This window comes from Rhodobacter sp. P1_C2, assembly GCF_056406375.1.
The window spans coordinates 169,860-225,574 of sequence record NZ_JBFUAG010000003.1 but is presented as its reverse complement, the minus strand read 5'-3'; the positions used below and the strand labels follow the sequence as shown (position 1 = coordinate 225,574).

Here is a 55,715-nt window from a genome sequence, read left to right as displayed (position 1 = left end):
CGTCCTCATGGGGAGGGCCAAGTCTCCGCGACCTTGTAAAAAACGGAATGAAACATGAAAAATCTGCTTCCTGGCATCCTTGCCATGGCGATCATCGTCGTCGCCTCCAACATCCTCGTGCAGCACCCGATGGGCGCGTTCCTGACTTGGGGGGCGCTGACCTATCCGCTCAGCTTTCTGGTCAATGACATCACCAACCGGCTGCAGGGCGTGCGCGCGGCGCGGATCGTCGTGCTGGCGGGCTTTGTCGCCGGCCTGGTCTGCTCGGTCATCGGCACGCAGATCGTCGGCGAGTTCGGGCCGCTGGTCACCCTGCGCGTGGCCCTGGGTTCGGCCACGGCCTTCCTCGTCGGGCAATTGCTGGACGTGACGATCTTCGACCGCCTGCGCCGCGCCGAATGGTGGCGGGCACCGCTGGTCTCGACCCTGATGGGGTCGACCATCGACAGCGTGATCTTCTTCACCATCGCCTTTTCGGCCTCGCTGGTCTTTCTGGAGCCGGGAAATGACGTGTCCTGGGCCGCCGCTCCCGGGCCGCTTCTGGGCAGCGGACCGGTGGTTCCGTTCTGGGTTTCGCTGGCCGTTGCCGACTGGTGCGTAAAATTTGGGATCGCGCTCTTCGGATTGTTGCCCTTCCGCCTGTTTGTTGCGCGAATGAGCGTACGGCTAGCGTAAAACATTTTGACAAACACAAAATCTGTGCCAACCTGACCTCATCGGCAACAATTTCGAAAGGAGGTGATCCAGTGTCTAGAGTGATATTGGAGAGTGGTGTCGGGACAGCTGGAGGGCTCGTTTTCTAGGGGCAACCCCCTGAAAAAAGCCCTGAGGTTGGATGGATGCCCTAACTGGCCCATCTCCTTGGAACTCGGGAAGGGTCGCCGGCGAGGCGGCCCTTTCTCTTTTGAATCAATGACATGCTGCACATCACCGACTCCATCTTCATCGCTGACTGGGAATTGTCAGAGCAATTCATCCGCGCCTCGGGGCCGGGTGGGCAGAATGTGAACAAGGTTTCGACCGCGGTCGAGCTGCGCTTCGAGGCGGAACGCTCGCCGCATCTGACGCCGATGGTCAAGGCGCGGCTGAAGCGGCTGGCCGGGCGGCGCTGGACCAACGAGGGTGCCATCGTCCTGCAGGTCGAGGATACCCGCAGCCAGGCGCAGAACCGCGAGCTGGCCCGCGAAAGGCTGGCCGAGCTGATCCGCCAGGCTCTGGTGGTGCCCAAGCGGCGGGTGGCGACCAAGCCGACCTATGGCAGCATCCAGCGCCGGCTGGTGGCCAAGAAGGTGCGCAGCGGGGTCAAGGCCGGTCGCGCCGCCCCGGAAGACGAGGACTGAGCCGATTTTGGCGTTGTTCCTTTGCCGTGCCGTGCTACCCTCGCGCGAAAATCAGGGAGGGGATCATGGCGGACTGGGCGAAGATGCGCGACCTCTGGAAGAACGAGCGCGACAAGCATGTCAAGAAAGGCGCCGTGTCGGGCGTCAGCATCGGGGATGCGATCGATGCGGTCAACAAGGCGCGCAGCAAGGGCTATGGCACGCTGAACAACGCGCTGGACGGGTTGGAAAAGGACATCGGCAAGTACAAGGCGAAGATCGCCAAGACCGCGCCCGATCTGATCAAGTGGATGGACAAGACCCTCGCCGGCGCCATCAAGGAGACCCGGACCGAAGTTGCGCTGGACCTCGACAGTCTGAAATGGATGGTCGACAACATGCTGGCGGGCAGCCTGCTCAACATCCTGACGATCCTGCCCGACGACGGGAAGATCCGCAATGTTCTCAAGGTGATGAACGACAAGACCAATCCGGTCGACTGGAAGGATGCGGTCAAGGCGGTCAACATGTTCTATGTGATCGAGAACTATGGCGTCCTTCTGGCACAGCGCGCCAAGACCATGAAAGAGACGAAATGGGCGGCGCGTCTGCCCGGGCATGACGCCGATTATCAGGCCCTGATCGACTTTGCCGATATCGTGGTCGATGACGTCAAGCACACGGTCCAGTGGTCCAAGGCGACCTCGCTGGGCGAATGGGCCGACAAGATGAAAGAGATGAAGCAGAAGCAGACGGCGCTGGACCATCTGCCGCTGGCCCAGAAGGCGATGAAGCACCTGATGGCCTGACGCAGCGCGTCAGACCGTCACCGCCTGCGCCTGCTGCGCCCCCACGCCGAACACCCGCTTGTAGCGTTCGATCTCTGCCGGCGGCCCCATTGCCTTGTTGGGATTGTCCGAGAGTTTGACGGTCGGATGCCCATTGGCATAGGCCGCCTTGCAGACCAGCGAGAAGGGGGCCAGCGCGTCATTCGGCACGAGGCCCACGAAATCATTGGTCAGCATGGTGCCCCAGCCGAAAGAGACCTTGATCCGCCCGGCGAACTGGCGGTGCAGCTCCTCGATCTTGGCCACGTCCAGCCCGTCGGAGAAGATCACCAGCTTCTGGCGCGGGTCCTCGCCCTTTTCCTGCCACCAGCGGATCGCGATTTCCGCGCCATGGGCCGGGTCGCCGCTGTCGATGCGGATGCCGGTCCAGGAGGCGAGCCAATCGGGCGCGTGGCGCAAAAATCCTTCCGTGCCAAAGGTATCGGGCAGGATGATGCGCAGATTGCCCTCGTGTTCGTCCTGCCAGTCGGCCAGAACCTGATAGGGCGCCTGGGCCAGTTCGGCATCGTTGCGGGCGAGGGCGGCATAGACCATCGGCAGCTCATGCGCATTGGTGCCGATCGCCTCGATGTCGCGGCGTTGCGCGATCAGGCAGTTCGAGGTGCCGGTGAAGCGGTTCTCCAGCCCCTCCATCATCGCCTGGACCGCCCAGTCCTGCCAGAGGAAGGAGTGCCGGCGGCGGGTGCCGAAATCGGCGATCTTCAGCCCGTCGAGCGCGCGCAGCCGGGTGATCTTCTCCCACAGCTTGGTCATGGCGCGGGCATAAAGCACCTCGAGCTCGAACCGGCCGAGGCGTTGCAGCACGGCCCTTCCGCGCAGCTCCATCAGGACGGCGAGGGCGGGAATCTCCCAGAGCATGACCTCGTGCCAGCGCCCCTCGAAGGTCAGCTCGTACTGGCCGTCGTGTTTTTCCAGGTGATAGGGCGGCAGGCGCAGGCCCTCGAACCATTCCATGAAATCGGGGCGGAACATCTGGCGCTTGCCGTAGAACATGTTGCCGCGCAGCCAGGTGCTTTCGCCCCGGCTGAGCGAGAGCGAGCGGACATGGTCCAGCTGTTCGCGCAGCTCGCCCTCGTCGATCAGATCGGCCAGACGGATGCTGCGGTTGCGGTTCAACAGGCTGAACTGGACCTGCGTGTCGGGCCGGTTGCGGAAAATAGACTGACACATCAGCAGCTTGTAAAAGTCGGTGTCGATCAGGGACCGCACAATCGGGTCGATCTTCCAACGGTGGTTCCAGACTCTGGTAGCAAGATCGACCATGTTTGCGCTCCTCTTGGCGCAGACTATGGCAGGAAGGCTGTGGAAAGGTCAAAGCCCCTTCTTGCGCCGCAGCGGGATGTCGGAGGGGCAATGCACCTCGATCTCGGCCAGAAGATCGGCGCGCGCCAGGGGTTTGACGAGAAACCCGTCCAGCCCGGCGGCCCAGCAGGCGGCGCGATCCTCGCCAAAGGCATTGGCGGTGAGCGCCACGATCGGACAGCGGCGCAGGCCCTTGGTCACCTCGTAATTGCGGATTTCGCGGGTGGCCTGCAGCCCGTCCATCACCGGCATCGAGACATCCATCAGCACCAGATCCACCGCCCGCGCCCGGTAAAGATCAAGCGCCTGGGCGCCGTTTTCCGCCTCGATCAGGCTGGCGACCTGGTCCTTCAGCATCTTGCGCACGATCATCATGTTGGTGCGGTTGTCCTCGGCGATCATCACCCGCAGGCCGGGGCGCAGCGGCGAGGCGTTGCGCGGCTCCACCCCCGGCGCGACCCGCGTGGTGCGCGGCATCCGCGCATTCAGGGTGAAGACCGAGCCATGCCCGATCTGCGAGCTGACCGTGATGCCGCCGCCCATCTGTTCGGCCAGCATCGAGCAGATCGTCAGGCCGAGCCCCGTGCCGCCATATTGCCGCGAGATGCCGTCATCGGCCTGGCTGAAACTGTCGAAGATCCGCCCGATCCGATCCTGCGCAATGCCGATCCCGGTGTCGGCCACATCGATCCGCAGCATGTCACTCTCCACCCCGGGCGGATGAACCGTGATGGTGACCGCGCCCTCCCGGGTGAATTTCACCGCATTTCCGGCCAGGTTCAGCAGAATTTGCCGCAGCTTGCCCTCGTCGCCCAGAACGGTCACGTCCTGCGGCAGGACCAGACGCAGCTCCAGCTGCTTTTTCGCCGCCACGGGTTCGAGAATGCGCAGGATGCCGTTCAGCGCCGCCTCGAGCGAGAAGGGCCGGCTTTCCAGCGTGGATTTGCCCGACTGCAGCTTGGCGAGGTCGAGGATGTCGTTGATGATCTCCAGCAGGAGGCGGCCGGAGTCCACGATCGTATCGACATATTCGCGCTGTACGAGGTTCAGCTTGGTATCGGCCAGAAGCTCTGCCACGCCGATCACGCCATTCATCGGGGTGCGGATCTCGTGACTCATATTGGCCAGAAAGCGCGATTTCGCCTGGCCCGCTTCTTCCATCGCGGCATGGGCGCGGGCGAGTTCGTCCTGACGCTCCTTCGCTTCGGTGATGTCGCGTTCGACGGCAACCCGGTGGCGCAGCTGGCCCGTGTCGTCGAAGATCGGCGTGATCGAGGTTTCGACCCAGAACAGCCGGCCCGACTTGGACCGGTTGAGCACCTCGGCCCGGACCGGCCGGTTCTGCTGCAGCGCCAGATCCAGCTGCGCGGTGGTGTCCGGGTCGGTTTCCGGGGCATTGAGCACCTCGCCCGGCAGGCGCCCCAAAACCTCTTCCAGCGCATAGCCGGTGCTGCGAGAAAAGGCCTCGTTCACCCATTCGATCCGCCCATCGGGACCCGAGACGAGGATGCTGTCATTGGCATATCTTGCAACCAGGGCAAGGCGTTGGCTGTCCTGGCTCGACCTCGCAAGCTCGATCTGCGCCAGTTCCTGTTCGTGCTGATGCTTCAGCAGCGCATATTCGTTCTGCCGTCGCCGTCGATGACTTCGCTCGCTCACCCGGATGAAGAGGACCGAGATCGAGGTCAGCAGCACCAGCGCCGCTGCGAAAAAGCCATATTCCTGCGATGTGGCCAGCGAAGGCATGGCGAGGTCGAGCGCCATCAGCCCAAAGCCGGTCAGCGCGTAGAGCGCCAGCCGCACATCCGCCACGACGCGCAGATGCGGCCGGGTCAGGCCCGCGTTGACGATGGCGGCCACAAGACAGGCGGCGGCAAAAAAGCGGGATTCGTGCAGCGGGATGCTGCGCCAGATCAGCGCGACACTCAGCGCGGTCGTGGCCGACTGCACCCCGGCCGTCACCACCGCCGCGCGCAGCGGCCAAGGTCCCGCATCCCCGCCTTCCAGCCGGTGGATCACCCAGCGCAGGCAAAGCCCATCGACAGCCTCGCCGGCAAGGAGCAGCAGCGCCAGCACCATCCCGAGCGGCGGCGATTCCAGAAGGCCGATGATTCCCGCGCCGAACAGCGTCACGATCTGACGCTGCCAGAAAGCGGCGCCCCGACCCTGCGCATAGTGCAGAAGGCGGCCGCGCGGGCTTGTCCGGTCTTCGAAATGCGCGAGGTCGATCAGCGCTTCCGTGCGAAAGTCGCGGCTCTCCGCCATGCCAAGTCCTTCCTGGTCCTGAGCGGAGCCTAAGGCCTGCAGGGTTAAGGAAGGCTGAATGTCAGGGCAGCAAAGTGACTCCGGCCGCGGTCATCGCCTTTTCCTGCGCCGCCAGCGAGCCGCCAAGGTCGATGGCCCGGCAGGCGCCCATCAGCACGCTGGCGTCAAAGCCGCGTGCCCCCGCATCCAGCGCCGAAAAAGCCACGCAATAATCGGTCGCAAGGCCGACGAAGGTCAGCGTGGAAATGCCACGCCCGCGCAGGTAAGTCTCGAGCCCGGTTGGGGTTTTCTTGTCATTCTCGAACAGGGCGGAATAGCTGTCGATGGCGCTGCGAAAGCCCTTGCGCAGGATCATCTGTGCGGGATCGGTGCGCAGATCGGGGTGAAACAGCGCGCCCGTGCTGCCCTGGACGCAATGCGCGGGCCAGAGGGTCTGCATCCCGTAAGGCATCTCGATCTGGGTGAAGGGCGCGTGGCCCGGGTTGTTCGCGGCGAAAGACGAATGGTCGGCGGGGTGCCAGTCCTGGGTCAGGACGACGGTCTGAAATTCGTCCATCAAGGCGTTGATGCGGGGGATGATCGCGTCCCCTTCCGCCACGGCAAGGGCGCCGCCGGGGCAGAAATCGTTCTGCACGTCGATCACGATCAGGGCTTCGTTGCTTGGGCGCATCATGTCCTCCACAGTCTGGATCAGGGTTAGGCATGCGGGCGGCGGGGGTCAAGCGGGCGCACCTCTTGAGTTGGGCGGCGCGAAGGACTAAGGCGCGGCCATGATCATCATCGCGGCACTTTACCATTTCACCCCCTTTCCGGAGCCCGACGCCCTGCGCGGGCCGCTGCTGGCGCTTTGCCAGCAAGAGGGCATCAAGGGCACGCTTTTGCTGGCGGGTGAGGGGATCAATGGCACGGTCGCCGGAAGCCGCGCCGCGATTGATGCGCTTCTGGATGCAATCCGCGCCTTGCCGGGCTGTGCCGATCTGGTCTGGAAGGAAAGCCAGGCCGAGGCGAACCCTTTCACCCGCCTCAAGGTCCGCCTGAAGCGCGAGATCGTGACGCTGGGCGTCGAGGGCGTCGATCCTCTGGCCCGCGTCGGCCATCATGTGGCGCCGCAGGACTGGAATGCCCTCATCTCCGACCCCGATGTGGCGGTGATCGACACGCGCAATGGCTACGAAGTCTCGATCGGCAGTTTTGCGGGCGCCGTTGATCCCGGCACCAGCACCTTCCGCGAGTTCCCGAAATGGTGGCAGGACAACCGCGACAGGTTCGCCGGCAAGAAGATCGCGATGTTCTGCACCGGCGGGATTCGCTGCGAGAAATCAACCAACTACCTGCTGGGCGAGGGCGTGCCCGAGGTCTACCACCTGCAGGGCGGCATCCTGAAATACCTTGAGGAAGTTCCGCAGGAGGAAAGCCTCTGGCAGGGCGAATGTTTCGTCTTTGATGCCCGGGTCGCGGTGGGCCACGGACTGGCGCAAGGCACGGCGCGGATGTGCCGGGCCTGCGGGCATCCTTTCCTTGACGGCGCGCATTGCCCGGACTGTGGCCCCAAAACTTGATTGTAATGGTCACAAATTAGAATTTGACCCTGCGCGCGCACAGCGCCAGTTTCGCCCGACATTCCACCCGCTCCTGGGGGCCGCGCCATGCCGAAAACATCGATCTTCACCCCGATCCTGATCGCAGGCTGCGCGGTTCTGCTGCTGAACTTTGCGATCCGCGCCAGTTTCGGCGTGTTCCAGATCCCGATCGCGGCCGAGTTTGGCTGGCCCCGGTCGGATTTCTCGCTGGCGATTGCGGTGCAGAACCTGGCCTGGGGCATCGGCCAGCCGATCTTCGGCGCGCTGGGTGAGAAGTTCGGCGACCGCAAGGCGATCATCGCAGGCGCCCTGCTTTACGCTTTGGGGCTGGTGCTGTCGGCCTTTGCCACCACGCCGGGCACGATGCAGCTTCTGGAGATTCTCGTCGGTTTCGGCATCGCGGGCACCGGGTTCGGCCTGATCCTCGCCATTATCGGCCGCGCCGCAAAGCCCGAGCATCGCAGCCTGGCGCTCGGTATCGCCACGGCGGCGGGCTCGGCAGGCCAGGTGGTGGGCGCGCCCACGGCGCAGCTTTTGCTGCAGCATTACCACTGGCAGACCGTCTTCGGCATCTTCGCCGTGGTGATCCTGGTCACACTTTTCGCGCTGCCCTTCCTGAAAGGCGCGCCGATGGCCAGCAAGGCCGAGCTGGAGGAAAGCCTCGGCACCGTCCTGATCCGCACCTTCAAGGACCCGTCTTATGCGATGATTTTCATGGGGTTCTTCTCCTGCGGCTATCAGCTGGGCTTCATCACCGCGCATTTCCCGGCCTTCGTCACCGAACGCTGCGGCGCGATCGATCCGACCGGGATTCTGGCCGGGATCGGGATTTCCTCGACCTCGATCCTGGGGGCGGTGGCGATTTCGGTGATCGGGCTCTTCAACATCGCGGGCTCGATCCTCGCCGGGCTGATGGGCAAGCGCTATTCGAAGAAATACCTGCTGGCGGGGATCTATACCGGGCGGACCATCGCCTCGGTCCTTTTCATCATGCTGCCGATGACACCGGGGTCGGTCCTGCTGTTTTCGGCGGTGATGGGGGCGATGTGGCTGGCGACGGTGCCGCTGACCTCGGGCCTCGTCGCGCATCTGTACGGGCTGCGCTACATGGGGACGCTTTATGGCTTCGTCTTCCTCAGCCACCAGATCGGCAGCTTCCTTGGCGTCTGGCTCGGCGGGCGGATGTATGACCTGACCGGGGATTACACCATGGTCTGGTGGATCGGCATCGGCGTCGGGGCGTTTTCGGCGCTGATCCACCTGCCGATCCGCGAGCGGATGGTGGCCGTCCCCGCCTGACGCTTCCCAAGCCCCGGGCTTTCCGTTATCGCGAGGGAAATGCCCGAGGATGCCATGACCGAAGCCCCAAGCCGCCCGATCGAGGTGATCGCCCCCAACCTCAAGCGTCGCCTGTCGGGGGTGACGGCGACGGTGGTGCGGCTGATCCCGATCCAGGCGCGGATGATCGGGATTGTCGCGACCGGGCCGGGTCTGCCGCCCGAGGTGCCGCATATCCCGCTGTGGCGCCTGCCCTTTCTGTCGCGCAGGCGCTGGCGGGTCTGGCATGCGCGGCGCAATACGGAAATGGCCTTGGGCCTGATCCTTCGGCATCTGTTCCTCTGCAGGTTCCGGCTGCTTTTCACCTCGGCCGCGCAGCGCCATCACAAGGGCTTCACCCGCTGGATGATCGCGAAGATGGACCGCGTGGTGGCAACATCCGAGCGGGCGAAGTCCTATCTGAAAGTGCCCTCCACCGTGGTCATGCATGGCGTGGACACCGGGATTTTCCACCCCGCCGCCGACCGGGCCGCCCTGCGCGAAAGCTTGGGGATTGCGCCGGATGCGGTGGTTCTGGGCTGTTTCGGCCGGGTCCGCGCGCAAAAGGGTGTCGATCTGCTGGTCGATGCCGCCTGCGCCCTTCTGCCCTCGCGCCCGAAGGTCCGTATCCTCTTCACCGGAAGGGTGACCGAGGACAACAAGGCCTTCCACGAGGAACAGCTTGCCAGGCTCAAGGCCGCCGGCATCGCCGACCGGGTGAGTTTCCTGGGTGAGATCCCCTGGGCCGAGGTGGTGCGCCATTATCAGGCGCTGGATCTTTTCGTGGCGCCTGCGCGGTGGGAGGGTTTCGGCCTGACGCCCCTGGAGGCGATGGCCTGTGCGGTTCCCGTCGTCGCCTCCCGCGTCGGCGCTTTCGAGACGCTGATCACGCCGCAGGTCGGCTCTTTGGTGGCAGCGGGGGATGCGGCGGCGCTGACCGGGGCGCTGGCGGTCTGGATCGACAATCCCGCCCTTCTGACCTCGGGCGGCGAGGCGGCGCGCGCCCATGTGCTGGCCCGCCACCGGATCGAGGATGAGGCGGCGACCCTGGTGGGCATCTACCGCCAGATGCTGGAACAGCCGTGACGCGGCTGGGGTTCTACCTCGCCCGGACCTTCCGGCAAGAGGCGCCTCTGGCCGCGATGGGTCTGCCCATGGCGCAGGTTCTGGCGCAGATGCAGGGGCGGATCGCGCTGGTCGGCAATGCGCAAAGCCTTGGCAAGGCGCAGTTCGGGGCCGAGATCGACGCCGCCGACCTCATCCTGCGGATCAACCGCGCACCGATGCCGAGTGTTGCCAGTCACGGCAGCCGCACCGATGTTCTGTGCCTCGCCACCAGTCTGGACGCCGCAAGCCTTGCCCGGCTGAACCCGCGCCTCGTGCTCTGGATGTCGCACAAGCGCAAGCGGCTGCCCTGGGACGTGGCCAGCCATCCCGGCTTTGCCCTGCCGCCTCGGGAAGATTTCTTCCGGCTCAAGGCGCTGTTGCAGGCGCCGCCGACCACCGGGCTGATGATGATCGACATGCTTTCGCGCAGCCCGGCCACTTCTGTTGCGCTTTACGGTTTCGATTTCTTCGCCAGCCTCTCGCTCTCCGGTCGCAGGACGGCGGCGCAGGTGCCGCATGACTTTGCCGCCGAGCGCGGCTTTGTCGAGGCTTTGATGGCGCGCGACCCGCGCTTTACCCTGAAGTCTCCTCCGCTTTAACGGAATAATCCCTGCGGCAGCGGAGAGTTGGCGCTTTGCCCCATTCGCCCCTTTCGCCCCCCGCGCGCATAGGCTAAGGCGCAACCGTCTTTGACATGAAGGAGAACCCCGATGGGCTATAAGGTCGTCGTCGCGGGTGCCACGGGCAACGTGGGCCGCGAAATGCTGAACATCCTCGCCGAGCGCGAGTTCCCGGTTGACGAGATTGCCGCGCTGGCATCGCGAAAATCGCTGGGCACTGAAATCAGCTTTGGCGACAAGACCGTCAAGACCAAGGACCTTGAGACTTTCGATTTCACCGGCTGGGACATTGCCCTGTTTGCCGTGGGGTCGGAGGCGACCAAGATCTATGCGCCCAAGGCCGCGGCGGCGGGCTGCATCGTGATCGACAACTCCTCGCTCTACCGCTACGACAGCCAGATCCCGCTGATCGTGCCGGAAGTGAATGCCGATCAGATTTTCATGTACAAGAACAAGAACATCATCGCCAACCCCAACTGCTCCACCGCGCAGATGGTCGTGGCGCTGAAGCCCTTGCATGACCGCGCCAGGATCAAGCGCGTCGTGGTCTCCACCTACCAGTCGGTTTCCGGCGCGGGCAAGGAAGGCATCGACGAGCTTTGGGACCAGACCAAGGGCCTTTACGTCCCCGGTCAGGAAGTGGCGCCGAAGAAGTTCACCAAGCAGATCGCCTTCAACGTGATCCCGCAGATCGACGTTTTCCTGGACTCGGGCGAGACCAAGGAAGAGTGGAAGATGGTGGCCGAGACCAAGAAGATCCTCGATCCGGCAATCAAGGTCGTGGCGACCTGCGTCCGGGTTCCGGTCTTCGTCGGCCATTCCGAGGCGATCAACATCGAGTTCGAAGAGCCGCTGGACTGGCAGGAAGCGCAGGACATCCTGCGCGAGGCGCCGGGCATCCTGCTTGTCGACAAGCGCGAGCCGGGTGGCTACATCACGCCGATCGAATGCGTCGGCGAATATGCCACCTATATCAGCCGCGTCCGCCAGGATTCGACGGTCGAAAACGGCCTGTCGCTGTGGTGCGTCTCGGACAACCTGCGCAAGGGCGCGGCCCTGAACGCGGTGCAGATCGCCGAACTTCTGGGCAGCAAGGTCCTGAAGAAGGGCTGAACCGGCCGGAGTGATTGGACAAGGCCCTGCCGCAAGGTGGGGCCTTTTTCCTTGGCCTCAGCCGCCCTCCAGCGCCGCGACGAAAGCGTTGAACAGCTTGCGCATCGCGGGTTTTTTGTAGGGAAACACCTCGGCGCTGTCCATGTCATGGACGATCATCGCGACATCGAGTTCAAAGACCAGAAGCCGCCCGTCCGGCAGTTCGGCGCAATCGATGCCGAAATAATCGAGGCCGATCGCCTCGGCCAATCCGGCAAAGGCCTGGGCGTGGCGCGTCGCAAAGCCGGTGTCGAAATCCGCCATCCAGGCCGCCTCGATCGCACGCCTGCCGGGGTTCGTCTCCATCGCGGCATTGAGGTAATGCACCATCCAATGCGGCGACGCGGCCATGTGGCTGGCAAAGGGTTGCCCCTTGATCAGAACGACCCGCGCCTTGGCATAAAGCCCGTCCGCGCCGCGATAATCGATGAAGGGGGCGGTGAAGAACTCCTCCCCCGGGTGGGTGGCGAGGAAAGCTTCCAGATCCTCGGTCGTCTCCACCTTCGCCAGACCCTGCCCGGCGTGCGAGCCGAGCGGCCGGATCACCGCGGGAAAGTCGAAGAACCGCCGCGCCCGGACGGCGGCGATCAGCATGAAGCGGCTGACGCGGCGGGTCTGCGGGCAAAGAAGCCCCGGCACCTCGGCCAGAAGGTCGCTGACCCGGTCGCGGCTGAGGCGGGCGATCAGGGCGGGGGCGTTGTTGATCACCCGGCCGGGATGGTCTTTCAAAAGGCGCGCGAGGTTGGCCAGGACCGGCGCGTTCTGCGGCCCTTCGCCGACCGCCATGAAGATCACGTCATGCGGCGGCAGATCGTCGAGGGTTTCGGTCGCCTCATCGACAAAATGCTGGATCAGCACGGCATCCGACCCGGCCAGCAGGAAGTCGATCGGCGTATTGGCCATGAAATCGCCCGGCGTCACCAGGGCCAGAACCCTTGGACCGGTGCCCGCGCCGTGGATCACCTCGTAACTCGGCTGCAGCTGCACGGCGGCGCGCTGCATCACCCGCCCCTCCGCGGCCAGATCGCCGCCCTGCGCCATGAGCAGCGTCGACAGATCCATCGCGGCGCCGGGATCGGCGACCTCTGCCGCGGCGCGGGCGATCAGCTGCGCCGCCAGCGGCGTCAGATCGACCTGCGCATAAAGCTGGCTGAGGATCGCAGCCGGGCCAAGGCTGCGGCTGAGGGGCCTGCGAAAGGCTGCGGGATCGGCATGCTGCATGGGCGCTCCTTCTGATGCGTGCCTCAGGGCTACCGCAGCAAAATGAACGAGTGGTTTAAAGCGCCGATCCCGCCCTTGTTAATTCCGCCTCAGGCGCCGGCGGCTTTCAGCGCCTTTTCCAGATCCTCGGCCTGTTCGCATTTGCCGCAGAGGCCCTGCAGCTTGGCGAGGTTGGCCTTGGCCTTGTCGATCTTGCCGGTGGTGATGAACAGCTCGCCCTGATATTCCAGCGCGCCCAGATGGTTGGGGTTGATCTTCAGCACGGTCAGATAGGCCTTGTCGCTGTCCGACAGCTGGCCGAGCTTGCGATAGGTGAAGCCGAGCAGGTTCCATGCGTCGGCGTTCTTGGGGTCTTCCTTGGTCACGTTCATCAGCTTGGGCAGGGCGGCGGCGAAATTGCCCTCGTTCACCATGGCCTTGGCCTCGTCATAGGCCGAGGCGGTCGGGCTGGCGGCGGCGCTGCCGTCGTCGGTGCCAGCGGCCATCACCGGCGCGGCGAGGACAGAGAAAATGGCCAGAATGCCCACCAGAAAGCTGCTGAAAATATGCGTCATCGGAAGTCTCCTTGTTGATCTTGGCCAGAATGATACGGTGGTTCGGCAAATTTCCGGCTTCAAGCCTGCGTGACGGCCTTCAGGCCAGACCTTCGCCAGCGAGAACCTGCCGGATCGAGGTCGCACATTTCGTGACGATCTCGTCCAGTTCGGCGTCGCTGCAATTGTAGGGCGGGGCGAGAATCACGATATCCCCGTTCACGCCATCCACATTGCCACTGACCGGGTAGCACACAAGCCCGTTTTCCATGGCCTGCGCCCTAATCTTCAGCGCCAGCTGGCGCGCGGCGGGAAAGGCGGCCTTGCTGGCCCGGTCGGCGACCAGTTCGGCGCAGATGAAATGGCCGCGGCCGCGGATGTCGCCCAGGGCCTCGACCCCCGACAGGGCCTCGGCCAGCCAGGATTGCAGCCGGGGGCCGTTGGCGGCGACGCGGGGCAGCAGATCTTCCCGGTCGATGATCTTCTGCACCGCCACCGCGGCGGCACAGGCGGCGGTGTGGCCGGAAAAGGTGTGCCCGGTGCCAAAGGCCCCGTCGCGGGCGCGGATCACCTGCCAGACGGCCGTGGTGCAGATGGCGGCGCCCAGCGGCAGGTAGCCCGCGGCGAGGCCCTTGGCGACCGACATGATGTCAGGCTCCACCCCGTCATGGGCCAGCGCGCGCCAGGTGCCGGTGCGGCCCGCGCCACACATCACCTCATCCGCGATCATCAGGATGCCGTAACGGCTGCAGATCTCGCGCACGCGCCTGGCATAACCTGCGGGCGCAGGAACGCAGCCGCCGGCGGCGCCGACGACGGGTTCGAAGATGAAGGCGGCGATGGTCTCCGGCCCCTCGCGCAGGATGGCGGCCTCCAGTTCGGCGGCGCAGGCCTCGCCCAGGGTTTCGGGCGTGGCACCGAGGATCGGGCGGTAGTCATTGGCGGGCGAAAGCTTGATCGAGGGGATGAAGGCGCCCTCATAGGCCGCCGTCCTTTCGGCAAAGCCCGAAACCCCCAAGGCGCCCAGGGTGTTGCCATGCCAGGACCGCTGGCGCGAGATGAAACGGCGGCGCGATTTCTGGCCATTGGCGGTATGGTATTGCAGCGCGATCTTGAGGCAGCTTTCCACCGCCTCCGACCCGCCGGTGACAAAGACCATCTCGTGCAGCGTCCCGCCGCAACGGGCGCGGATGATCTCGGTCAGTTCCTCCAGCGCGTCGGTGGTGAAGTTGTAGCGGTAGCCATGCGCGATCGAGGTCATCTGGGCCATGACGGCGGCGTTCACCTCGTCATTGGCATGGCCAAGGCAATAGACCGCAGGCCCGCCCGAGCCGTCGATATATTGCTTGCCGTTCATGTCCCACAGGTAACTGCCCTTGGCGCGGATCACCTTGGGCAGGCCGTCGGTGGCTTTGAGATGTTCGGTCTTGGCGTGGCTGGTCGGCATGGTCGGCTCCTGTTTGGGCGGAGAGTGGCAGGCGGCGGCGGGGCCAGCAAGGGGGCAAAGCCGCTTGCCCGAAAGGGCCGGCGGGCCTAGGCTCAGGCCAATTACAGGAGAATTTTCATGCGCATCACCCTTGGCCTTTTGGCCCTTGTCCCGCTTTCGATTCCCGTGCCGCTTTGGGCGGATACCGTCCTGGCGACCAGCCATATCACCGCCGTGACCATCTACCCGCAGGGCGCGCAGATCACCCGCGAGGTGAGTTTCGACGCCCCGCCCGGCGCGCATGAGCTTTTGATCACCGATCTGCCCGCCAAGGTCGCGCCGGTGATTTTCCGCCTCACCTCGCCGGATGCGACCGTGGGGGCCTTTGCGATGCGCACCGACCGCCTGCCGCCCCGCACCGCGCCGACCACCCCGGCGATGGAGGCGGCCAAGGCCGGCGTCAAGGCGGCGGAGGCCGATCTCGCCAAGGCGCAGGGCGCCGTCGATGCGATCTCTGCCCAGGTCGAGGCGCAGCAGGCCCAGATCGCCTTTCTGACCGGGTTGAAGCTGGACGGGGCCGGGGCTACGGCCGAGGGGCTGACCGCGATCGCCGACATGGTGCAGACCAAGGTTCTGGCCGCACGGCAGGCGGCGCAGGCCGCCAGTCTTGGCCTGCCCGCAGCACAGGAGGGCGTGACGACCGCGCAAGAGGCGCTCGACAAGGCCAAGGCCGCAGAGGCGGCCCTGTCCATGGGGGATGAGGATTACGCAGCCCTTTCGGTCGCCGTCACCAGCACGGGCAAGGGCGGCCATCTGACCGTGACGCATTACATGGAGGATGCCTCCTGGCTGCCGATCTACTACATGGCACTCGACCGCAAGGCACCGAAGCTGACGGTGGACCGCGGAGTCCTGGTCAGTCAGGCGACCGGCGAGGATTGGACGGGGGTCGATCTGACCCTTTCCACCGCGCGCCCCGGGGAACGGTCCACCGCATCGCTGCTTTTCCCCGAGCGGAAGCAATTCGTCCCGCCGAGCCGCGGGCTCGCCGCGGGGGCTGCGGAGGACATGTCCTCGGCGGAGCCGATGATTGCCGCCGAACCCGCGCCCGTGGTGTCGAAAACCGTGGCGGCTGGGATGAATTATCAGGGCGACACCGTGGTCTATCACTATCCCGAACCTGTCGATGTGGCCACGGGCGTCGAGAATCTTCGACTTGCGCTGGACGAGTTGACCTTCACGCCCGAGATTCAGGCCGTCGCCGTGCCCCGCTATGACCAAACGGCCTTTCTGGTCGCCAAGTTGACCAACACCGCGAAGGAAGTCCTGCTGCCGGGCACTGCGCTGTTCACCCGCGACGGCGCCTTGGTCGGTGGCGCGGAACTGGAGGCCTTGGCCCCCGGCGGCAAGGTGGACCTTGGCTTTGGTGCTATCGAGGGGCTGAAGCTGACCCGCGACATGCCCCTGCGGGCCGAGGGCGACCGGGGGATCTTCACCTCCTCGACCCAGATCGAGGAGAAGGCGGTGCTGAAGGTCGAAAACCTGACGGACGAGGCCTGGCCCATCCATCTGCTGGATAAGGTGCCCTATTCGGAAACCGAGGATATCAAGATCACCTATACCGCCGATCCCGGGGTCACGACGGAAGATGTCGATGGCCAGCGCGGCATCCTCGCCTGGGATTTCGACCTTGGCCCGAAGGAGACGAAGGAGGTCAAGCTCGACAGCGTGATCTCCTGGCCGCAGGGCAAAGAGGTGGAGTAGGCGTCAGACGAACTCCACCTGCCGGTTCCACTGGATCAGGACGACGCAGCCATCCTCGGACCAGACCGAATGCACGCTGCCTTCGGGGTTGAGGACCAGCGAGCCGGTCGGATAGGTGCCGCGTTCGTCGCTCTGGCTGCCTTCCAGCACGAGGATCGTCTCCAATCCGCGGTGAAGATGCCGTGGCACCCCTGCGCCGGGGGCATAGCGCAGCAGGGCCACGGCAGGCTCGCCGGTCAGGATCGGCGAGATTTCGACGCCCTCGCGAAAGGGCTCATAGACGGCATCGCGCCAGGTTTCCGGCAGAAAGCCCGAAAGGGAGAAGGGGTCAGACACCAAGCGCCTCCAGCACCGATGCGGTGGGGGCGGTCCAGCCGACGATGGCCCCCTGCGCACGGATCATCTCAAGTGTGGCGGCCTTGAAGGCGGGGAAATAGCTTTCCGTCGCATCCTCGACCAGAAGACAGGCAAAGCCGCGGTCATTGGCCTCGCGCATCGTGGTTTGCACGCAGACCTCGGTGGTCACACCCGCAAACAGCAGGGTCGTGGTGCCGAGGCGGGCGAGGTCATCGGTCAGCGAGGTGGCGTAGAAGGCGCCCTTGCCGGGCTTGTCGATGACGATCTCGCCGGGCAGGGGGGCGAGTTCGGGGATGATGCCCGCGCCGGGCTCCCCCGCAATCAGGATGCGGCCCATCGGGCCCGCGTCGCCGATCCGCAAGGAGGGGTTGCCGCGCAGGCGTTTCAGTGGCGGGCAGTCCGACAGGTCGGGCGCGTGGCATTCGCGGGTGTGGATTACCGGGATGCCGGCGGCGCGGCATCCGGCCATCAGGGCCGAGGCCGCGGGGATCAGCGCCCGCAACAGGCTGACATCATTGCCCAAAGTCTCGCCAAATCCGCCCGGTTCCATGAAGTCGCGCTGCATGTCGATGACGATCAGCGCCGTGGTCGCAGGGTCGAAGGCGAAGGGGAAGGGCAGGGCGCCCGCGATCTCTGCCATCAGGCGTGGCCTCCCATATGGTGGCCGATGGTGGCAAGATCTGCCGCCGCGGCCGGGGTCTCGAAGGTGATGCGGCCTTCGGACATCACCAGAATGCGGTCGGACAGCTCCATCACCTCATCCAGATCCTCACTCATCAGAAGGACGGCGGCACCGGCGTTGCGCGCGGTCATGATGCGGGCGCGAATCTCGGCCACGGCGGCGAAATCGAGACCAAAACAGGGGTTGGAGACGACCAGCAACTTGACCTCTCCCGTCAGTTCCCGTGCCAGAACCGCGCGCTGCACATTGCCGCCCGAAAGCGCGGCGATAGGGGTGTCGAGCGAGGCGGTCTTGACCTTGAAAGCATCGACGAGCTTCGCCGCCTGATCGCGCATCTGCGCGCCCGACAGCCAGAAGCGGTTTGCCGCCCCTTTGAGGTCAAAGCTGCGGAAGGCGATGTTTTCGGTCACGCTCATCTTGCCGGCGCAGGCGTTGCGCAGGGGTTCTTCGGGCAGATAGCGGACGGCGAGCGCCTGCGCCTCGGGCCGTGTCGCGTGATAGGGCTGGCCGTTCACGCGGATATCACCGGAGGAGGGGCGCTGGCCGGTCAGAACCTCCATCAGCTCCATCTGGCCATTGCCCGAGATGCCCGCGATGCCGACGATCTCGCCGGATTTGACCGTCAGATCGGCGATGGAGATCTCTTTCAGGCCCGACCTATCCCGCGCGGTGACGCCCTTGACCGTCAGAACCTCGGCCCCGGCCTCGCCCTTGCGCGGCAAGGGGGTGCGGGCGGCGGAGGTGCCGATCATCATGGCGGCCATGTCAGCATGGCTGAGGTCCGCGACCTTGCCCTTGCCGACCAGCCTGCCCCGCCGCAGCACCGAGACCTCATCGGCAAAGGCGGTCACTTCGCGGAACTTGTGGGTGATCATCAGCACCGAAATCTCGCCTGCCGTGCAGAGGGCGCGAACATGGCCCAAGACCTCATCCGCCTCATCCGGGGTCAGCACCGAGGTCGGCTCGTCCAGGATAAGAAAGCGGCGACCAAGGTAAAGCTGCTTGAGGATTTCAAGCTTCTGCTTCTCCCCGGCCGCCAGTCGGGAGATCGGTTGATCGAGCGGCACCTTGAAGGGCATCGCGGCCATGAAGGCGGCGAGGTCGCGGCTTTCCTTGGCCCAGTCGATCACGGCGGGCGTGTCGCGGCGGCTGATCACCAGATTCTCGGCCGCGGTCAGCGAGGGGACGAGGGTGAAATGCTGGTAGACCATGCCCAGACCCATCGCATGGGCATCGCGCGGGTCGGCGATCTGCGCCTCTTTCCCGCCGACGATCATCTGGCCCGATGTGGCGTGGTAAAACCCCATCATGCACTTGACGAGGGTGGATTTTCCGGCGCCATTCTCGCCCAGCAGGGCATGAAAGCTGCCGGGGGCGATGTGGATCGAGACATCCTCCAGCGCCGTGAAACCGCCGAAGCGCATGGTCATGCCAAGGGTCGAAACCTCCAGCGCGCCGGGGAGGACGGGGTCCGCGCCAATGACACTCATGCCAGCCCCGCGATCAGGGCGGCGCTGTCGCTGACCGCGCCAAAGACACCGCCCTGCATGGTGACCATCTTCAGCGCCGCCGCATGGTTGCCCGCATCGGTGGCGCCGCAGCAATCCGAGACGATCAGGCATTCAAAGCCGCGGTCATTGGCCTCGCGCATGGTGGTGGAGACGCAGACATCGGTGGTGATGCCGGTCAGGATCAGGTTCTGGATGCCCTTGGTGCGCAGGATCAGCTCCAGGTCGGTGGCGCAGAAGCTGCCCTTGCCGGGCTTGTCGATGATCACTTCGCCGGGCAGGGGGTAAAGCTCGGGGATGATGTCCCAGCCCGGCTCGCCCCGGATCAGGATCTTGCCGCAGGGGCCGGCGTCACCGATGCCGGCGCCGATCTGCTGGCTGCGCCAGCGCTTGTTGGGCGGCAGGTCGGCGAGGTCGGGGCGGTGGCCCTCACGGGTGTGGATGATCATGTAGCCCTTCTCCCGCATCGCGGCGAGCAGCGCCTTGATCGGGCCGATCGGCGCCTGGGTCATCGACAGGTCATAGCCCATCATGTCGACATAGCCGCCCTTGCCGCAGAAATCGGTCTGCATGTCGATGATGATCAGCGCGGTGTTCTCAGGCCGCAGATCGCCGTTCCAGGGCCAGGCATAGGGGGTCGAAGGGATGGTGGACATGAGGGCCTCACTTGGTGATGGAAAGCTCGCCCGGGGCACCCGCCATGGCATGGGTCCGCGAGGAGGTGGCGATCAGCACGCCAAGGGTCAGGACGTAAGGGGCGGCATAGAAGAGGTAATAGCCCGAGGAGACGCCGACCGATTGCAGCGCCGGGCCAAGCGCCCCCGCCCCGCCAAACAGCAGCGCCGCGCCAAAGCAGGCGATCGGGTTCCAGCGGGCGAAGATCACCAGCGCCACCGCCATCAGGCCCTGGCCCGAGGAGAGCCCCTCGTTCCAGCTGCCGGGGTAGTAAAGCGACAGGAAGGCCCCGCCGATCCCGGCAAAAGCGCCCCCTGCCGCGGTGGCGAGGGTGCGGATGACGTTCGGCCGGAGGCCCATCGCCCGGGCGGCATCGGTGCTGTCGCCCACGACACGCAGGATCAGCCCGACCTTGGTGCTGCGGAACATCCAGGCCATGCCAAGCGCCAGCGCGAGGCCCACGACGAACAGAACATTGATCTGCAAGGCCGCCTGCAACTGCGGCAGGTCGGACCAGAAGCCCAAGGGGATCGCCGGCAGATGCGGGGCGACCGGCTGAATATAGGGTTTGCCGAAGTAGAAGGCGATGCCGGTGCCAAAGAGCATCATCGCGATGCCGATGGCGATGTCGTTGACCTTGGGGAGCGAGCAGATCATCCCATGCACCAGCCCGAAGATCGCGCCAGCAAAGGCCGCGACCAGGACGCCCGCCCAGGCGCTTCCGGTGACCACGGCGGTCGCATAGCCCGCCATGGCGCCGAAAACCAAGGTACCCTCCAGCCCAAGGTTGATGCGGCCGGAGCGTTCGGTCAGCACCTCGCCCAGGCTCACGAACAGGAAGGGGGTCGAAACCCGGATCGCGCCGCCGAGAATGGCAATCGGAATGCCCCACAGGCCGATGTCATGTTCCATCAGGCGCTCCACCGTTCCGGCGCGAACAGCTTGAAGCGTCCGTAGGCCGTGTCAGAGATCAGGATCACAAGGAAAACAAAGCCTTGCAGGACGATGATCGTGGCATCCGGCAGATCCATCCGCCGCTGGATCAGTCCAGAGGCCGCGTCGAAACCGGCCAGCAGCAGGGCCACCGGGATGATGGCGAGCGGGTTATGCCGGGCCAGAAAGGCGATCAGAATGCCGGTATAGCCATAGCCCGCCGCGAGCGAGGCATTGGCCGAGCCAAAGACCGCCGTCACCTCGAAGAACCCGGCCAGACCTGCGAAGGCCCCGGCCAGCGCGGTGAAGCCAAGGATCAACTTGCCCACCGGCAGGCCCTGCACCTGCGCCGCCTTGACATTGCCGCCGGCGATCCTTGCCGCAAAGCCCCAGGTCGTCTTGTCGATCAAGGCCCAGGAGATCACGCAGGCCAGCAGCCCGAAGGCGAGGCCCCAATGCACCTCCATCCCCGGCAGGTTGCCGACGCGCAGGCTGTCGGCGAGCGGCAGGGTGGAGGGTTTGTTCAAGGACGCCGGGTCACGGAACGGGCCTTCGACCAGATGGTTCATCAAGGCGATGGCGATATAGGCTAGGAGAAGCGAGGAAATCGTCTCGTTCACCCCACGGTAAAACCGCAAGGCCCCCGCCGCGCCGATCCAGATGCCGCCGATCGCCATGGCGACCAGCGCCATCAGCGGCAGGGCGATCACCGGCGCCACCCCGGCCAGAAGCGGCCCAAGCGCGCCGACGGCCACGCCGCCCAGCACGATGGCGCCCTCTCCCCCGATCACCACCAGCCCGAGCCGGGCCGGAAGCGCCACGCAGAGCGCGGACAAGAGCAATGGCGCCGCCCGCGACAGCGTGTTCTGCAACGAGAAGGCCGAGCCATAGGCCCCCTTCCAGACGATCGCCATGAACTCGATCGGCGATTTGCCCTGCGTGAGCAGGAATATCCCGAAGAGGGCCAAGCCCAGGGCCAAGGCGGCCAGCGGAATCACCACAGCCTCGGACTTCCGCGCCAGCCCCGGAAGCCAGCTGGCCCCCGTGCTGCCGATGATCGCCTGATCTGCCATTTCCGTCTCCTTACGAGGTGGACCCGACTACGCCTTCAACCAGATAGTTCATGCTTTCGAGGGCGATATCGGTTTCCACCTGCTTCTCGCCGTCCTTCAGGATCACGTTGCCCTTGTTGTCCTTCAGCGGCCCCTTGATCACGGCGAAGCCGCCTTTCATGATCTCGGCCATCGTGGCGTCGAACTGCGCCTTGGCTTCCGGCGTCACAGCGGGACCGAGGGGGGACATCTTGATATAGCCGTCGGTCAGCCCGCCGCGCATGAAGTTGGGCAGCGTCTCGCCCGCCATCACGGATTTGACCATGCCGGTATAGACCCCGGCCCAGTTCCACTCGGCCCCGGTCAGGTATTTGTCGGGGGCGAGGGCGGACTGGTTGGCGTGATAGCCGCAGACATAGGCGCCGCGCCCGGCGGCGGTCTGGATGGTGACCTTCGGGCCATCGACGTGGCAGGTGATCACATCGCAACCGGCATCACACAGCGCATTGGTCGCCTCGGCCTCCTTGACGGCCAGCGACCATTCGCCGGTGAAGATCACCTGGCAGGTGATCGTTGGGTCCACCGCGCGGGCCCCCAGCAGGAAGGAGTTGATGTTGAGCAGAACCTGCGGGATCGGCTTGGCCGCGACGAAGCCGATCTTCTTCGACTTGGTCATATGCCCGGCGACGATGCCGTTCAGATATTGCCCCATGCCGATATAGCCGAAATAGCTGCCGACATTGGTGGGCAGACCCTCTTTCCACAAGCCCGCCGCATGTTCGAACCGCACCTCGGGGTATTTCGGCGCGACGGTCAGCACATGGGGGTCGAAATAGCCGAAGGAGGTGGGGAACAGGAGGCTGGCGCCATCGAGGTTGATCATCGATTCCATCGTCTTCTGCACGTCGATGGTTTCGGGCACGTTTTCTTCCTCGACGACGGTCACGCCTTCCATCGCCTTGACGGCGGCAGCACCCTCGGCATGGGCCTGGTTGTAACCGAAGTCGTCCTTGGCGCCGACATAGATGAAGCCGATGGTCAGGGGCGTGGCCGCCCTTGCCATGAAGGGCAGGCCCGAGGTCAGAGCGGCGCCCGAAAGTGCTGCAGCGCCATTCAGAAAGCGACGGCGAGAAAGGGTCATTGGCATCTCCATGTCAGGGTTAGGTCGTGCTGCGATGCGGCATCGACTCGTTAACGCAAGTGTTACGCTTTGAACTGCTGCTGTCGTCTGCTACCTTTGCACCGATCTGCTGCAATCTTTGCAGCACTGGAGGTTCCATGCGCCAATTGACCCCGCTGCAATTCATCGACGCCGTGGCCCGCGCCGGGTCGATCCGCAAGGCGGCCGAGGGCATGGCCCTGACCTCGACCGCGCTGAACCGCCGCGTTCTGGCGCTGGAGGATGAGATGGGCGTGCCGATCTTCGAACGCCTGCCGCGCGGGGTGCGGCTTTCCACGGCGGGCGAACTGCTGATCCACCACCTGCGCACCCAGGCGGCGGAGCTGGAGAAGCTCAAAAGCCAGATCGCCGATCTTGCGGGCGAAAGGCGCGGTCATGTGAACATCGCCTGCTCGCAGGCCTTTCTGCCCTTCTTCCTGCCCGAACAGATCGGCGCTTACCGGCGCGACCATCCCGGCGTGACCTTCTCGGTCCGGGTCCGCGACCGCGAGGCGGCCGAGGCGGCGCTGGTCAACCATGACGCCGACATCGCGCTGATCTTCGAACCGGTCCGCCTGTCTGAGGTGCAGATCCTCGGCTCGGCCCGGCAGACCATCCATGCGGTGATGGGGGCAGAGCACCCCCTGGCCGCGCTCGAGACCTTGCGGCTGCGCGATTGTGCCGGCTATCCGATCGGCCTGCCCACGGCGCAATATGGCGTGCGGCACCTGATCGACCTCGCGCTGATCAAATCCTCGATCGGCTTGCGGGTCGTGCTGGATGCCGACCATTTCGAATTTCTGCGCCGCTATCCGGTGCAGGAGAATCTCATCAGCTTTCAGATCCCGATCGGCCTGCCCTCTGCCGCCGACAGCGAAGGCTCGGTCTTTCGCCCGGTCGACACGCGGGATGTGCCCGAGGGGCGGCTTTACCTGTGTCAGCTGCGCGGGCGCACCCTGCCGGTCGCCGCTGCGAAATTTGCAGCGCAGATCGGCAAGGCGCTGGACGCGCGCTATGATTGAGCGTGTCGGGCACAGGTGGGAACCGGTTTTGCCCGACACGCGACGTCAGGCTTGCGCGGCGCGGAAGGCGCGCCAGCCGCCGTATTGCGTGATCTCGGTCGCGCCCTGCAGGGCATGCGCCTCGCAGAGAAAGCCCGAGATCTGGCTTCCATCCTCCAGCGCCACCTTGCCGATACCGAGGGGCGCCGGGATGCGGGCGACAAAGGCGCCGAAGGCGGCGGCGGGCAGGGCCCAGACCTCGACAATCAGGCCGGGGCCGGTGAAGGCGGGGTCAAATGCCATGCCGGGTTTCGGCGGCACGGTGCCGGCCAGGGCGTAAAGCCGATAGCCGGGGGCGGTCTTCGCCTCGCCCAAAAGAAAGCCGCCCGGCCCGGTCAGTTCGGGGTTGAGCGGCATGCCGGTCAGATGCGCCCCAACCACGCAGATCGGGATGAAGCCTTCGGGGATGGTCACCTCCGGCGCGGCAGGGATGGCGGCCGTCTTGTCCTTGCCCATGCCAGAGGCGGCGGCGGCATGCATCGCCCCGGCAAAGGGCGCCAAAGCGTCATCGCTGAAGCCCGGCCCGACCAGCGTCACCCCGGCCGGCAGGCCCGAAGGGCCAAAGCCCCCCGGCACTGCGATGGCGGCATAGCCCAGAAGGTTGGCGAAATTGGTATAGCGGCCGAAATGGCTGTTCTTCGTCACCGGATCGGCCAGCATGTCGGCGACCGTGTAGGTGGTGGGCGAGGTCGGCAGCATCAGCATATCCACCGAATCCCAGGTGGGGGCGACGATCTGGCGCAAAGCCTCCAGCCGGTAGCGGCCCTTGAACGCCTCCACCGCCGTCTTGGGCAGGGCGCCGGCAATGATCTTGCGCACGGTCGGGTCGAAGTCGTCCGCGTTGGAGGCGAAGAAATCCTCCACCGCGGCCAGACGTTCGGCCACCCAGGGGCCGTCGTAGAGCAGCGCCGCCACCTCGCGGAAGGGGGCGTAGTCGAAGGGGACGATGGTGGCACCCAGGCTTTCGGCGCGGGCGATGGCGGCGTCATACAGGGCCTCGACCTCGGCATTGCCGTAGAACTCGCGCTCGGCCCCCGCCAGCACGCCGATGCGCGGCTTGGGCGGCAGGCCGACCGGAACGGCCCGGCGCGAGAAGGGATCGCCGCCGTCGAACCCGTCCATCACCCGGCGGATCGCCACGCCATCCGCGACCGATCCGGCAAAGACGGTCACCACATCGACGCTGCGGCAGGCGGGGACGACCCCGGTGTTGGGCACGAGGCCGGGTGTCGGCTTGATGCCGACGAGGTTGTTGAACATCGCCGGAACCCGGCCTGACCCCGCCGTATCGGTGCCCAGTGCAAAGACCGCGAGGCCAGAGGCCACCGCCACCGCCGACCCGCTCGACGATCCGCCCGAGACATAGTCGGCATCGAAGACCGAGCGCGGCGCGCCATAGGGCGAGCGCGAGCCGTTCAGCCCGGTGGCGAACTGGTCGAGGTTGGTCTTGCCGATCACGATCGCCCCCGCCGCGCGCAGCCGGGCCACGGTCACGGCATCTTCCGCCGGAGCATATTCAAAAGCCGGGCAGGCAGCGGTGGTGGGCAGGCCCGCCACGTCGATATTATCCTTCACCGCAAAGGGGATACCGTAAAGCGGCTTGCCTTCCGCCCCCGCTGCCATCACGGCACGGGCGGCCGCGCGCAGGGCCTCGTCCGGGGTGGCGGTGATGAAAACCGCCTTGTCGGCCAGGGCGGCGCGGCGGGTGATGACCTCCTCGATCACCTCCAGCGGGGTCATGCCGCTGGCATAGGCGGCTTGCAGGGCGGGCAGGGTCAGAATGGCGGGCAGCATGACGGGCTCCTTCAGCGGCAATCGAGGTCCGGGCAGGCCCGGGTCCCCGCGAGGCCACGCTTGCCCAAGCCCCTTGCGCAAGCCTTCTGTCGGACCGCACGGCGACTTGGCCTCTTTTGTTCTTCTGTCGCACAAAAAACAGGCGAAGATGAGTGAAAATCAGGCGGTGAACGGCCCTTCTGCCTCAGATCCAGCCAAGGAGCCGCCACCACAGGTAATCCAGCGGCAAAAGCCCCAGAATCGTCAGCGCGGCCAGCGGCAGGATGACCCGCAGAAGATGCGAGAGCTTCTCGCCCGAGAGCTGCATTGCCACGACCAGGGGCGCGATCTGGTAGGGGAAGAAGACGGTCGAAAAGCCGATCACCTGGGTCATCAGAAGGGCGGGCAGGCTGAAGCCGGTCAGATCCGCCAGCTCCTGCGCCAGCGGGGTCAGGACCGAGGGCACGCTCGGCGCCGTGGTGAAAAGCCCGGTGACCATGGCCATCCCCGACAGCGAGACGAAGTTGACGAAATCGCGCCCCGGCTGCAGCGGCAGCACCGACTCCAAGAGATGCCCCAGCAGCGCGCCGAGGCCCGAAGCATTGACCAGCGTCCCCAGCGTCAGGGCGCCGACCACGAAGAGCAAGAGCCCGAAATCGACCGAGGCCTTGAAGGCCGCAGGGCTGACCACGCCCAGACGCGGGCTCAGCAGGACGGTGGCGGCGGCGATGCCGATCCAGGCCGGGTTGATGCCGTGGAAGTGGTCGGTGATCCAGAATCCCAGCGTGATCAGAAGGGTGACCATGACCCGCAGCTCGGCCCCGCTCGGCGCGGCGGCGGCCGCTGCGGCCACATGAACCGGCGTCGCCACTTTGGCCGGGAACAGCCGCAGGATCAGCCAGACAGTCAGGGCCGATTTCACCAGCCCGAGGATCGGGTAATGCAGGGCCAGATATTCGGTATAGCCAAGGCGGACATGGCCGATCGTCTCGGCCGCGCCGGTCAGCACCATGTTGGGGATATTGGCGGTCAGGATGGCAAAGCTCGGCACGTTGCAGGCCAGCGTCAGCGCCACCGCAATCCCGCTGCGCCCGCGCGACCCGGGGCCAAAGCCGGCGCGGTCGGCCAGCGCCATGCCGATCGGGATCATCACCACCGCCCGCCCGACCGAGGAGGGCATGACGAAGCCCAGAAGCATCGCCACCCCCGTCAGCCCGACGATCAGGCCGGGATAGCTGCCCCCCAGATGCGGCCCCAGCGCCCCGGCCAGCCTTGCGCCAAGCCCCGACTGGGCGATGGCGCTGCCGATCACGAAGCCCGAGACGATCAGCCAGACCGCCGCCGCGCCAAAGCCGGCAAAGACCTGATCCGAGGGCGCAAGTCCGAAGATCAGCGCGACCGAGAACAGGATCAGGCTCGCCAGGTAATTCGGCACCACGCCGGTCGCCCAGAAGCCCAGCGTGACCAGCACCGCGCCGAGGATGCGGCCCTGAACCGGCGTCAGGCCCGCAGGTGTCACCAATGCGAGGGCGAGGGCGACCAGGACAAGGATCAGCATGAAGGCCTGTTTGATCATCAGACTGCGGGTGTGGGTCATTGCGGCCTCCTTTTCTGTGCCGGGCCAGACTAGCCGGAAGGGCGCTTCTGCGTTAGACAGGTATCATGACAGAGGATATCGCTGACACGACAGATCAAGGCCCGAGCGGCACCGGCTTTGTCCAGGACCCCAGCCGCCCGATCCTGGCGCATGGCCGCCTCTTCCGGCCGGGCGACGCCGTGCGCCCGCACAGCCACCCCCGGGCGCAGCTTCTCTGGGCGGCGGAGGGGGTCTTGCGCGTCACCGGCGGCGGCAGCGTCTGGATCGTGCCGCCAAGCCATGCGGTCTGGATCGCGGCCGACACGCGGCACGCCGTCAGCTCGGAAACCGAGGCGCAGATCCGCAACCTCTACTTCGACGCGGCCCTGCCGGCGCGGCGGCAGGAGGCCTGCGCGGTCCTGTTGCTGACGCCGCTGATGCGGCAGCTGATCCTGCGGCTGGCGGCGCAGGACATGACCCGCGCCTTCGATGCGCGGTTGCAGAACCTCTGCGCGGTGATCCTCGATGAGGTCGCGGCGCTGGAACCGGCGCCGCTGTCGCTTCCCGGTGGGCAGGACCCGCGGCTGGTGCGGCTGACCCGGCATCTGGGCGGCGCCCCCGCCGACCCGCGTGGTCTGGCCGTGCTTGCCACCTTTGCCGGCGCGAGCCCCCGCACGTTGGAGCGGCTGTTCCGCGCCGAGACCGGGTTGACCTTCCGGCAATGGCGGGCACGTCTGCGCCTCCTCGCCGCGATCGAGCGGCTGAACCTTGGGCAAAGCAGCACGACGATCGCCTATGGCCTCGGCTACCGCTCGGTCAGCGCCTTTGTCGCGGCCTTTCACGACCAGTTCGGCTGCCCGCCGCAAAGCTTCCTGCAGCCGCGGCCTTAGGTCTGCGGCCCTAAGTTTGCGGCACGAAGGTCACGAAACGCCCGATGAGGAAGCTGACCACCGCCGCCACGGCCGAGGTGACCAGAAGCAGCAAGGTGTCATGGAAGAACTGGTGGCTGACGAAATGCGTCGTCACCGCAGAGACCAGCGAGACCGAGCCGATCTGCGTGGCGACGTAAGAGGCAAAGGCCGAGGGGCGCGGCTTGTCGATGCGAAAGGCAAAGCGGCGCTGCGCGGTATAGGCCAGCGGGATGGAGGCGATATAGACGAGGACCGAGGTCCAGAACGGCGGCGTCCCGGCAAAGCGGATCAGCGCCGCGGTGGTCATCGAATAGCCAAGGCTGAAACTGCCGCCGACCAGCAGAAAGCGCAGGAAGGTCGCGAGTTGCGGGCTGATCCTCGTCATGGCTGCACCGCCACGACCTCGGGCAGCACCCGGTAGACCTTGAGCGCGGTGCCCGCCACCGGAACCGGCTGCAGCCAGGCCAGGGGATCGCCGCGCATCAGCGCTGCGGCAAATTCCGGCTGGCGGGTCGGGTCGAGGGTGGCGCAGACGGCGACGTAATCGGGCTTGCTGGTGCGGATCGCCGTCAACATGTTCTCGGCGCTGCGGAAGGGGAAGACGCCGTTCCACATCGCCGCTGCACTGCGGTGATAGGGGGCGGCAAGGCCGATGTGATGGGTGGTGGCGATCAGCGGCGCGCCAAGGCCCAGCGTGGTCAGGATGCGCGCCGGCGGCAGGACATCCAGCGCGCCAAGGTCAACGGCATTGCGGCAATCGTTGCCCTTGCCACGGCCATCGGCCAAAATCGCTTGCGGCATCGCGGCCCTTATCAGCGTCGTGACCGGCAGGCTGACCACTGCAGGCACCTCCAGCACCAGGGCGGCGGCCACGAGGGCGAGCGAGCGCCGCGCCCCCGGCTGCGCCACCCGCCTTTGCCACAGGACATGCAGGACATAGCCGGTCAGGAACGGCACGGCGCAGCCGGTGAGGTTGGTCATCCGGATCTGGATGAAACTGCCCAGAAACCCGACCGCGCCCAGCACCAGCATCTGAAGCGCTGCCGAATCCTGCGCCGCGATCGCCTCGCCCCCGGCGCCGCCACGGGCCTTGCGCCGCGACCAGAGCAGCAGCGTGGTCAGGGCGATGACGGCGAAGACCGGGGTCAGAAGCAGGTTATAGGTGGCGGGGTTGTGGCCGGCGAAGACCAGGCCGGGCTGCGCCTCGGTGATCTGGGTGGTCATCATGGCCCGCACCTCGGCCGGCAGGGCGCCGTAGGGTCCGGTCAGACAGGGCAGCAGCAGCGGCGCGCAGAGGGCGACCCCCAGCCCGGTGATCGCGGCAGAGGCCGCCAGTCGCGCAACCGGATGGCGCAGCCAGCGCCGCGCCGCCAGGGGCAAAAGACAGGCCGCGCCCGCGATCACGCTCAGCGCCAGCACCGGCGGGGCCAGCTCGTCGCAGCGCGGCACCAGCCATTCGCCCGGCCCGGTCTGGCCAAGGAAGAGGACGACCTCTGCCCCGACAAGCGCCAGGCAGAACCCGGTCAGCACGCCATCGGCGTCCCTGCAGGCACAGGCAGAGCGGACCAAGAGCATGGCCCCCGCCACCAGGATCAGCGGCAACGTCTCCAGCCCCACGGCCAGAGAGAAGGCCGCCGCCGCCCCGGCCAGAAGCCCGCGGCGCAGCGCGTCGCCGCGCCCGATCAGGGCAAAGGCCATGACCGCGGTGGTCAGCATCTGCACATTGTGGTGGTCGATCCGCCCCGGCCCGAAGAACAGCGTGCCCATCGGCTGCCACAGCACCGCCATGACCATCGCCATCACCGCAGCCCCCGGCCCGAGGATGCGCCGTGTCGCAAGCCCCACCAGAATCACCATCAGCGCCAGCAGAAGCGTCGGCCAGATCACCAGCGTCAGCCGCTCTGCCACGTCCATCGGCACGACCTTCGACAAGGGCACCAGAATGGCCGAGATCCCGAGGTCGACATAGCGCGACCAGTGCATCGAGATCCCCTCCGGCCCGAGGATGCGGTACTGCATCATGTCGAACCAGCCCTGACCGCCCAGCCAGTCGCGGATCTCCATCAGGCGCATCGTGTCGTCGTTGTCGCCCTTCAGGAGGGTCGCGAAGATGCGCGGAAAGGCGATCACGGCGCGCAGGGCCAGGAAGGCCAGCACGAGGCCAAGGGCCAGGGGCATCACGATCCTCTGGTTCAGCCGCATCACGGTTGCACCGCCAGCACGTCCGGCAGGACCTTGAACACCCGCAGCGCCGTTCCCGCCACCGCCACGGGCTGCAGATAGGGCAAAGTCTCGCCGCGCAGCAGTTGCGCGGTCACGGGGGCAGAGCGGCCGGGGGAGGTGCCGCTGCAGACGGCGACATAATCGGCGCCGGTGCTGCGCAGGGCGGCCACCATGCCCGCGGCGCTGCGGAAGGGGATGATGCCATTGGCATAGGCCGCGGCGCTGCGGTGATAGGGGGCGGCCAGACCATCGTGATGGGTCGTGGCGACCATCGGGGCGGTCAGATCCATCGGCGTCAGGATCCGCGCCTTGGGCAGAATGTCCAGCGCCGCGAGGTTGACCGGATCACGGCAATCGGTCTGCGGCCCGCTTTGGGTCAGCCGGTTCGCCTCCTCCGGCGGCAGCAGGGCGTGGACCACCGCCTTGGCCGGAATGTTCAGGGGGGTCGCCACCTCGGTCAGCAGGGCCGCGCCGATCAGGGCGAGCGACCAGAGCGCCGAGCGTCCTGCGGCGCGCTTCTCCCACAGGCAGCGCAGCAGATAGCCGGTCAGGAAGGGCATGGCGCAGGCGGCGAGAAGGTTCATCCGGATCTGGTAGAAGCTGCCGATCAGACCGACACCGCCCAGCACCAGCATCTGGCCAACGGCGGCCTTCTCGGCCGCGGGGGCGTTGCGGCGCAGGGTCCAGAACAGCGCCGACAGCAGGACCGCGACGAAGACCGGGGTCATGATGCTGTTGTAACCAAAGGGGCTTTGCGCGGCGAAGACCAGCCCGGGCAGCGCCTCGAGCACCTGGGTCGAGATGATCTTCTGCACATCCAGCGGCAGGCTGCCATAGGGCCCGGCAAGGCAGGGGAGCAACAGGCCGGCGCAGAGCTTGACCCCAAGCCCGACCACCACGGCCGAGACGGCCAGCCGGGCCCAGGGCGCGGGCAGCCAGCGCCGCAGCGCCAGCGGGGTCAGGCAGGCGAGGCCCGCAATCCCGCTCAGGGCCAGCACGGGCGTCGCCAGCTTGTCGCAGCGCGGCACCAGCCATTCCTGCGGTCCGGTCTGCCCGAAGAACAGCACCAGTTCCGCCCCGAAGAGTGCCACGCAGAAGCCGATCAGAAGGGGGGTGGCCTCCTCCTGCTCCAGTGCGGCGCGCAACAGCAGAAGCGCCCCGGCGACCAGGATCAGCGGCAGCGTCTCCAGCCCGACGGCAAGCGAGAAGGCCGCCGCCGCCCCCGCAACCAGCCCGCGGCCCAGCGCGCGACCCTGACCGATCATCGCATAGGCCATGATCGTCGTCGTCAGCATCTGGACATTGTGGTGGTCGATCCTCGCCGGGCCGAAATAGAGCGTCCCGATCGGCGCCCATTGCACGACGCTCGCCATCGCGGCCAGCGCGGCCCCGGCGCCCAGATGCCGCCGCGTGCCATGGCCCGCGATAAGGACCATCAGCACCAGCAGCAGCGTGGGCCAGATCACCAGGGTCAGATTCTCGGCCAGCGTGGCGGGGAAGACCTTGGACAGCGGCACGAGGATCGCCGAAATCCCCAGATCGACGTAGCGCGACCAGTGCAGCGAGATCCCCTCGGGCGGCAGGACGCGGTATTGCGTCATGTCGAACCAGCCCTGACCCGCCAGCCAGGCGCGGATCTGCATCAGGCGCATGATGTCGTCATTGTCGCCGCCGATCAGCGTGGTGAAGATATGCGGCAGCGCCATGAGGGCGCGCGCCACGGCGGCGATCAGCGCCAGGATCAGCACCAGCGGGAAGAGCCGGGTCGCAAGGTCCTGCGCCGACCGGCTTGCCTCCGGCGTCGCAAGGGCTGGGTCCGCGGGGTTTTGCGACAATGGCGGAAACAGGGAATCAGACATCTGCTCTTCCAGTCCTCTTGGGGCCATGCCGCGCCTCTTCCGGACGCCGGTCGGCCATGCTCCAGCGGCGGGATAGTCAGCATTCGGGGCGAATCTATGACTATTCCTTGGCTCTTGGGAAACAATGAACGCCGCTCCCCCGGATTGCGCGCTGACAAGAAAAGACCGACCGCAGGTCACGCAAATGCCCGAATCTCTGCCGAAAAGAGCGTCAGACAGGCGCAAGCCAATGACCCAACCCAGCCATCTTCGGGGATTTCGTGATGACCGAGCTGACCATCCTGATGCCGTGCCTGAACGAGGCCGAAACGCTCGAGGCCTGCATCGTCAAGGCCCGCGCCTATCTGGACCGCAGCGGGGTGGAGGGCGAGATCCTGATCTCGGACAATGGCTCGACCGACGGCAGCCAGGCGATAGCCGAGCGGCTGGGCGCAAGGGTGGTAACCGCCCCGCAGCGCGGCTATGGCGCAGCGCTGATCGCCGGCATCCGCCACGCCCGCGGCACCTATATCATCATGGGCGACAGCGACGATTCCTATGACTTCTCCCGGCTCGACCGCTTTGTCGCCGTGCTGCGCGACGGGGCCGAGCTGGTGATGGGCAACCGCTTCAAGGGCGGGATCGCCAAGAACGCCATGCCGCCCCTGCACCGCTACCTCGGCAATCCGGTGCTTTCGACCATCGGCCGCGTGCTTTACGCCACCCCGATCGGCGATTTCCACTGCGGCCTGCGCGGCTTCTCCCGTGCCGCCGCGCTGCGGCTGGAGCTGAACTCGCCCGGCATGGAATTTGCCTCGGAGATGGTGATCAAGGCCACGCTGATGGGGCTGAAGATTGCCGAAGTGCCGACCACGCTCAGCCCCGATGGCCGCTCGCGTCCGCCGCATCTGCGCAGCTGGCGCGATGGCTGGCGGCATCTGAAGCTGCTTTTGACCTTCGCGCCCTATTGGCTGTTCTTCTACCCCGGCATGCTGCTTCTGGCGCTGGGCGGCACGGCCTTCACGGGGCTCATGTTCGGGCCACTGCGCATCGGCGGCGTGACCTTCGACATCGCGACCCTGATCCTCGCCTCGGCCCTGGTGCTGACCGGGTTCCAGATGGTCTGTTTCTATGCGCTGGCAAGGGTCTTTGCCGTGCGCTTCGACCTCCTCCCCTCCTCCCCCGATTTCGAGAAGCTGCGGCGCCTGATCAGCGTGGACAGCGCCTGCCTGCTGGGCGGTGCCTTCCTGCTGGTCGGTCTGGGCGCCACCGTGACGGCGATCCTGCAATGGTCCGCCGCGGGCTTCGGCGACCTTTCCCCGGCGATGATCGTGCGCCCGGCCTCGCTGGCGGTGGTCTGCGCCTCGCTCGGCGTGCAGACGATCACCACCGGTTTCCTCTGGGGCATGCTGAACCAGCGGGTCGAAACCTCGCTTCTGACCAACCGCTACCAGGTGCCCGAGGTCAACTGAGCCCTTCCCACCGCCGATCTTCAGCCCGGTTCCCGCAAGGGGACCGAGTTTTGTTTTGCCGTTTCAGAAGCTTGGCGGGCTGATTGCCCAAAGGATCACCGCCTCTTCCGGCCCCGGGTTGCGGTAGCGGTGCGGCTCGCGCGAGGAAAAGCTGCAGCTGTCCCCGGCGTGGAGGAGGAAGTGCCGCTCGCCCACCCAGAACTCCAGCTGGCCCTGCAGGACAAAGCCGACCTCGTCGCCCTCGTGGCTGTAGCTTTGCGCGCTTTCGGTGCCGGGGGGCATCCTTGTGTGGATCATCTCGACCTGAAGGCTCAGCTTCGGGGTCAAGAGTTCGTCCACGATGCCGCCGTCATATTGCAGCGACAGGCGGTTGTGGCGGCGGATGACATAGCCGCGCTCGTCTTCCGGCACCACGGCTTCGCCCGCGAAGAACCATTGCACGGTGACGCCCAAGGCCTTGGCGATATTGACCAAAGCGGGGATCGAGGGCGAGGCGAGGTTGCGTTCCAGCTGGCTGATGTAACCGGTCGAAAGCCCGGCCGCCTGCGCCAGGGCGGCCAGCGTCAGCCCGCGCCTCTTGCGCAGGCCGCGGATGCGTTCGCCAAGGATCTCACTGGTCTCTGCCATGCGCCCAAGCTGATCCATTACAATAACCTTGGCAAGTTTATTCCCAGAGTAAAAATTTCCTTTGAAATTTTACTGAACTGCCGTACCACTCCGCCAGATCCCCTCAGCAAGGTCGCCGCCATGCGCTTTCCCCATCTCTTCGCCCCGCTCACCCTCCGCGGTGTCACCCTGCGCAACCGGATTCTCTCGACCGGGCATGACACGACCTTGCCGAGCGATGGCACCGTCAACCCCGCGCTGATCGCCTATCACAAGGCGCGGGCCGAGGGCGGGGCGGGGCTGATCGTCACGCAGGTGGCCGGGGTGCACGAGACGGCCCGCTATACCTCACATCTCCTGATGGCGACTTCGGATGACTGCATTCCCGGCTACCGCGCCCTGGCCGAGACGGTCCATGCTTCAGGCTGTGCGATCTTCTCGCAACTCTTCCACCCCGGTCGCGAGATCATGGAAAGCGCGGATGGATTGCTGGCGGTGGCCTATGCGCCCTCGGTCACCCCGAACGAGCGCTTTCACGTCATGCCGCGCGCCCTCACCCTGCCCTTGATCGCCGAGATCGTGGCCGGCTACGCCTCTGCCGCCCGGCGGATGCGGCAGGCGGGGCTGGACGGGGTCGAGGTCGTGGCGAGCCACGGCTATCTGCCGGCGCAGTTCCTCAACCCGCGTATCAACCGCCGCACCGATGCCTATGGCGGCAGCGATGCAAACCGCCTGCACTTCCTGCGCGAGGTTCTCGCCGCGATCCGTGCCGAAACCGACGAAGGTTTCGTCATCGGCCTGCGGATCAGCGGCGGCGAGCGCGATGACGAGGGGCTGACCCTGGAGGAGGCGATTGCCGCCTGTGTCGGGGCCGAGGATCTGCTGGATTATGTGAATGTCACCACCGGCACCTCGGCCTCGGTCGGCGGCGCGGTGCATATCGCCCCGCCGATGGCCTTCACCCCGGGCTATGTGGCCCCCGAGGCATCGAGCTTTCGCAAGGCGTTGAAAATCCCGGTCTTTGTGGCGGGCCGCATCAACCAGCCGCAAGAGGCCGAGGCGATCCTTGCCAGCGGCAAGGCCGATATGTGCGGCATGACCCGCGCGATGATCGCCGACCCGCAGATGCCCAACAAGGCGGCACGCGGGGCGGTCGATGACATCCGCGCCTGCATCGGCTGCAATCAGGCCTGCATCGGGCATTTCCATCGCGGGCTGCCGGTGTCCTGTATCCAGCATCCCGAAACCGGGCGCGAACTGACCTATGCCAGCCTTGCCCCCGCCCCGAAAGCCAAGCGCGTGATGGTGGTCGGTGGCGGCCCTGCCGGCATGAAGGCCGCCGTCACCGCCGCCAAGCGTGGCCATCTGGTCACCCTCTATGAAGCCGCGCCGCAACTGGGTGGCCAAGCGCTGAAGGCGCAGCTTCTGCCGCGCCGGGCCGAGTTCGGCGGCATCGTCACCAACCTCTCGCGCGAGCTGGAGCTGGCCCAGGTTCAGGTCCGCCGCGGCATCAGGGTGACTGCCGAATTTGTGGCGCAGGAAAGGCCCGATGCGGTGATCCTCGCCACCGGGGCCCTGCCGCATGTGCCCGACCTGCCCAGCGATGGCGAAATGCAGATCCTCACCGCCTGGGACATTCTGGAACGCAAGGCCCGCCCCGGCGCGCGGGTTCTGGTTGCCGACTGGCGCTGTGACTGGATCGGCCCGGGCATCGCGGAACACCTGGCCCGCGAAGGCTCACAGGTCACTCTGGCCATCAACGGCACCCATCTGGGCGAGGTGCTGCCGCTTTACGTGCGCGACAACATCGCCTCCGAACTGCACCGGCTGCAGGTCAAGGTCATGCCCTATGCACGGCTTTACGGCACGGCGGGCGACACGGTCTATCTGCAGCACACCGCCAATGGCGATGCGATCGAGGTCGCGGGGGTGGATACGCTGGTCCTCGCCCTCGGCCATGTGCCGGTGGAAGGCCTGTCGGAGAGCCTGCAGGCCATGGGGGTGGAGGTGCATCTGATCGGCGACTGCCTCGCCCCGCGCACGGCGGAGGAGGCGGTCTACGAAGGCCTGAAGGCGGGGGTTCTGGTCTGACCCCCGATCATAGGCTCAGACCGGAACGAAACCGCCCTTGGACGGGTCATATTGCTCCAAGGCGCCCTCGCCGGTGTTGTTCCAAAGGCCATGCAGGGTCAGCATGTCATTGGCGACAGCCTCGCGGACGAAGGGGAAGGTGATCAGGTTTTCCAGGCTCACCAGCACCGCCTGACGTTCCAGAGCGGGCACACGCTCGCCTTCGGGAAGGCCCGCGATGCGCTGATAGCCGGGGCGCAGAATGTCCATCCAGCGGCCGACGAAGGAGGACTTCTCCTCCAGCTGCGGGGCAAGGCCGGAACACATGTCGTGGCAGCCCTTGACGCCGCCGCAGTTCGAATGGCCCAGCACGACGATATGCGCGACGCCCAGCGAGGTGACCGCATATTCGACCGCCGCCGAGGTGCCGTGGTATTCGCCATCCGGGTTATAGGGCGGCACCAGGTTGGCGACATTGCGGTGGATGAAGAACTCCCCCTCATCCGCCCCGAAGATCGAGGTGACATGCACCCGGCTGTCGCAGCAGGAGATCACCATCGCGCGCGGATGCTGGCCGCCTTCGGCCAATCGGCGATACCAGGCGCGGTTTTCCTGATAGGTCGTGGCGCGCCAGCCGTGAAAGCGGCTCACGAGATAGGTCGGCAGGGGGCGGGCTTGGTCCATGCGAGGCTCCTTCGTGGTCGGCTGACCATAGTTTGCAATTGCAGCAAATTCGAGAGGATTCGTAGCGACTATCCGCATCGCCTTTGGGCCGCGGGGAACTATTTCTTCAGCAAGCCGGTGCAGGATGGGCCTTGGGTGACGAAGGAGTGTGGGAAATGACAGCTGTGAATGTGGTGGCCTTGCGCCCCAATGACCGGGTGCGCCAGGACGCAGAGCCAATTGCAACGATCTATCGCAATCTTGGCACGACCTCGGCCGAACAGGTGGTGACGCGGGCCCTGACCGAACTGGCGGTGACGATGTCGGGCCTGGCCGCCCAGGTCCAGGCGCATGACCTGGCCAACATGGCCCGCCAGCTGCGCCGCCTGCAACGGATGAGCGAGAACCTCGGCATGGTCAGCCTCGGCCTGATCGCCGACGACGTGCGCACCTGTATCGAACGCAGCGATGTCACCGCCTTCTCCGCCGTCTGGGCGCGGCTTTTGCGGGTGGCCGAACGCTCGCTGGCGGTGGATCGCGGGATGTTGGGCCTGACCCAGGGTTAGGCCTCTTGCAGCCCGGCGCGGAAAAGCTAGGGTCAGGGCGACAGGAGAATGCCATGACCGATGCCCGCTTTGCCGATCCCGCTGCGGCCTTTCACACCCTGACCGTGGTCAGCGCCGACGACTGGCCCGCCTTCCGCGACGTCCATCCGGCGAAGGACTGGCTGATGGCCACCGGGTTCGAGGCGGCGCTGGGCGATCTGCGGCTGATCCCCGGGGCGGGGGGTATTTCCGCCGTGGCCGGGCTCGGCAGTGCGAAATCCCGTGCGCGGCTGCGCTTTGGTCTGGCCAAGGCGATCGCCGGCCTGCCCGCGGGCAACTGGGCGCTGGAGGGGAACTTGACCCCTGCCGAAAAGGACGAGGCCACGCTGGCCTGGCTGTTGCAGGCCTACCGTTTCGACCGCTATCGCCCGGGCAAGACCCCGGCGGCCCAAGCCCTCCTCCGCCTGCCCGCAGGGGTGGACGGCCCCCGGATGATCGCCATGGCGGAGGGAGAGTTCCTGACCCGCGATCTGGTTAATACCCCGGCTTCCGACATGGGCCCGGCAGAGCTTGAGGATGCCTTCACCGCCCTCGCCACCCGCTTTGGCGCCGCCACCACCGTGGTGCGTGGCGAGGATCTGCTGGCGCAGAATTTCCCGATGGTCCATGCCGTGGGCCGCGCCTCGACCCGCGCGCCGCGCATCATGCAGATGCGCTGGGGCAGCGCGGGGCCGAAGCTGACCCTGGTCGGCAAGGGCGTCTGCTTTGACACCGGCGGGCTGAACATCAAGCCTTCGTCCGGCATGAACCTGATGAAGAAGGACATGGGCGGTGCGGCCACCGTCCTCGGGTTGGCCCATATGATCATGGCGCTGGACCTACCCCTGCAACTGCGCGTCATTGTGCCCGCGGTGGAAAACGCCATCTCCGGCAATGCCTTGCGTCCGAAGGACATCCTGACCTCGCGCAAGGGCCTGACGGTGGAGGTCAACGATACCGATGCCGAGGGGCGGCTGGTTCTGGGCGATGCCCTGGCCTGGGCCGAGGAGGAGCCTTCCGACATGATCCTGTCGATGGCCACCCTGACCGGGGCGGCGCGGGTGGCGGTGGGGCCGGACCTCGCGCCCTATTACTGCAATGATCTGGGTGTCGTGGCGGCGCTTGAGGCCGGGGCCGTCGCCGGTTTCGATCCGGTCTGGCGCCTGCCCTTCCACGACCCCTATGAGGTGGTGATCGAGCCGGGCATCGCCGATCTCGACAATGCGCCGGGTTGGGGCTTTGCCGGCTCGGGCACAGCGGCGCTGTTCCTGCGCCGCTTTGTCGACAACCCGCGCTATCTGCATTTCGACATCTATGCCCATACGCCCTCTGACCTGCCGGCGCGGCCCAAGGGCGGTGTGGGTCAGGGCGCAAGGGCAGTGCTGAACGCCTTGCCGGCGATCCTGGGGCTGTAAGGCGATGGACCGCCGCCTCACCCCCGCCACCACCCGCGTGGCCCATGTCTCGCTCCGCGGTGTGGTCGAGGCCCCGGCCTACACCGAGGGGCAGCTCCGCCAGATCGCCGTCCCCCTTGCCGACCTTCTGCGCGAACCTTTCGGTGCGCGCGAAAGACAGCTCTGGCTGGGCGAGGATTTCACCGTGATCGACCGCGATCAGGGCCATGCCTTCGGCTTTGCCGCCAAGGACGGCTATTGCGGCTGGCTGCCCGAGGCGATGCTGGAAGAGGCACCGCCGCTGACCCATTGGGTCGCCTCGCCCGGCACGCATCTTTACCCCCAACCGCGCTCCTCCTCGCGCGAGATCGCGGCCCTGCCGATGGGGGCGCGACTGTCGGTGATCGGGCAGAACGGCAAATATGCCCAGACCTTGCAAGGCTTCGTTCCGGCAAGCCACCTTCTGCCGCTGGGCGAAACCCTGTCCGATCCGGTGGCGGTGGCGGAAAGCTTCCTGCATTCGCCCTATCTCTGGGGCGGCAATGCGCGGGCCGGGCTCGACTGCTCCGGCCTCTGCCAGATCGCCTTTCACGCCTGCGGGGTGACGATCGGCGGCGATGCCGATTTGCAGGAAAAGGCCGGATCGGTGGTGCAGGGCGAGTTCCGGCGCGGCGATCTTCTGTTCTGGCCCGGCCATGTCGCGATGGCGGTGGATGGCGAAAGGCTGATCCACGCCAATGGCCATACCATGTCGGTGGCCTATGAAGGCATTGCGCAGGCGATCACAAGGATCGAGGCGCAGGAAGGCCATCCCCTGCGCAGCCACCGCAGGCTCTAAGCCGTTCAGTCGATCGGCCTGACGGCTTTCGGTTCCAGCACGCGCAGCACCTGGGTCAGATCATGCCCGCGCCGCAGGATGCGCCCATCCATCGCCACGACCGAATACATTCCCTGCTTGCCGCGCAGGGCCGGGCGCTTTTCCACCCGGTACAAAGGCATTTCCGCGGTGCGCCGGAAGATCGAAAAGATCGCGATGTCGCGCAGCGTGGCCAGCGCATAATCGCGCCATTCGCCCAGGGCGACCATCCGGCCATAGAGCGTGAAGATCTGGCCAAACTCGCGGCGGTCGAAACAAACCTGCTCGGGCGGGCGTTCGGGATGCGGGAAAGGGGTCGGCGTCAGAACCGTCATGGGTCAAGTCTACCGCCGCAGTGTCACAAATCAAGAGCCTGTCGCCGCGCCAAAGCCGCTCTGCCGCGCCCTGCCCATTTTCGACCATGAAATGAACGCAGCCGCGCCCAAAGCCGGTCCCGGCTGCGCCATTATCCGGCGCTAATGGTGCATTACGAAACGCAGAAGCCGGCGGGCTCGGGTTGTAGCCCCCACCAAGCCCGGCCTGCCGGTGACTGTCCTGCGAAAAAGGCCCCCGGCAGAACGCCGGGGGCCTTCGCGCATTGGCTGGGCGGTAGGATGGGCAATCTGCCCATCTTCCAGAGGCTTAGAGGAACCCCGGCGCCAGCTGCAAAGTCCCGGTCTCGATGCCGCGCCAGTTCTTCTGCACCGTGTTGAGGCGCTTGGCCACCGCAGGATGCCCCGCCTCCAGCGCGCCCAGCCGGATCAGCAGCGCCGTCATCACCGCATCCGAGGCCCTTGCCCCGCCATCGACGATCTTGATCGCGATGCCGCGCTTCAACTCGGGGAGGATCGCCACATGCACCGCCTCGGCCCCGCCCTTGATCGTGACCTTGCCGCCCATCGCGCGCATCAGCTCGGTATCGGTCGAGGTGTCGCCCGCCACCAGCTCCGGATAGGTCGCCATCGCCTTGGTCAGCCGGTACATCGCTTGGTCACGCTTGTCGCCCTCGCCTGTCGCCCCGGCAAAACGCCCCATCGCCCGCGCCAGCCCGTGGACCGAGGTGGCAAAGTTCGGCGCCGAGCAGCCATCGACGCCCCAGCCCGGGCTCGTTTCGCCGGTGGTTTCCTCGAACGCCTGCTTGATCATCACTTGCAGGGGGTGGTCGTGTTCCACATATTCCGGCCCGCCCTTGATATGGCGGTTCATGGTCAGGAAGCCCGAATGCTTGCCCGAGCAGTTGTTGTGGTACTGGCACGGGCTTTCGCCGGCGCGGATCAGGCGGTCGCGCTCGATCTTGTCGGTCGGCTCGTGCGATCCGCAGCGCAGGTCGGCCTCGCCCATGCCCAGACCCTCCAGCCAGCTGGCGGCCATCTTCACATGCAGGGCCTGGCCCCAGTGGCTGGCACAGGCAAAGGCCAGCTGCGCCTCGGTCAGCCCGAACTGATCGGCGCAGCCGCTTTCCATCAGCGGCAGGGCCTGGATCATCTTGCAGGAGGAGCGCGGGAAGATCACCTCTTCCGGGTTGCCCCAGGCCTCGATGATCTCGCCCTTCTCGTCGCAGATCACCGCGTGACCGGCGTGATAGCTCTCCAAAAGCCCGCCGCGCCAGGTTTCCACCATGGTCTGCGCCGTCTGGTTGGTCTTTCCCATCGTTTTCTCCTTCACGTCTTGGCGAAAAACTGCCCATAGGGCTTTCGCGAAACGGACTTTATCGGTTACATATGGGATATCGAGTGAATGTGGCCCGCGCCACAGGAAAAACCCCGATCAAGGGGGCCGGGCGGGCAGAGGCTTCTGGAGGCTTAAGATATGACAAACTGGATGATGCGTGCCGCGCTCGGCACGGCCCTGGTTCTGACGGCAGGTGCGGTAAACGCACAGGCGACCTCTGACAATCTGGTGGCCAGCAAGACGGCATGGAGCGTCTTCGCCGACAGCAGCCCGAAAGAATGCTGGGGCGTGTCCAAGCCGAAGGAAAGCGTGAACACCCGCGACGGCAAGCCGGTCTCGGTCAAGCGCAGCGACGTGATGCTCTTCGTGACCTTCCGCCCCGGCAAGCCTTTGGGCGAGACCTCCTTCACCGGCGGCTATACCTTTGCCGACAAATCCACGGTCGATGTCACGATCGACGGCAGCACCTTCAAGCTGTCGACCAAGGGCGAATGGGCCTGGTCCAGCGCCGATGACGACGCCAAGCTGATGGCCGCCCTGCAAAAGGGCTCGACCGCCACGCTGACCGCGCATTCGGCCAAGGGCACCCAGACCAAGGACACCTTCAGCCTCTCCGGCTTCACCGCCGCGATGACCGAAGCCGCCAGCCGCTGCAAGTAAGCGTCAGCTGTACAGCGCGAAGTCGTCCCAGCTCAGGGCGGCGTGATTGCTGAGGCGCGCCAGAAGCACGGGTGAAAAAGCCCATCCGCTGCCGTCCGCATCAAAGTAGAGATTTCCGGTCGCCCTGTCATACAGGACGATCTGCGAGGTGGTTTTCGCGACAGGGGCGCCCGGCAGGTTGAGAAATTGCGCCGAGGTCAGCGTTGTGCCCTCGAAAGAGGCGGACCATTCGATCGGAAGAAAGATCTTGTCGACGCCATGGGTCACGTCAGCCAGGCGGTCGACCCCGGAGGAGGCGGGCATTGCATCCGTGAAGAAGAACGAGTCCGCGCCCGCCCCTCCCACAAGTGTATCCACCCCGCTGTAACCCCAAAGTGCGTCGTCGCCCTTCCCGCCGACGAGCGAATCGCGCCCCTGCCCCCCAATCAGAACGTCGTTGCCGCCACCCCCAAAGATGAAATCGTTGCCGTCATTGCCCCAGATATAATTGGTCAGGGCGTTGCCGGTCAGATTGTCGGCCCTGTCGCTGCCAGCGAGGTCTTCGAAGTTCAGGGCAATCTCGCGGTTGCCATAACCGTCATCCAGCACCCGCCCGCCATAGAGCCCCAGGTTGACCGTCAGCCCATGACCCGTTCCGTGGGATTCCCAAAGGGACAGCAAGTCGGTTCCCACGCCGCCGTCCATCAGATCCCGGCCACTCCCGGCGCTAACGGTGTCCTCCCCGCTCCCGCCCAGCAAAGTGTCGTTGCCGATGTTGCCGTAGATCTCGTCGTTGCCATCGCCGCCGCTCAGGCTATCATTGCCGCTGTCGCCCCAGAAAATGTTGTCCTCGGCGCCGCCGTAAAACCTGTCGTCGAAAACAGAGCCTGCCAACTGACGCGCGAAATCGGCGGTTTCGATATTGCCGAAGCCATCGTCCCGGACCTGCTCTGTTTTCAGGGTCAGGTCGACGACGGCGCCATGTCCGCCGTCGTCAGCCGACCAGAAGGCCAGAATAGCGCTGTACCCAACAGACATCCGATCGACGCCCGGACCACCATCGATAAGCCCGCCACCGTGGATGTAATCGTTGCCTTCGCCGCCATAGATCGTGTCAAAGGCGTTTCCAGCTTGCAGGGAATCATTCCCGGCGCGCAGCCAGACCTCCATGCCATGCATGCCATCCCCTTGCGCCAGCCTTACATTATCACCGCTGGATGCGTCGTTCGAGGTCACAATCATTTCGATGCTGTTGATCGAGTAATCGTTCTCGCGATAGCCATCGTTCACGATCGACAATCCGAAATATTTCGGTTCAATCGTGACGCCGAGGCCGTTGAAGATAAGCCTGTCAACGCCGTCTCCACCGTAATAGCTGTCGTGGCCATTGCTGGCGTAAAACCAGTCGTCGCCGCCGCTGCCATAGAAATTGTCGTCGCCGGATTGCATCTCCAACCGCAGGGCCTCGGCATCGGGCTCCAGGACCTTGTGGGAACCGTCAACCAGCCCGAACGCGAATTTGGCGAAACTTGTTGCAGTTATATGCAAGTCTCGGGCGATGGCCAGTTCCTTGGTGCCGTCCCAGACGGTCATGGCGGTAATCGTTCCGAATACCGGGATTCCCGTGCCGCTGCGATAATGCAGGTCGAAGCCCTTAATCTTGACGGTCAATCCGGCACTCGAGATATAGCTGAAAGAGGTGCTGGTTTCATTGGTGGGGACGCCGCCGACAATATCGTTGATGCTGTCGAAAGCTTCGGTCGTCAAAATCTGAAAATCAGCCACGTTCTATCCTCGACTCGCCTACAAGGCGAGGTGACCATGGTTCGCGGGCTCCGGCAAGCTGCCATGCGTATGCCGCCTGTTTTCTTTTGCTGGCACTTCACCTATATGCACCGCTTCAGGAGCCAGACCCATGACCACCGCCCAGACCCCGACCGTTCAGACCCCCATCCTTCCGACCGCCACGCCGCAGGCCCCGCTTGTGCAGGATCTGCTGACCATTCCGCGCAAGCTGGCGGAGGGGGGCAAGACCAACATCATCGGTCTGACCCGGGACGAGCTGCGCGCGGCCTTGATCGCGGCGGGCACGCCTGAGAAGCAGGCCAAGATGCGGGTCGGTCAGGTCTGGCAATGGGTCTATTACTGGGGCCTGCGCGACTTCATGGCGATGAGCAACCTCGCCAAGGATTTCCGCGTCATGCTGACCGAGAAATTCTGCATCGAATTGCCCGAGATCGTCACCCGCCAGGTCTCGGAAGACGGCACCCGCAAATACCTCGTCCGCATCCAGGGCGGGCATGAGGTCGAGGTGGTCTATATCCCCGAAGAGGGGCGCGGCACGCTCTGCATCTCGTCCCAGGTCGGCTGCACGCTCACCTGTTCCTTCTGCCACACCGGGACGCAAAAGCTGGTGCGCAACCTGACGGCGGCGGAAATCGTCGGTCAGGTCATGCTGGCGCGCGACGATCTGAACGAATGGCCGGTAAAGGGCGAGCCGAAGCCCGAGGTGCGTCTGGTCTCGAACATCGTGCTGATGGGCATGGGCGAGCCGCTTTATAATTTCGACAATGTCCGCGACGCGATGAAGATCGTGATGGATGACGAGGGCATCGGCCTTGGTCGCCGGCGGATCACCCTGTCCACCTCTGGCGTCGTGCCGGAGATTGCCCGCACCGCCACGGAAATCGGCTGCCTTCTGGCGATCTCCTTCCATGCCACCACGGATGAGGTGCGTGACAAGCTGGTGCCGATCAACAAGAAATGGAACATCGAGACGCTTCTGGAGGCCCTGCGCGCCTATCCCGGCCTGTCGAACTCGGAACGGATCACCTTTGAATATGTGATGCTGGACCATGTGAACGACAGCAAGGAAGACGCCCTGCGCCTGGTGGAACTGCTGAAAGGCATTCCCGCCAAGGTGAACCTGATCCCCTTCAACGAATGGCCCGGCGCGCCCTACAAACGCTCTTCCGGCAACCGGATTCATGCCTTTGCCGACATCATCCACAACGCAGGCTATGCCTCGCCGATCCGCACCCCGCGCGGCGAGGATATCATGGCCGCCTGTGGACAACTCAAATCCGCGAGTGAAAAACAGCGCAAATCGGCCCTGCGTGCTGCGCCCGCAGCGGAATAGTCTTCCCTGAGGCGGCCAAAGGGTCCACAATGCAGCCCAGCCCGGGCTTGAGCCCCGGACCCTCAGAGCGAAAGCTGAAATTTGGTTCTGCCTTTCCTCTGCGCCTCTCAACATAGGCCCCTGAATGACAATTGACCTTGCCGTCGCCAAGGCGCGACAAGAAGCAGCCCGCAAATGGGTGCTGACGCTGGCGCGCTACCGCGAGCCTTCGACCCGGCGCAGCATTTTCGAGCTTTGCGTGACGCTCGTGCCCTTCCTGATGCTCTGGGCGCTCGCCTGGGCCGCGCTGGAAGTGTCGCCCTGGCTGTCGCTCGCCATCGCGATGCTGAACGGCGGCTTTCTGGTGCGGATCTTCATCATCCAGCACGATTGCGGCCATGCCTCCTATTTCCACAACCGGACGGTTTCGGACTGGCTTGGCCGGGCCTTGGGCGTGCTGACGCTGACGCCCTATGACGTCTGGAAGCGCACCCATGCCGTCCACCATGCGCAGCACGGCAACCTCGACCGGCGCGGCATCGGCGATGTGCTGACCCTGACGGTGGAGGAATACCGCGCCCGCAGCCGCTGGGGCCGGCTGATGTACCGGCTGTACCGCCATCCCCTGGTGCTGTTCGTGCTGGGGCCGAGCTATCTGTTCATCCTGCAGAACCGGCTGCCGATGGGCCTGATGAAATCGGGCTGGCGCTATTGGACCTCGGCCATGGGGACCAATGCGCTGATCGCGATCATCGTGGCCTTGATCCTCTGGCTTGGCGGGCTGATGCCCTTGCTGCTGATCTACATCCCGACCTCGGTGATCGGGGCGACGATCGGCGTCTGGCTTTTCTACGTCCAGCACCAGTTCGAAGAGACGCATTGGGCGAAAGAGCCCGACTGGCAGATCCATGACGCGGCCCTGGAAGGCTCGTCGCACTACCAACTGCCCCAGCCCCTGCAATGGCTGACCGGCAACATCGGCGTGCATCACGTCCACCACCTCTACAGCCGCATCCCGTTTTACCGCCTGACCGAGGTGCTGCGCGATCAGCCGGTTCTGGCCCAGGCGCAGAAGCTGACGATCCGCGAAAGCCTCGCCTGCGTGAAGCTGAAGCTTTGGGATGAGAAGACCCAGCGCCTGATGTCCTTCCGCGAGATGCGGCAGATCTATGGGGCGGGCTGAAAAGCCGCCCCCGCGATCCTATAGCCCCAGGGCCGCCATGCCGCGGTCATGCTCGGCCGGGGTCATGATGCCGTCGTCGTCGAAGTCGAAGAGCGCGGCAGGGTTGGCGCGCAGGCCGCGGCCTTGGCTCACACTTACCTGACTGTCGGCGGCGGCGCGAATCTCGTCTGGTGACAGAACGGCGTCGTCATTGGCATCTGAGGTAAAGAAGGCCTCGGCCGCGCCCTGAATCTGGCGCACGCTCAGCGCCTCCTTGATTTCCTGTTGGGTGACCTGGCCATCGTTGTTCAGGTCAGCGCTCAGGATTTGGCCAATGTATTGCGCACGTTGCTGGGCGGTCTGGACCCGCGTGAGCACCCGGTAGTTCAACGGGCTGTCGCTCTGGCGGCGCCATACACCGTCGAACTGGAACATCATCTGGTCGAGCATAGACCGCGCCTCGGATGGGCGCGATTTGTATTGTATCATCTGTTGCAGTAAAACACGCAGGTTGCGGTCGCTGGCGGCCTTGGCTGTCATCGCGGCCAGATCGGCGGCGGGGTCGGGTGCTGCGGTTTCAGCCAGGGCCGGGCCGAAGGCGGGCAAGGCGGTGAGGGCAGCAAGAAGAAGGCGGGGAAATTTCATCTGGGAAAACCTTTGCAATGACACGGACACCGACCTGCCAAGCGAGTTTGACACAACTATGGCGAAAGCGGAACGTTCTGCGTTCCAGCTGACCCAGCCCGCAGATCCGCTTGGCCCGGCCCCTGTCGCCTGCTAGCCTTGGCCCATGATCCTGCTTCCCAACCAAGCCGCCCGCCGCCTGTTTCTGGACCGTCACGCCCTTGCAGAGCCGCCCAGCGGCCCGGCCTCGGGGGCGGCGCTGGCCGCGCTGATCGACCGGATCGGCTTTGTCCAGGTCGACAGCATCAACACGGTCGAGCGGGCGCATCACATGATCCTCTTCGCCCGCCGCCCCGCCTACAAGCCCGAGGCGCTGCATCGGTTGATCGAGAAGGACCGGCTGATGTGGGAACACTGGACCCATGACGCCTCGATCCTGCCGATCCATCTGCACGGCCATTGGCACCACCGCTTCGAACGCGACGCGACGCGCCTGCATGGCAACTGGCAGAAATGGTTCCGCGACGGCTATGAGGCGCAGTTCGAGACCATCCTGCGCCGGATCGAGGAGGAGGGGCCCCTCACCACCTCGGACGTGGGCGAGGGCGAGGTGCGCGGCAAGGGCGGCTGGTGGGATTGGCACCCGTCCAAGACCGCGCTGGAATGGCTGTGGCGAACCGGCAAGCTGGCGATCACCCGGCGCGAAAGCTTCCGCAAGGTCTATGACCTGTCGCACCGCGTCATCCCCGAGGCGCATCACCCGCAAAAGGGCGACCGGGCCAGCATGGTCGACTGGTCCTGCAATGCAGCACTCGACCGGCTCGGCTTTGCCGACCCGAGCGAGCTGCGCGCCTATTGGCACATGATCTCGCCGGACGAGGCCAAGGCCTGGGCGCAAGCCGCCCTGCAAAGGGGCGAGGTGGTGCCTGTCGAAGTCGAAGGCGCCGATGGCAGGATCAAGCGCAGCCTCGCCCGGCCCGATGTGCTGGCGGCTGCGGCCAATGCCCCCGAACCGCCGGGCCGCCTGCGCATCCTGTCGCCCTTCGATCCGGCGCTGCGCGACCGCGACCGGGCCTTGCACCTTTTCGGCTTTCACTACCGGATCGAGGTTTTCGTCCCCGAACCCCAGCGCAAATACGGCTATTACGTCTTTCCGGTGCTGGAAGGCGCCCGCCTGATCGGCCGCATCGACGCCAAGGCGCACCGCGACCAATCCACCCTGCGCATCCGCGCCTTCTGGCCCGAGCGCGGCATCGCGATGGGCACGGGCCGCCTGCAACGGCTGGAGGCCGAGCTGGACCGCCTCGCCCGCTTTGCCGGTTGCGAAAGGGTGGAGTTCATGGACGGCTGGCTGCGCGAGACGCTGGCCTGAGAATGGATATTTGAACCAGAATGAAAGGGGCGGGTCAGAGCCCGTTCAGGCAGGCGTGGGTCAAGGCGCTGGAAGGGTCGGCCAGATCGTCGATCACGTCGTAATGGTGGCGGGTCGCGGCGACGGTCCAGGGGCAGGTCCAAGCCTCGGACAGGGTGCGCGCCTGCCAGAGGAAGGAAGGACGTTCCAACCCGCCGACCCAGACATGGGCCTGGCAACCGGGCCGCAGCGCCAGCCGGGCCGGGCTTTCGCTGGCGACCTCGGCTTCGTCCAGGTGCAGGGTGGCCTGCTTTTCGGTCTGCATCAGAGGCGCGAGTTCGGAGAGCGGCGAGATCGGCACCACCCGGGCGACCTGCGGCAGGTCGAGATCGCTGCATCCCATCCGCGCCGCCAGATGCCCGCCTGCGGAATGGCCAGTCACCACCACCGGCCCCGCCACCAGCGCCGCGGCGGCGCGCAGGCTGGCGGTGACCTCGGCGGTCATCTGGCTGATCCGCGCCTCGGGGGCGAGGGTGTAGGAGGGCATCGCACAGGCCCAGCCCCGCGCCAGCGCGCCGGCAGCCAGATGCGACCAGTCCTCGCGGCCAAAGCTCATCCAGTAGCCGCCATGGACAAAGACCAGAAGACCGCGCGGTGCTGCCTCGGGCTGGAACAGATCGAACAGCTGGCGCCGCCCCGTTCCATAGCGCAGGCCAAGCTGGGCCCTTGCGCCGATGGCCTGCCGGAACCCCTCGGCCTCGGCGCGCCAGCGCGGCGGATAGGCGCTGCCGCCTGCGATATAAGCGCCGATCTGATAGGCGGCTTCCATGTCCTGCATTCCACTCCTCCAGTTCTGCGCAATCCTTAAGTCCAGACCCCTGCCCGGAACTGGACTTTTCCCCAGCCCTGCGCCATTGCAAACCATAGAAGGCAAACGAGTCATGGAGGCCCACTTATGCTCGATTCCGTAACCGATCTGCGCGCAATGCTGAAGGACCCATCCCTGCTTCCCAACAAGGCCTATATCGCCGGGGAATGGGTGGACGCGGCCGATGGCGCGACCTTTGACGTGACCAACCCGGCCCGCGGCGACGTGATCGCCCGCGTGCCCGACATGACCCGCGCCGATGCCGCCCGCGCCATCGCCGCCGCCGACAAGGCGCGCCGCGGCTGGGCCGCCCAGACCGGCAAGGAACGCGCCGCCGTCATGCGCAAGTGGTTCGACCTCTGCATGGCCAACCAGGATGACCTTGGGATCATCCTGACCGCCGAACAGGGCAAGCCGGTGCCGGAAGCCAAGGGCGAGGTCGCCTATGGCGCCTCCTTCATCGAATGGTTCGGCGAAGAGGCCAAGCGCATCTATGGCGAGACGATCCCCGGCCATCAGCGCGACAAGCGCATCACGGTGATCAAGCAGCCGATCGGCGTGGCCGCCTCGATCACGCCGTGGAACTTCCCCAATGCGATGATCGCCCGCAAGGTCGCCCCGGCGCTCGCCGCCGGCTGCGGTTTTGTCTGCCGCCCGGCCTCGGAAACCCCGCTGTCGGCGATTGCCCTGGCGGTTCTGGCCGAACGCGCCGGGGTTCCGGCGGGGGTCTTCTCGGTCATCACCTCCAGCCGCGCCTCCGACATCGGCAAGGAGTTCTGCGAGAACCCGGCGATCCGCAAGCTGACCTTCACCGGCTCGACCGAGGTGGGGCGGATCCTGCTGCGCCAGGCCTCGCAGCAGGTGCTGAAATGCTCGATGGAGCTCGGCGGCAACGCGCCCTTCATCGTGTTCGACGATGCCGACCTCGACAAGGCGGTCGAGGGCGCGATGATCTCCAAGTTCCGCAACAACGGCCAGACCTGCGTCTGCGCCAACCGGATCTATGTGCAGGCCGGGGTCTATGACGCCTTTGCCGAAAAGCTGGCGGCGGCGGTGAACAAGCTGGCCATCGGCGACGGTCTGACCGCAGGCACCACCACCGGCCCCTTGATCAACGAGGAAGCGGTCGAGAAGGTCGAAGAGCATATCGCCGATGTCGTGGCCTCTGGCGGCAAGATCATCACCGGCGGCAAGCGCCATGCGCTCGGCGGCACCTTCTTTGAGCCGACCGTGGTGACGGGCGTCCTGCCCACCGCCAAGGTCGCCACCGAAGAGACCTTCGGCCCGCTCGCCCCGCTCTTCAAGTTCGACACCGAGGAAGAGATCATCGCCCGCGCCAATGACACGATCTTCGGTCTGGCGAGCTACTTCTACTCGCGCGACATCGGCCGGATCACCCGGGTGCAAGAGCAGCTGGAATACGGCATGGTCGGCGTGAACACCGGCCTGATCTCGACCGAGGTCGCGCCTTTCGGCGGCGTCAAGCAATCCGGCCTCGGCCGCGAGGGCAGCCACCATGGCATCGAAGACTACATGGAAATGAAGTATATCTGCCTGTCGGTCTGATCGCATCTTCTGCCCCGGGCGAGGCTTGGCCTTGCCCGGGTGCCCCCCCCGGCGGCTTTTGCGCCCCCTCCCCCTCCCCAATTGATTCGAACCAGCCCCGCAGCCTCGCCAGCCGCGATTTCTGCCTATGCCCAGAGGGTGATGCGGCGGTGTCAGGGCAAATCGGGGTGCTTTTCCGCGGCCCATCCTTGGGTGATTCCGCGCGGAATCCGCCCCGGCGCGGGTCGGAAGGCGATTTTGAAAAGCTTTTAATACCAATGTATTATGCCGGTTGTAGGCCATTGATATCCGATAGCAGGGAGCTGATCTTGCCTAGCTTGCGTTAAAGGCTCATCTGTTGATGCAAGGCAAACGCCGACGGTATGGGTCCGTGGCACTGCCAAGAGCACGCTGAAAGGAAATGACATGCTGCCCGTAATGTCGAACTTGAAGACCAAATTCATCGCCGCCACGGTGGCGGTTTCGCTTCTGGCCACCTCGGCGGTTCCGGCGATGGCCTGGGGCCAGCGCGAACAGGATTTCGCCAAGGGCGCCCTGGCCGCGGTGATCATCGGTTCGGTGATCAACCAGTCGAACCATCGCTATCGTGACCAGCCGGTCTACCGCGACGATTATCGCCCGGTCTACCGCCAGCCGACCTACTACCAGCCCGCGCCGGTCTACCGTCAGCCGACCTATTACCAGCCGGCCCCGGTCTATCGTCAGCCGACCTACTACCAGCCGACCTACCAGCAAAGCATCTACTCGACCCCGGCGGCCCAGGCCTTCAACTCCTATTCGCGCAATGAGCGGATCCGGATCCAGGCCACCCTGTCGAACTACGGCTACTACAACGGCAGCCTCGACGGCGCCTTCGGCCCCGGCACCTACAATGCGATCGCGGCCTATGCCAGCCGGTCGGGCAAGGCCAACCTGCTGCAAAGCCGCGGCGGCGCCTATGGCCTGTTCGACGCGCTGATCGGCTGACCCGGGCCGCAAGGTCCGACCCAGGACAAGACGGCCCCCGGGCCCGAATGAACACACCACCCGGGGCCACTTGGCCCCGGACCAGAACAGGCTTGCCGGGGCCAGAGACAAATCGAGCAGAGTTCCCCGAAAATCCATTTTCAGCAGGTGAAGCAGGTGGGTGCCCCCCCGCCTGCTTTTTTCATGGCCGCCCGGGTCCCGAAGATGGGCAGATTGCCCATCCTACCGTTCGAGCGCGCGGGCGAGATCCTCGGTCAGGTCGGCGGGGTCTTCCAGCCCGACCGACAGGCGGAACACGCCATCGCCGGCAAAGCGCCGGTACTCCTGCAGCGCGGCGCCCGTCATCCGGTAGGTCGAGGCCTGAATCTCCGCCGTGGGGATCAGCACGCAGATCGAGCGTTGGTGGCCGAGCGAGAAGGCGTAGTGGATGACGCGGAAGCGCTCGGCCATGCGGTGCGAGGTGGCCTCGGGGTCGGCAACCTGAAAGGTCAGCATGCCTCCGGGCAGGTCCATCTGGCGCTGCGTCAGGTCGTGCTGCGGGTGGCTGGAAAGGCCGGGATAAGTGACCTTGCTGACGGCGGGATGTCCTTCCAGAAACTGCGCCAGCACCAGCGCATTGGCCGAAGCGGTGCGCAGCCTTGGAAACAGCGTGTCGATGCCGCGCAGGATCAGCCAGGCGTTCTGCGCCGACAACGTGGCGCCCAGATAGACCCCGCTCTGCGCCCGGATCTTCGAGATCACCTCCTGCCGCCCGATCACCGCGCCGCCCAAGGCATCGCCATGCCCGTTGATGAACTTGGTCAGCGAATGGATCACCAGATCAATCCCAAGCGCCAAGGGTCTTGTGATCACAGGCGTCGCCAAGGTGCTGTCGACCGAGGTCAGGATGCCCTGCGCCTTCGCAATCGCCGCAAGCCCGGCCAGATCGGTCAGGCGCAGCAGGGGATTGCAGGGGCTTTCGGCATGGATCAGCCGCGTGTTGGGCCGGATCGCCGCTTTGAGCTGGGCAAGATCCGACAGGTTGACCGGCGTCACCTCGATGCCAAAGCCGGGCAGGATGCGGTTGGCCAGTTCATAGGCGCCGGCATAGCAGACATCCGAGATGATCAGATGGTCGCCCGATTTCAGCAGCGCAAGGAAGGTTGCGGCAATGGCGGCCACCCCGGTCGCGGTGGCCAGAGCATCCTCGGCCCCTTCCAGCGCGCAGAGCCGGCGTTCCAGGTCGCGGACGGTCGGGTTGGTCCAGCGGGCGTAAAGATAGGGCAGGGCGGTCAGATCGGCGCCCTCGGCCGAAAAGCCGGCGCCACCCGGGTTGAAGAGGTTGTTCACCGACATCGAGATATTGGGCTGGATCGCCCCGGTCACCGGGTCGGGGCGCAAACCGCCATCGAGGGCTGTGGTGGCGGGGCGCAGCGGGACGGGCGCCTCTGCAGGCGGGCTGGGCGGCAAGGGCTGGGCGTGCAATTCCATGGGCATCCTCCGGGATTGCCCTGTCTTCGCCCAGCCGCGTCCCTGCGTCCAGCGGCAAAACAAAGGCCCCGGGACATGCCCGGGGCCCTGCACTCCTCGCCTGACGGATCAGGCGTTCAGCTTCTGGGGCTCGGCCTCGACCGTGGTGCCTTCCAGCGCCTTGACCTCGGTCGCACCGGCGCCACGGCCAATCTCGATCCGGCGCGGTTTCAGCGCCTCGGGCGTTTCGCGGACGAGATCGATGTGGAGCATCCCATGCTCATGGGTGGCCCCCGTCACACGGACATGATCGGCCAGCGTGAAGCGGCGTTCGAAGGCCCGGGTGGCGATGCCACGGTGCAGATAGGTCTTGGGTTCGGTTTCCGCGGTGCGCTTGGCCGAAACGACAAGCCCGCCTTCCTTCACTTCGACCGTCAGTTCATCGGGCGTAAAGCCCGCGACGGCGACCGAGATGCGGTAGGCATCCTCAGCGGTCTTTTCGATGTTGTAGGGCGGATAGCTCGGCTGGGCGACATCGGCGGACCGGGCGCGGTCCAGCAGGCTGGCCACACGGTCAAAGCCAACGGTGGCACGATAGAGCGGAGCGAAATCAAAGGTTTGCATTGCATCCTCCTTGGAGCGACACGAGATTTGCCCTCCCCCACGGGACGGGCGGTTGATGGCCGGACCCATCTGGCATCCGGCACAACCCTCATCTGGGAAACCCTGTCGGAGATTTCAAGGCCTCCGCCTGCGCACGCGGCCGGTCGGGATCTTCCGCACCGGCCGCGCCCGTCTTGGGCTCAGAACCGGTAGCCGACCTTCACCTTCACCGCCGTGTTCTTGAGGTCGATTCCGGTGTTGTCGAAGTTGTTGTAGCGGTCGGTGGACAGTTCGCCGCCGATGGTCCATTGCTGGTTCAGCGCATAATCGGCGCCGATCCCGGCGGTATAGCCATGGTCCGAGCCGCTGGTGCCCGCCACCGTGGCATCCGATTGCGCCAGCCCGACCGTGCCATAGACCAGCGTGCGGCCCAGATTGGTGCCGACGATCATCTTGAGCGCGGTGGTGTTCTTGAAGGCGCTGTTGGAATTGCCAGAGGTGCGGAAATCGTCCTTGTCATAGCTGAGTTCGCCACCGAGGACGACCTTGCCCAGATCCTTCCGGTAGCCAAGGTTCACGCCGCCGATGCCAAGGGTGCCATCCTGGCCGGAAACATTGGCGTAGGATTTGCCATGGCCCAGCGAAAGCCCGGTGTAATAGCCGGTCCAGTCAACAGCCTGCGGTGGCGGCGCCACCGGCACCGGGGCCGCGACGGTCGGCTCGATGGTCGGCGTCGCGGGGCCGCCCGCCATCGCGGCGAAGGGGGTTGCAAGAAGGGCGAGGGTCAAGATTGCGGTATGCTTCATTTCTGCCTCCAGGGGCTTTTCCCGACTTTTCGGCATCGGATGTCGATGCTGCCCCTGACCTTGGGACGGGTGTTGCGCCCGGACCAGCCCCGCGCCGGACACGAGATCTTGAGGCTGTCAAAACCGGGGAAATCTCGGCTGGAACTGGCCAAGCAACGGAAAGATCAGGCCAATTATGGCCGGCCAAAGGGCATCACCCAGATTTGACCCGCCGAAAAGCTGTGCAGAAACAAGCGTTTTCCTGGGCCGCTGCGGCAAGAACCCTGCGCTGCCGCATCGCCCTTGAAGGCAAACGAGACTCGCCCGCCCCGTTCCGCCCTCAGGGCGCGGGGACGGTCTTCGGCTTGATGAACTTGGCCCCGCCGCCCAGCCCGCCCGACAGGATCTGCACATGGGCCACATCGCCGCGGCCGCTGTCGGCGGTCTTCAGCGTGTCCATCAGCAGGGCCAGCGGGATCTGCAGGGCCGAGCCGAGCGAGACGCGCCGCCCCTCGACCTCGGCCTTGGCCGAGATGACCGAGACGACCTGCGCCACGCCATCCTTCATCTGGAACACCGGCGCGCCGGAGGATCCGAAATCGACATCGCAGGTCATCACCAGGATGCCGGTCTGCTTGTCCATCACGCTGCATTCCTGCTGCAACGAGGGGTTGTCGGCCCGCCCCTGCCCGTAAGAAACCACGCCGATCATGTCGCCGGTGTTGGGCGTGTCGGCAATTCCAAAGGGCTTGACCGCGGGGGTCAGGATCGGCTGGTCCAGCTCGATCAGGGCCACGTCATCGGCAACCCGGTCCAGGCTGTCGTCCCCGCCATAGACATAATCGGGATGGGCAACGGCCTGCTTGACGCCCCGGTAGGCCTCGGCCCTGCCATTGCGCCAGCCGGCGAGGAACTTGATCTGGCCGGGGTCCAGCCGCGCGCCGCTTTCCTTGTCGAAGAGGCAATGCGCCGCCGTCAGCACCAGTTGCGGCGCGATCAGCGCCCCGGTGCAGAAGCCGCGGTCGCCGAGGACGAGCTTGCCCACCGCCTCCCAGCCCCGGCTGTC

General features: G+C 65.7%; 51 protein-coding genes (1 of these 51 only partly in view). 22 read left to right on the top strand and 29 right to left on the bottom strand.

The window, feature by feature from the left end; all coding sequences use genetic code 11:
• Positions 1 to 54 precede the first annotated feature (54 nt).
• The 3 genes from AC1DZT_RS06070 (at position 55) to AC1DZT_RS06060 (ending at position 2,128) form a co-directional block, all read left to right on the top strand.
• On the top strand, positions 55 to 675 hold the full coding sequence (locus AC1DZT_RS06070) for a queuosine precursor transporter (RefSeq protein WP_478005715.1): 621 nt from the start codon (positions 55 to 57) through the stop codon (positions 673 to 675).
• Positions 676 to 917: 242 nt separating this feature from the next.
• Positions 918 to 1,340, top strand: a complete 423-nt coding sequence (arfB, locus tag AC1DZT_RS06065; RefSeq protein ID WP_478005714.1) for an alternative ribosome rescue aminoacyl-tRNA hydrolase ArfB — start codon at positions 918 to 920, stop codon at positions 1,338 to 1,340.
• A 65-nt stretch (positions 1,341 to 1,405) separates the two neighbouring features.
• Complete coding sequence (locus AC1DZT_RS06060) at positions 1,406 to 2,128, top strand: hypothetical protein (RefSeq protein ID WP_478005713.1); 723 nt, start codon at positions 1,406 to 1,408, stop codon at positions 2,126 to 2,128.
• Positions 2,129 to 2,137: 9 nt separating this feature from the next.
• Here AC1DZT_RS06060 and pncB read toward each other — a convergent pair whose 3' ends face one another.
• The 3 genes from pncB to pncA form a co-directional block, all read right to left on the bottom strand.
• Entirely contained in the window at positions 2,138 to 3,430 is a 1,293-nt protein-coding gene (gene pncB / locus AC1DZT_RS06055; protein ID WP_478005712.1) for a nicotinate phosphoribosyltransferase, read from the bottom strand.
• A 48-nt stretch (positions 3,431 to 3,478) separates the two neighbouring features.
• Complete coding sequence (locus AC1DZT_RS06050; RefSeq protein WP_478005711.1) at positions 3,479 to 5,734, bottom strand: PAS domain-containing hybrid sensor histidine kinase/response regulator; 2,256 nt, start codon at positions 5,732 to 5,734, stop codon at positions 3,479 to 3,481.
• 61 nt (positions 5,735 to 5,795) lie between these two features.
• On the bottom strand, positions 5,796 to 6,404 hold the full coding sequence (pncA, locus tag AC1DZT_RS06045; protein ID WP_478005916.1) for a bifunctional nicotinamidase/pyrazinamidase: 609 nt from the start codon (positions 6,402 to 6,404) through the stop codon (positions 5,796 to 5,798).
• Positions 6,405 to 6,504: 100 nt separating this feature from the next.
• Between pncA and trhO the strand changes: the two genes are divergently transcribed.
• The 5 genes from trhO to AC1DZT_RS06020 all read left to right on the top strand — a co-directional run bounded on the left by trhO (position 6,505) and on the right by AC1DZT_RS06020 (position 11,471).
• Entirely contained in the window at positions 6,505 to 7,293 is a 789-nt protein-coding gene (gene trhO, locus AC1DZT_RS06040; protein ID WP_478005710.1) for an oxygen-dependent tRNA uridine(34) hydroxylase TrhO, read from the top strand.
• A gap of 87 nt (positions 7,294 to 7,380) precedes the next feature.
• Positions 7,381 to 8,613, top strand: a complete 1,233-nt coding sequence (locus tag AC1DZT_RS06035; protein ID WP_478005709.1) for an MFS transporter — start codon at positions 7,381 to 7,383, stop codon at positions 8,611 to 8,613.
• A 54-nt stretch (positions 8,614 to 8,667) separates the two neighbouring features.
• Complete coding sequence (locus tag AC1DZT_RS06030; protein ID WP_478005708.1) at positions 8,668 to 9,717, top strand: glycosyltransferase family 4 protein; 1,050 nt, start codon at positions 8,668 to 8,670, stop codon at positions 9,715 to 9,717.
• Positions 9,714 to 10,337, top strand: coding sequence for a glycosyltransferase family 29 protein (locus AC1DZT_RS06025; RefSeq protein ID WP_478005707.1), 624 nt, complete (start codon positions 9,714 to 9,716; stop codon positions 10,335 to 10,337). The genes AC1DZT_RS06030 and AC1DZT_RS06025 overlap by 4 nt, the downstream gene beginning before the upstream one ends.
• Before the next feature lie 111 nt (positions 10,338 to 10,448).
• The gene (locus tag AC1DZT_RS06020; RefSeq protein ID WP_478005706.1) at positions 10,449 to 11,471 is read left to right on the top strand and encodes an aspartate-semialdehyde dehydrogenase; all 1,023 of its coding nucleotides are present in this window, start codon (positions 10,449 to 10,451) and stop codon (positions 11,469 to 11,471) included.
• Positions 11,472 to 11,528: 57 nt separating this feature from the next.
• Here AC1DZT_RS06020 and AC1DZT_RS06015 read toward each other — a convergent pair whose 3' ends face one another.
• From AC1DZT_RS06015 to AC1DZT_RS06005, 3 genes are all read right to left on the bottom strand, one after another.
• Positions 11,529 to 12,731 carry an ATP-grasp domain-containing protein gene (locus tag AC1DZT_RS06015; protein ID WP_478005705.1) on the bottom strand — a complete coding sequence of 401 codons (1,203 nt, stop codon included), beginning with the start codon at positions 12,729 to 12,731 and terminating at the stop codon, positions 11,529 to 11,531.
• Between the two features lie 89 nt (positions 12,732 to 12,820).
• Complete coding sequence (locus AC1DZT_RS06010; protein WP_478005704.1) at positions 12,821 to 13,285, bottom strand: tetratricopeptide repeat protein; 465 nt, start codon at positions 13,283 to 13,285, stop codon at positions 12,821 to 12,823.
• A gap of 79 nt (positions 13,286 to 13,364) precedes the next feature.
• Entirely contained in the window at positions 13,365 to 14,711 is a 1,347-nt protein-coding gene (locus AC1DZT_RS06005) for an aspartate aminotransferase family protein (protein ID WP_478005703.1), read from the bottom strand.
• 117 nt (positions 14,712 to 14,828) lie between these two features.
• Here AC1DZT_RS06005 and AC1DZT_RS06000 point away from each other — a divergent pair, with 117 nt between their 5' ends.
• Positions 14,829 to 16,454, top strand: coding sequence for a DUF4139 domain-containing protein (locus AC1DZT_RS06000; protein WP_478005702.1), 1,626 nt, complete (start codon positions 14,829 to 14,831; stop codon positions 16,452 to 16,454).
• Positions 16,455 to 16,457: 3 nt separating this feature from the next.
• Here the strand turns inward: AC1DZT_RS06000 and AC1DZT_RS05995 are convergent, their stop codons facing one another.
• Genes AC1DZT_RS05995 through AC1DZT_RS05965 form a run of 7 tightly spaced genes read right to left on the bottom strand, consistent with a single transcriptional unit; the run spans position 16,458 to position 22,802 of the window.
• The gene (locus tag AC1DZT_RS05995) at positions 16,458 to 16,790 is read right to left on the bottom strand and encodes a cupin domain-containing protein (RefSeq protein ID WP_478005701.1); all 333 of its coding nucleotides are present in this window, start codon (positions 16,788 to 16,790) and stop codon (positions 16,458 to 16,460) included.
• Complete coding sequence (locus AC1DZT_RS05990) at positions 16,783 to 17,451, bottom strand: cysteine hydrolase family protein (protein WP_478005700.1); 669 nt, start codon at positions 17,449 to 17,451, stop codon at positions 16,783 to 16,785. Before AC1DZT_RS05990 ends, AC1DZT_RS05995 begins: the two co-directional genes overlap by 8 nt.
• A complete protein-coding gene (locus AC1DZT_RS05985) occupies positions 17,451 to 18,983 on the bottom strand; it encodes an ABC transporter ATP-binding protein (RefSeq protein WP_478005699.1) in 1,533 nt (510 codons plus the stop codon). Before AC1DZT_RS05985 ends, AC1DZT_RS05990 begins: the two co-directional genes overlap by 1 nt.
• Complete coding sequence (gene biuH / locus AC1DZT_RS05980) at positions 18,980 to 19,657, bottom strand: biuret amidohydrolase (RefSeq protein WP_478005698.1); 678 nt, start codon at positions 19,655 to 19,657, stop codon at positions 18,980 to 18,982. The genes AC1DZT_RS05985 and biuH overlap by 4 nt, the downstream gene beginning before the upstream one ends.
• Positions 19,658 to 19,664: 7 nt before the next feature.
• Complete coding sequence (locus AC1DZT_RS05975) at positions 19,665 to 20,588, bottom strand: ABC transporter permease (RefSeq protein ID WP_478005697.1); 924 nt, start codon at positions 20,586 to 20,588, stop codon at positions 19,665 to 19,667.
• A complete protein-coding gene (locus tag AC1DZT_RS05970; RefSeq protein WP_478005696.1) occupies positions 20,588 to 21,682 on the bottom strand; it encodes an ABC transporter permease in 1,095 nt (364 codons plus the stop codon). The genes AC1DZT_RS05975 and AC1DZT_RS05970 overlap by 1 nt, the downstream gene beginning before the upstream one ends.
• Positions 21,683 to 21,692: 10 nt before the next feature.
• The gene (locus AC1DZT_RS05965; RefSeq protein ID WP_478005695.1) at positions 21,693 to 22,802 is read right to left on the bottom strand and encodes a BMP family ABC transporter substrate-binding protein; all 1,110 of its coding nucleotides are present in this window, start codon (positions 22,800 to 22,802) and stop codon (positions 21,693 to 21,695) included.
• Positions 22,803 to 22,939: 137 nt separating this feature from the next.
• Between AC1DZT_RS05965 and AC1DZT_RS05960 the strand changes: the two genes are divergently transcribed.
• A complete protein-coding gene (locus AC1DZT_RS05960; RefSeq protein ID WP_478005694.1) occupies positions 22,940 to 23,842 on the top strand; it encodes a LysR family transcriptional regulator in 903 nt (300 codons plus the stop codon).
• Between the two features lie 45 nt (positions 23,843 to 23,887).
• Here AC1DZT_RS05960 and atzF read toward each other — a convergent pair whose 3' ends face one another.
• A complete protein-coding gene (gene atzF / locus AC1DZT_RS05955; RefSeq protein WP_478005693.1) occupies positions 23,888 to 25,675 on the bottom strand; it encodes an allophanate hydrolase in 1,788 nt (595 codons plus the stop codon).
• 184 nt (positions 25,676 to 25,859) lie between these two features.
• Positions 25,860 to 27,251 (bottom strand): SLC13 family permease, encoded by a 1,392-nt coding sequence (locus AC1DZT_RS05950; protein ID WP_478005692.1) that lies wholly within the window; start codon positions 27,249 to 27,251, stop codon positions 25,860 to 25,862.
• A gap of 65 nt (positions 27,252 to 27,316) precedes the next feature.
• On the opposite strand from AC1DZT_RS05950, the gene AC1DZT_RS05945 reads away from it, so the two are divergent.
• Complete coding sequence (locus AC1DZT_RS05945; RefSeq protein WP_478005691.1) at positions 27,317 to 28,120, top strand: AraC family transcriptional regulator; 804 nt, start codon at positions 27,317 to 27,319, stop codon at positions 28,118 to 28,120.
• Positions 28,121 to 28,130: 10 nt separating this feature from the next.
• Here AC1DZT_RS05945 and AC1DZT_RS05940 read toward each other — a convergent pair whose 3' ends face one another.
• Genes AC1DZT_RS05940 through AC1DZT_RS05930 form a run of 3 tightly spaced genes read right to left on the bottom strand, consistent with a single transcriptional unit; the run spans position 28,131 to position 32,223 of the window.
• Positions 28,131 to 28,526, bottom strand: a complete 396-nt coding sequence (locus AC1DZT_RS05940) for a GtrA family protein (RefSeq protein ID WP_478005690.1) — start codon at positions 28,524 to 28,526, stop codon at positions 28,131 to 28,133.
• The gene (locus tag AC1DZT_RS05935) at positions 28,523 to 30,343 is read right to left on the bottom strand and encodes a hypothetical protein (RefSeq protein ID WP_478005689.1); all 1,821 of its coding nucleotides are present in this window, start codon (positions 30,341 to 30,343) and stop codon (positions 28,523 to 28,525) included. The genes AC1DZT_RS05940 and AC1DZT_RS05935 overlap by 4 nt, the downstream gene beginning before the upstream one ends.
• The gene (locus tag AC1DZT_RS05930; protein WP_478005688.1) at positions 30,343 to 32,223 is read right to left on the bottom strand and encodes a hypothetical protein; all 1,881 of its coding nucleotides are present in this window, start codon (positions 32,221 to 32,223) and stop codon (positions 30,343 to 30,345) included. The genes AC1DZT_RS05935 and AC1DZT_RS05930 overlap by 1 nt, the downstream gene beginning before the upstream one ends.
• A 263-nt stretch (positions 32,224 to 32,486) precedes the next feature.
• Between AC1DZT_RS05930 and AC1DZT_RS05925 the strand changes: the two genes are divergently transcribed.
• Positions 32,487 to 33,674 carry a glycosyltransferase family 2 protein gene (locus tag AC1DZT_RS05925; protein WP_478005687.1) on the top strand — a complete coding sequence of 396 codons (1,188 nt, stop codon included), beginning with the start codon at positions 32,487 to 32,489 and terminating at the stop codon, positions 33,672 to 33,674.
• 63 nt (positions 33,675 to 33,737) lie between these two features.
• On the opposite strand, the gene AC1DZT_RS05920 is transcribed toward AC1DZT_RS05925, so the two are convergent.
• Positions 33,738 to 34,301 (bottom strand): cupin domain-containing protein, encoded by a 564-nt coding sequence (locus tag AC1DZT_RS05920; RefSeq protein ID WP_478005686.1) that lies wholly within the window; start codon positions 34,299 to 34,301, stop codon positions 33,738 to 33,740.
• 120 nt (positions 34,302 to 34,421) lie between these two features.
• On the opposite strand from AC1DZT_RS05920, the gene AC1DZT_RS05915 reads away from it, so the two are divergent.
• Positions 34,422 to 36,371, top strand: coding sequence for an oxidoreductase (locus AC1DZT_RS05915; RefSeq protein ID WP_478005685.1), 1,950 nt, complete (start codon positions 34,422 to 34,424; stop codon positions 36,369 to 36,371).
• A 15-nt stretch (positions 36,372 to 36,386) separates the two neighbouring features.
• On the opposite strand, the gene AC1DZT_RS05910 is transcribed toward AC1DZT_RS05915, so the two are convergent.
• Positions 36,387 to 37,034: a carbonic anhydrase gene (locus AC1DZT_RS05910; RefSeq protein WP_478005684.1), complete on the bottom strand. Its 648-nt coding sequence runs from the start codon at positions 37,032 to 37,034 to the stop codon at positions 36,387 to 36,389.
• 155 nt (positions 37,035 to 37,189) lie between these two features.
• On the opposite strand from AC1DZT_RS05910, the gene AC1DZT_RS05905 reads away from it, so the two are divergent.
• Genes AC1DZT_RS05905 through AC1DZT_RS05895 form a run of 3 tightly spaced genes read left to right on the top strand, consistent with a single transcriptional unit; the run spans position 37,190 to position 39,829 of the window.
• Positions 37,190 to 37,579, top strand: coding sequence for a hypothetical protein (locus tag AC1DZT_RS05905; RefSeq protein WP_478005683.1), 390 nt, complete (start codon positions 37,190 to 37,192; stop codon positions 37,577 to 37,579).
• Positions 37,580 to 37,632: 53 nt separating this feature from the next.
• On the top strand, positions 37,633 to 39,012 hold the full coding sequence (locus AC1DZT_RS05900; protein ID WP_478005682.1) for a leucyl aminopeptidase family protein: 1,380 nt from the start codon (positions 37,633 to 37,635) through the stop codon (positions 39,010 to 39,012).
• 4 nt (positions 39,013 to 39,016) lie between these two features.
• Complete coding sequence (locus tag AC1DZT_RS05895) at positions 39,017 to 39,829, top strand: C40 family peptidase (protein WP_478005681.1); 813 nt, start codon at positions 39,017 to 39,019, stop codon at positions 39,827 to 39,829.
• Between the two features lie 5 nt (positions 39,830 to 39,834).
• Here the strand turns inward: AC1DZT_RS05895 and AC1DZT_RS05890 are convergent, their stop codons facing one another.
• Positions 39,835 to 40,182, bottom strand: coding sequence for a DUF2794 domain-containing protein (locus AC1DZT_RS05890; RefSeq protein WP_478005680.1), 348 nt, complete (start codon positions 40,180 to 40,182; stop codon positions 39,835 to 39,837).
• Between the two features lie 307 nt (positions 40,183 to 40,489).
• A complete protein-coding gene (locus tag AC1DZT_RS05885) occupies positions 40,490 to 41,497 on the bottom strand; it encodes an asparaginase (protein ID WP_478005679.1) in 1,008 nt (335 codons plus the stop codon).
• A 159-nt stretch (positions 41,498 to 41,656) separates the two neighbouring features.
• Between AC1DZT_RS05885 and AC1DZT_RS05880 the strand changes: the two genes are divergently transcribed.
• Positions 41,657 to 42,178 (top strand): invasion associated locus B family protein, encoded by a 522-nt coding sequence (locus tag AC1DZT_RS05880; RefSeq protein ID WP_478005678.1) that lies wholly within the window; start codon positions 41,657 to 41,659, stop codon positions 42,176 to 42,178.
• A 3-nt stretch (positions 42,179 to 42,181) separates the two neighbouring features.
• Here the strand turns inward: AC1DZT_RS05880 and AC1DZT_RS05875 are convergent, their stop codons facing one another.
• Positions 42,182 to 43,942: a calcium-binding protein gene (locus AC1DZT_RS05875; RefSeq protein WP_478005677.1), complete on the bottom strand. Its 1,761-nt coding sequence runs from the start codon at positions 43,940 to 43,942 to the stop codon at positions 42,182 to 42,184.
• Positions 43,943 to 44,072: 130 nt separating this feature from the next.
• Here AC1DZT_RS05875 and rlmN point away from each other — a divergent pair, with 130 nt between their 5' ends.
• Both rlmN and AC1DZT_RS05865 read left to right on the top strand, forming a co-directional pair.
• Positions 44,073 to 45,296: a dual-specificity RNA methyltransferase RlmN gene (gene rlmN, locus AC1DZT_RS05870; protein WP_478005676.1), complete on the top strand. Its 1,224-nt coding sequence runs from the start codon at positions 44,073 to 44,075 to the stop codon at positions 45,294 to 45,296.
• 124 nt (positions 45,297 to 45,420) lie between these two features.
• A complete protein-coding gene (locus tag AC1DZT_RS05865) occupies positions 45,421 to 46,458 on the top strand; it encodes a fatty acid desaturase (protein ID WP_478005675.1) in 1,038 nt (345 codons plus the stop codon).
• Positions 46,459 to 46,476: 18 nt separating this feature from the next.
• Here the strand turns inward: AC1DZT_RS05865 and AC1DZT_RS05860 are convergent, their stop codons facing one another.
• Positions 46,477 to 47,082 carry an EF-hand domain-containing protein gene (locus AC1DZT_RS05860; RefSeq protein ID WP_478005674.1) on the bottom strand — a complete coding sequence of 202 codons (606 nt, stop codon included), beginning with the start codon at positions 47,080 to 47,082 and terminating at the stop codon, positions 46,477 to 46,479.
• A gap of 148 nt (positions 47,083 to 47,230) precedes the next feature.
• On the opposite strand from AC1DZT_RS05860, the gene AC1DZT_RS05855 reads away from it, so the two are divergent.
• A complete protein-coding gene (locus AC1DZT_RS05855; RefSeq protein ID WP_478005915.1) occupies positions 47,231 to 48,433 on the top strand; it encodes a winged helix-turn-helix domain-containing protein in 1,203 nt (400 codons plus the stop codon).
• Positions 48,434 to 48,467: 34 nt separating this feature from the next.
• Here the strand turns inward: AC1DZT_RS05855 and AC1DZT_RS05850 are convergent, their stop codons facing one another.
• Positions 48,468 to 49,250, bottom strand: a complete 783-nt coding sequence (locus AC1DZT_RS05850; RefSeq protein WP_478005673.1) for an alpha/beta hydrolase — start codon at positions 49,248 to 49,250, stop codon at positions 48,468 to 48,470.
• A 117-nt stretch (positions 49,251 to 49,367) separates the two neighbouring features.
• On the opposite strand from AC1DZT_RS05850, the gene AC1DZT_RS05845 reads away from it, so the two are divergent.
• Positions 49,368 to 50,846 carry an NAD-dependent succinate-semialdehyde dehydrogenase gene (locus AC1DZT_RS05845; protein WP_478005672.1) on the top strand — a complete coding sequence of 493 codons (1,479 nt, stop codon included), beginning with the start codon at positions 49,368 to 49,370 and terminating at the stop codon, positions 50,844 to 50,846.
• Between the two features lie 405 nt (positions 50,847 to 51,251).
• A complete protein-coding gene (locus AC1DZT_RS05840; protein WP_478005671.1) occupies positions 51,252 to 51,812 on the top strand; it encodes a peptidoglycan-binding domain-containing protein in 561 nt (186 codons plus the stop codon).
• 222 nt (positions 51,813 to 52,034) lie between these two features.
• Here the strand turns inward: AC1DZT_RS05840 and AC1DZT_RS05835 are convergent, their stop codons facing one another.
• The 4 genes from AC1DZT_RS05835 to AC1DZT_RS05820 all read right to left on the bottom strand — a co-directional run.
• Complete coding sequence (locus AC1DZT_RS05835) at positions 52,035 to 53,282, bottom strand: trans-sulfuration enzyme family protein (RefSeq protein ID WP_478005670.1); 1,248 nt, start codon at positions 53,280 to 53,282, stop codon at positions 52,035 to 52,037.
• A gap of 108 nt (positions 53,283 to 53,390) precedes the next feature.
• Positions 53,391 to 53,885 carry an Hsp20 family protein gene (locus AC1DZT_RS05830; protein WP_478005669.1) on the bottom strand — a complete coding sequence of 165 codons (495 nt, stop codon included), beginning with the start codon at positions 53,883 to 53,885 and terminating at the stop codon, positions 53,391 to 53,393.
• A 179-nt stretch (positions 53,886 to 54,064) separates the two neighbouring features.
• Positions 54,065 to 54,670: an outer membrane protein gene (locus AC1DZT_RS05825; protein ID WP_478005668.1), complete on the bottom strand. Its 606-nt coding sequence runs from the start codon at positions 54,668 to 54,670 to the stop codon at positions 54,065 to 54,067.
• Positions 54,671 to 54,989: 319 nt separating this feature from the next.
• Positions 54,990 to 55,715, bottom strand: partial view of a trypsin-like serine peptidase gene (locus AC1DZT_RS05820; protein WP_478005667.1) — the 3' portion only. Its footprint extends 87 nt past the window's final position; only the last 726 of its 813 coding nucleotides appear in the window; its start codon lies off the right edge, out of view; the stop codon is at positions 54,990 to 54,992.

Coding starts and splice junctions, on each gene's coding strand:
- AC1DZT_RS05935 (WP_478005689.1), bottom strand. CDS start 30,343: ATGCGGCTGAACCAGAGGATCGTGATGCCCCTGGCCCTTGGCCTCGTG.
- AC1DZT_RS05840 (WP_478005671.1), top strand. CDS start 51,252: ATGCTGCCCGTAATGTCGAACTTGAAGACCAAATTCATCGCCGCCACG.
- pncA (WP_478005916.1), bottom strand. CDS start 6,404: ATGCGCCCAAGCAACGAAGCCCTGATCGTGATCGACGTGCAGAACGAT.
- AC1DZT_RS05885 (WP_478005679.1), bottom strand. CDS start 41,497: ATGGGAAAGACCAACCAGACGGCGCAGACCATGGTGGAAACCTGGCGC.
- AC1DZT_RS05975 (WP_478005697.1), bottom strand. CDS start 20,588: ATGGAACATGACATCGGCCTGTGGGGCATTCCGATTGCCATTCTCGGC.
- AC1DZT_RS05965 (WP_478005695.1), bottom strand. CDS start 22,802: ATGACCCTTTCTCGCCGTCGCTTTCTGAATGGCGCTGCAGCACTTTCG.
- AC1DZT_RS05895 (WP_478005681.1), top strand. CDS start 39,017: ATGGACCGCCGCCTCACCCCCGCCACCACCCGCGTGGCCCATGTCTCG.
- trhO (WP_478005710.1), top strand. CDS start 6,505: ATGATCATCATCGCGGCACTTTACCATTTCACCCCCTTTCCGGAGCCC.
- AC1DZT_RS05960 (WP_478005694.1), top strand. CDS start 22,940: ATGCGCCAATTGACCCCGCTGCAATTCATCGACGCCGTGGCCCGCGCC.
- AC1DZT_RS05860 (WP_478005674.1), bottom strand. CDS start 47,082: ATGAAATTTCCCCGCCTTCTTCTTGCTGCCCTCACCGCCTTGCCCGCC.
- AC1DZT_RS05835 (WP_478005670.1), bottom strand. CDS start 53,282: ATGGAATTGCACGCCCAGCCCTTGCCGCCCAGCCCGCCTGCAGAGGCG.
- biuH (WP_478005698.1), bottom strand. CDS start 19,657: ATGTCCACCATCCCTTCGACCCCCTATGCCTGGCCCTGGAACGGCGAT.
- AC1DZT_RS05945 (WP_478005691.1), top strand. CDS start 27,317: ATGACAGAGGATATCGCTGACACGACAGATCAAGGCCCGAGCGGCACC.
- AC1DZT_RS05940 (WP_478005690.1), bottom strand. CDS start 28,526: ATGACGAGGATCAGCCCGCAACTCGCGACCTTCCTGCGCTTTCTGCTG.
- AC1DZT_RS05900 (WP_478005682.1), top strand. CDS start 37,633: ATGACCGATGCCCGCTTTGCCGATCCCGCTGCGGCCTTTCACACCCTG.
- AC1DZT_RS05950 (WP_478005692.1), bottom strand. CDS start 27,251: ATGACCCACACCCGCAGTCTGATGATCAAACAGGCCTTCATGCTGATC.
- pncB (WP_478005712.1), bottom strand. CDS start 3,430: ATGGTCGATCTTGCTACCAGAGTCTGGAACCACCGTTGGAAGATCGAC.
- AC1DZT_RS05830 (WP_478005669.1), bottom strand. CDS start 53,885: ATGCAAACCTTTGATTTCGCTCCGCTCTATCGTGCCACCGTTGGCTTT.
- AC1DZT_RS06010 (WP_478005704.1), bottom strand. CDS start 13,285: ATGACGCATATTTTCAGCAGCTTTCTGGTGGGCATTCTGGCCATTTTC.
- AC1DZT_RS05910 (WP_478005684.1), bottom strand. CDS start 37,034: ATGGACCAAGCCCGCCCCCTGCCGACCTATCTCGTGAGCCGCTTTCAC.
- AC1DZT_RS05845 (WP_478005672.1), top strand. CDS start 49,368: ATGCTCGATTCCGTAACCGATCTGCGCGCAATGCTGAAGGACCCATCC.
- AC1DZT_RS05915 (WP_478005685.1), top strand. CDS start 34,422: ATGCGCTTTCCCCATCTCTTCGCCCCGCTCACCCTCCGCGGTGTCACC.
- rlmN (WP_478005676.1), top strand. CDS start 44,073: ATGACCACCGCCCAGACCCCGACCGTTCAGACCCCCATCCTTCCGACC.
- AC1DZT_RS06035 (WP_478005709.1), top strand. CDS start 7,381: ATGCCGAAAACATCGATCTTCACCCCGATCCTGATCGCAGGCTGCGCG.
- AC1DZT_RS05880 (WP_478005678.1), top strand. CDS start 41,657: ATGACAAACTGGATGATGCGTGCCGCGCTCGGCACGGCCCTGGTTCTG.
- AC1DZT_RS06000 (WP_478005702.1), top strand. CDS start 14,829: ATGCGCATCACCCTTGGCCTTTTGGCCCTTGTCCCGCTTTCGATTCCC.
- AC1DZT_RS05890 (WP_478005680.1), bottom strand. CDS start 40,182: ATGACGGTTCTGACGCCGACCCCTTTCCCGCATCCCGAACGCCCGCCC.
- AC1DZT_RS05985 (WP_478005699.1), bottom strand. CDS start 18,983: ATGAGTGTCATTGGCGCGGACCCCGTCCTCCCCGGCGCGCTGGAGGTT.
- AC1DZT_RS05930 (WP_478005688.1), bottom strand. CDS start 32,223: ATGTCTGATTCCCTGTTTCCGCCATTGTCGCAAAACCCCGCGGACCCA.
- AC1DZT_RS06015 (WP_478005705.1), bottom strand. CDS start 12,731: ATGCAGCATGCCGATCCCGCAGCCTTTCGCAGGCCCCTCAGCCGCAGC.
- AC1DZT_RS05865 (WP_478005675.1), top strand. CDS start 45,421: ATGACAATTGACCTTGCCGTCGCCAAGGCGCGACAAGAAGCAGCCCGC.
- AC1DZT_RS05905 (WP_478005683.1), top strand. CDS start 37,190: ATGACAGCTGTGAATGTGGTGGCCTTGCGCCCCAATGACCGGGTGCGC.
- AC1DZT_RS06070 (WP_478005715.1), top strand. CDS start 55: ATGAAAAATCTGCTTCCTGGCATCCTTGCCATGGCGATCATCGTCGTC.
- AC1DZT_RS05850 (WP_478005673.1), bottom strand. CDS start 49,250: ATGCAGGACATGGAAGCCGCCTATCAGATCGGCGCTTATATCGCAGGC.
- AC1DZT_RS06030 (WP_478005708.1), top strand. CDS start 8,668: ATGACCGAAGCCCCAAGCCGCCCGATCGAGGTGATCGCCCCCAACCTC.
- AC1DZT_RS06020 (WP_478005706.1), top strand. CDS start 10,449: ATGGGCTATAAGGTCGTCGTCGCGGGTGCCACGGGCAACGTGGGCCGC.
- AC1DZT_RS06060 (WP_478005713.1), top strand. CDS start 1,406: ATGGCGGACTGGGCGAAGATGCGCGACCTCTGGAAGAACGAGCGCGAC.
- AC1DZT_RS05825 (WP_478005668.1), bottom strand. CDS start 54,670: ATGAAGCATACCGCAATCTTGACCCTCGCCCTTCTTGCAACCCCCTTC.
- AC1DZT_RS06050 (WP_478005711.1), bottom strand. CDS start 5,734: ATGGCGGAGAGCCGCGACTTTCGCACGGAAGCGCTGATCGACCTCGCG.
- AC1DZT_RS06005 (WP_478005703.1), bottom strand. CDS start 14,711: ATGCCGACCAGCCACGCCAAGACCGAACATCTCAAAGCCACCGACGGC.
- AC1DZT_RS05925 (WP_478005687.1), top strand. CDS start 32,487: ATGACCGAGCTGACCATCCTGATGCCGTGCCTGAACGAGGCCGAAACG.
- AC1DZT_RS05970 (WP_478005696.1), bottom strand. CDS start 21,682: ATGGCAGATCAGGCGATCATCGGCAGCACGGGGGCCAGCTGGCTTCCG.
- atzF (WP_478005693.1), bottom strand. CDS start 25,675: ATGCTGCCCGCCATTCTGACCCTGCCCGCCCTGCAAGCCGCCTATGCC.
- arfB (WP_478005714.1), top strand. CDS start 918: ATGCTGCACATCACCGACTCCATCTTCATCGCTGACTGGGAATTGTCA.
- AC1DZT_RS05990 (WP_478005700.1), bottom strand. CDS start 17,451: ATGGCAGAGATCGCGGGCGCCCTGCCCTTCCCCTTCGCCTTCGACCCT.
- AC1DZT_RS05920 (WP_478005686.1), bottom strand. CDS start 34,301: ATGGCAGAGACCAGTGAGATCCTTGGCGAACGCATCCGCGGCCTGCGC.